A 54,940-nucleotide genomic window follows, 5' to 3' on the forward strand; every position below is an offset into this window, starting at 1 on the left:
ACAGACATGATCGTCACATTCGATTCGAATGGACGAAGCCTATTTACTAATTCTTTACGAAGGGTAACGAGCCGCCCAGCCCAATGCTGCGTTGACCGCCCAAACGAAATATCGAAAACAACCCCATGCAAAGTAGCTGTCAACGACCCGGCCTGGCAGGCGATCGACTGCTAATCTCATTGGGCTCCAGCCCGGTCGCGTGAGGCTTCGGCCGCGCCTCACGGCCCGCTTTAACTGCATTCAATTGTCGGCTCATCTTGTTGTTCGGGCACGATGTTCCGAAAAAATCGGTCAGGCATTAGCCCTGGCGTAGCGCCACGACGGTGGCGGGCTCGTTGCGCCGTTCGTCCTCAAATTCAATCCGGATTGAAACCAGATCCGGCAGTCGCTCGGCGCGACCCCACTCCGTCCGCCAAGCCGGTTTTGCTTTCGTGTCCATGGCGCCGAAATACCCAAGGCGAATTTCGCGCACGCCGCTGAGCACCACGACACGAGTCGATGAAGGTTCGGGATTCTCCTTCGAGAGAGTCCCCTTAAGCAGGACGAAATCAACGACGAGATCGCCGCCGCTTTGCCGCAAGACGATCTTGTGCGGCCCACCCCGCAGCGAGCGCCCCTCGCTCAGTCCCACGAACGATAGCCCCTGCGGACGGCCATCGAACCCGACGGCATCTTTCGGACCTTCCCCGTCAAACCGGGCCGGAAGCGCCGACCCGACCAGCGAAGCCACGGTCTGGATCGCAGCACTGGTTTCACTTCCGATCTCGCTTACGCGATCGGCGCCGAAAGCCTTCCGTGCCATCGACAATCCACCGGCCAGGAAGCCGGTCAGGATCGCCAGAATGGCCAGCGACAGCAGCAACTCGATCAGTGTGAGTCCCTGCTCGCCCCTTCTGCGGGCAGCGACGCGAGAGATCAACCGGTTGCGCAACCCCGGAGTCATTGTCTCGCCTCCGCCGCAAGCTTCAACGCCGCGAGCCTGGTGGCGGTGCCGTCCGGCGCCTCAACGGCTATTTCAACCCAGAACGACTTCAAGGCACCTGTTGCGGGCGCCGGCCGAGCACCTTGTGCCGGACGCGTGTCGCCGGTGGCACGAACTTCGGTGACGGTCTGCCGCCAGCGATATTTGTTCGCGATCAAGCCTTCGCGGTATCCCGGCGCAAGCGCCTCGGAAACCCCTGCCGCTTCTAGACGAGACTGCGCCACCCGCAGCGCGGCGCGGTTGAGCTGCGTGCGCGCATCGGAGCGCATCGCCACCACCACGCCCGTCGATATCGCACCGAGCCCCAGCGCCAGGATGACAAAGGCGACGAGGATTTCGATCAGCGCAAATCCGCGCTCGGCGCGGCGCCTGATAAACGCTCGCCTGGATCGCGCGCCCATCATTGGACCAACCTGGGCTCGCCGGTCAGCCAGTTGACGGCAATGCGCGCCGACCGTCCGTCCAGCGTCAGCGCGATCTCGCCGCCGGACGATTGGCCGTCCGGATAGAATCTGATGCCGCCGAGATCGCCGGAACGCTCCGTCTCGGCAACCACGACTGCGGCAGTCATTCCGCGCGGCAGATTGTGCATGGAACTAGGCAGGCCGAACCGGCCTTTCTCCACATCGATCCTGAACAGCGTCTCGGCATTGCTCGACATCGCCTGCGCGCGGGCGAGCTGAAGCGTAGCGGTGACGGAGCGCGCCGTGACGGCAACGCGCGTGGCCGCGGCTTTCGGTTTGGCGGAGAGCGTGCCGGCCAGAACCAGCCCGATGATCCCGATGACCACGAGCAATTCGGCCAGCGTGAATCCGGCTGATGACCGTGCGGGGCGTTTCATTGGAAGGCGAGATTGTTGATCGACAGCACGGCGCTCATCACATGCATGATGAGCCCGCCAATGCTGCCGCCGATGACCAGCGTCAAAGCCGGTGTCAACAGCCCGACCATGCGCTCGATGCGCCGCTGCAGGTCGGCCTCGATCACGCTGGCCACCTGAATGAGCATTGGGCCGAGCTGACCGGACTCCTCGCCGACGGCGACAAGGCGAAGCGAGGCCGGCGGCAGCAGACCGTCCCCCTCGAAGGCACGGTGCAGCGGCGTGCCTTCCGGAACGCGCTTGATGGCGCTCTCATAGAGCGCATTCAGGTGCCGGTTGGTGACGAGCGCACGCGCCGTCTGCATCGCCGACATCAGCGGCACCCTTGCAACCAGCAGCGTGCCGAGCGCCCGCGCAAAGCCGCCGGCTTCGCGGTTTTGAATGAGCCGGCCAACCACAGGCAGCGAGCATTTCAACCGATCGGCACCGAGCATGATCTCGGGATTTTGCTTCGCCTTGCGCCACAACACGAAACCGGCGGCACCGAACAGACCGGCTGCGAGCAAGACGATCAGCCAGTTGTCCTGAACCTCCTCGAAGAAATGCAGGATGCCCGGAAGCGGAAGGCCGGCGTCGATGAAGATCGGCGATATGCTGGGTATCAGCACGAAGACAATGACGATCACCGACACCAGCGACATCAGGATCAGGATCAGGGGATAGACCAGCGCCGAGGCGATCTTGTTGCGAATTTCGAGTCGGCGCGCCAAGAGCTCGGCGATCTGAGTCAACACCTGCCCGGTAACCCCTCCGGCTTCGCCGGCGGCCAGGATGGCCCGGTAGTCCGAGGGGAACACGTCCGCTCGCTGCGCCATCGCTTCCGAAAGCTGCAATCCCCCCAGCACGTCTTTGAGAAGTCCGTTGGCAAGGCGGACGGTTTTCGGCGCGGCGCCTGGCCCCGCGATGATCCGGAATGCGGCATCGAGCGTCAGGCCGGAATTGATCAGCGACGCCAGTTCAACCGTAAAGGCCGTCAGCTCTTTCAGGCTGAAGCGGTTTGATTGAACGAGCTCCCGCTTCCAGATCGAGGTTTCCGTCTCTTGCGAGGCCGACGCCGGGTTCGGTCGTTCCGCGGTCTGGTCGGTCACGCCGTAGGTTTCGAACGGCGTCAGCCCCGAGCCGTAGAGCGCGTCGATCGCCGCCTCGCGGCCATCGGCTACGATCGTCCCTGCGGTGACGGCGCCCCGCTCGGTGTAAGCCTTGTAGTGAAAGGTTGCCAAGGGCCGGTGCTCCCTTTACGACGCGCGGGTGACGCGAAGGACTTCTTCGAGCGAAGTCTCGCCGGCCCCGACCTTCACCAGGCCATCTTCGTAGAGTGTGTGAAAGCCTGCTTCGCGCGCAAGCTGCTCGACCGCGCGCTGGTCCTGGCTCCTTCTTCCGATCGCTTCGCGGATGCTGTCGTCGATGACCAAGAGCTCCGATATCGTGGTGCGGCCGCTATAGCCGGTATTGCCGCAGGCCTCGCAGCCGACCGGCTCGCGGCTGTGTGACCAATCCACTTGCGGATGGGCGGCTATCGCCATCTTCAGCTTGCCATGCGCCCGTTCGCTGGCGCTGTGCGGCCGCGCGCAGGCGGGGCAAAGCTTTCTGACCAGGCGCTGCGCCATCACGCCTGCGATCGTCGAGGCGAGAAGGTAGCGCTCCAGTCCGATATCGATCAGGCGCGTGATCGCGGCAATCGCGCTGTTGGTGTGCAGGGTCGAAAACACCAGATGGCCGGTCAGCGCTGCCTGGATGGCGATGCGCGCGGTTTCGAGGTCACGGATTTCGCCGATCATGACGATGTCCGGATCCTGGCGCAGGATCGAGCGAAGCGCCGTTGGGAAGTCGAGACCGATCTGCGGCTGGACCTGGATCTGGTTGATCCCGGAGAGCTGATACTCGATCGGATCTTCCACGGTGAACAGTTTTAGCTCGGGCCGGTTGAGATCCTTCAGGGCGGTGTAGAGCGTCGTCGTCTTGCCGCTGCCGGTCGGGCCGGTGACGAGGATGATGCCGTTGGGCAGCGCCATCAGGCGACGGAGGCTTTCCTGCGTCCTGCCGTCGAGCCCGAGCTTGGTGAAATCCAGCTCCACCCGGGTCCGATCGAGGATTCGCATGACAACGCTTTCGCCGAACACCGTCGGCAAGGTCGAGACGCGGATATCGATCTCGACGCCGCGCACCACCGTCTTGATGCGGCCATCCTGCGGCAGCCTCCGCTCGGCGATATCGAGCTTGGCCATGATCTTCATGCGCGTCGTCAGCGCTGCCCGCAGCGCCGCAGGCACCAGGCGCTCCTGCTGCAAAAATCCGTCGATGCGGTAGCGAACGGCCACCGCATCACGCCCGGGCTCGATGTGCACGTCGGATGCGCCGCGCTCGACAGCTCTCGCAATGATCTGGTTCACCAGCCGGATGACCGGTGCTTCGTTGGCGATATCGCGCAAGCGCTCGACATCGAATTCACTGCCGTCGTTGCCGGCGATCGCGATGCCGTCGGTTTCCTCGGCGTGCGTCTCGGACGTCGCGTCCTGATACAGCGTCCGCAAGGCGCGCTCGATTTCCGCCGGAGCGATCACGGCGAGATCGACGCGCACGTCGAGCATGTAGCTGATGGCCTTGGCGGCCTCGTCGACGAAGGGATCGGCGGTGGCAATCAAGAGGCGCCGGCCGTCGAACGAGATCGGCAGGATCCGGTTGGTCTTGAGGAAGGAGAGCTGCAAGCGATCAGCTAGAACAGGTCGCGTCGGGATATCCGCCGGCTCGATCAGCGGCAGGCCGCAATAGGTGGCGTAGGCCTGACAAAGGTCGGCCTCGGAAATCAGGCCGAGCTTGACCAGCACGAGGTCGAAGCGCTCGGAGGCCGCGTCGGCGGCCCGCCGGGCCCGGCCGATGGCGGCGGGATCGACCAGATCCTTGCCGAGCAGAAGGTCGGAAAACGCCTGCGCGAAGCCGGCGTCTCTTGGACCCGGCCATTCCGTTCCCCGGCTCAAAGGTGTGGCCGGGCGCAACAATTGCTGGATATCGAATGACATTCGCGCTCGGCGGTCTCGCGGGGGTCAGCGTCGGCGCGATTCTAGGAGGTTTTGATTAACCAAAGCTTTGACGCTTTGTTTGCCATTCCTGCGTAAATATCGGCCGAAGACGCAAGATCAGGCCGCCTGTCCGGCCCCCAGCAAGGCTTCCCGTGGCAAACCGGCCAGAGGCTCGAACGAACCGATTTGCCGTCCCTGGCCGGCCGGAACGCCTCGCCCTGCCCCGCCGCAAGACCAGCCAATCGGGCTTCGCGCTGGTTGCCGTGATCTGGACGCTGGGCCTGATTACACTGCTGGGAATGGCCGTCATCGTCGGTGCGCGTTACCGCACCAAGACATCGTCGAACTACGCCGCGGTGGCCGCGGCTGAGATGGCGGCAGAGAGCGCCGTCAACCTGACGATTGCTACGGCGCTCGGGGCAACGCCCGATCAGGGCGTTAATTTTCCGTTGCGTTGCCGATTGCCTGGCGGCGAACGCGCCACGATCACGGTTGAAGAAGAGACCGGAAAGATCGACCTGAACACGGCGAGCCCTGCCGCGCTGACGCGCTTCTTCACCGCGCTCACGGGCGATCAGTCGAGAGGCACTCGCATCGCCGCGCACGTCGTCGAATTCCGCAATCCAAAGGCGCAAGCCGCGCCGGCTACCAAGCCGGCTGAAGCACGCTTCACGACCGTGATGCAGCTCGATCAGATCGACGGCATGTCGCCCCGGCTGTTTCGGACAGCGCTTCGCCATGTCACGGTTCGCTCCGGACGGCCTGAGCCCGACATGGACGCTGCTTCTCCCGCTACGCTCAGGTTGCTAAACGTCCAGCCGAAGCAGACTCCCCGCAAACGAGGGTTGCCCGCGGGCGGCAGCATCACCATCCGCGCGGATATCAGCGCCGCAGACGGCACGCGCTTCATCCGCGAGGCGCTGGTCTCACTGGAAAGCGGCAACGGGCGTCCCTTCGTGATCCGCGAGTGGCGGCGCGGGGATATCGATCCATCCAGCGCGCGGCAGCAGCACCCCCAGGGCACCGCGCGCGCATGCCTGCGCGTTCGCGACGCGGCGGCAAGCTGATGCACCGCATCGACGATAAAGCCGCAGACTAGCCTTTGGAATTGAGTATGACCGGCGGCGGCAGAGGTGGCACCGGCGGAGGCGGCGGACGGACCGAGCCTTCGAGCTTCAGACGCTCCTCGACGACGGCGGGACCGGGCTCCATCACGGTGCAGCCCTTGTAGCGCTGCAGATCGGCGAGCGCGTCGAGCCGCCTGCGCTCATCGATGAGCTGCTTGGGCGCATCCAGCGGATATCTTTCGTAGCCGTAGCCGGCCAAGGGGCCCACCGCCAGCCAATACTCCAGCCGGGCGGCGCGCCGCGCCGCGTAGCGAAAGGACGCAGCGATGCCGCTGCAGCTCATCGATTCATCGACGGGCAGGATGGCATAGGGCGGCGGCGGCTCGATCGGATAGGCATAGGTCACGCAGCCCGCCAGCGAGCAGGCCATGCTCGACAACAGCCAACAGTTTCTCCAACAAGTGGCCGCTCGGCGCTTCACTGTGAAATTATCCGCTGCATGGTGTTGGCCGGCGTACGCTCGCGCGACGTCGTGTGGGGCATGTAGACATGCATCTTGCGCCGGTATTCTTCCGTCACGAGACGGCCTTCCGTGCCGTCGCGGACAACCTTGGGTGTGATCAGGATGACGAGCTCAGTCTTCTGAACCTGGTCGCCGCGGTTGGAGAACGCGGCGCCGAGCCCGGGTATGTCGCCGAGCAGCGGGATCTGGTTGCTGGTCTTGCTGGCCTGCTCCTGGATCATGCCGCCGAGCGCCAGCACCTCGCCGTCATTGACGACGACGGTGGTCTTCACGCGGCGCTGCTGGATGGTCGGCGAGTCGATCCCGGATGACGTGGTTTTCACGACCGCGCTGACTTCCTGTTCGATCTCGAGCTGCACCCTGCCGCTCTCGTTGATGCGCGGCGTCACCGAAAGGATGACGCCGGTGTCCTGCATGGTGATCGAATTGACGATCGCCGTTTGCGCCGTCACCGTGCTGGTGGCGGTCTGCGTGGTGATCGGCACCTGATCGCCGATCTGCAGCCTGGCCGTCTTGTTGTCGAGAACCATGAGCGAAGGTGTCGAAATGACGTTGACGCGTGTAATCGCGTTCAATGCGCTGAGCGTCGACGCTATGCTGGCTGCGTTGACGGCATAGTTGAATCCGGGAAAGACGGATGCGACGCCGCCGGTCAGCGCGTTCGAGAACGAGGCGGTCGGCGTTCCCTTCTTCGATAGCTGCCATTGCACGCCATACTGCAGCTTGTCGTTAAGCGTCACTTCGGCAATGACGGCTTCGATCAGGACCTGACTGGCCACGACGTCCAACCCCTGGATGACGCGAAGCACGCGCTGGTAATCCCGGTCGTTGGCCATGATGAGCAGCGAGTTTTTCGTCTCGTCGGCCACGATCTTGAGCGGCGGTTCGCCGCCCGCTCCGTTCGCGGACGGCTGCGGCTCCATCGTATCCGCCGTCAATGCATCCGGCTCGTTGTTCAGCGCGCGCTGCAGGCTCTGCAGATCGTTGTTGCCAGGATTGACGCCACCCCGGAGAAGCCCGGCCGCCGCGCCCTGATCCATATCCGTCACCGAGCCACCCGGTCCGGGCGACCTGGCGGAGCTTCCGGAGAAGCTTGCCTGCTTCGATCGCGGCGAAACGCTGCGCGTTGGCTGCTTCACCACTTTCATTTCGTTCGAGAACATCGACTGCAGCACGCCGGCGAGTTCTGCCACCGGCCGGTTCTGCACCTGATAGACGTGAAGCTGCCGCTCGGAGCCGGCCGCCTTGGCGTCGAGCCGTCTGATCCAGGTCTGTGCTCTCGGCAAATAGCTCGGCTGCGACGTCACGACCAAAATCGCGCCAAGCCGGGTGTTTGCGATGAACCTCACGCGCCCCTTGAGCGGCCCTTCCTTTTCGGACGCGAAGATCGCTTTCAACTCGTCGACCATCTTCTCCGGCTGCGCCGTTTTCACCGGGACCACAGCAAACGACATGCCCTTCATGACATCGACATCGAAGACCGAAATCGAATCCAGCATGCTTTCGATTTCCGCCGGCGAGCCCTTGAGCGCGAGAATGTTGCGCGCATCGTCGGCCTGCACGATGGCGCCTTTCGGCACCATCGGCTCGAGCACGCGCGCGACTTCGGTCGCGGAAACGTATTTCAGGGAAACCACGCGAACGCCGTTGCCGGCGATGGCGCTGTCGGCTGGACCATCACCAGTCACGATCGCGCCCGTGGCGGCCTGGTCGGTCGGCGCAATCCGGTAGGTGCCGCGGCTCTGCACCAGCACCGCGCCGATCGGCGCCAGTGCGGCCTGAAACATCTCCAGCGCCTCGGCCTTGCTGACCGGGCGCGTCGTTTGCACGGAAATAACGCCGTCGACGCGAGGGTCGACGACGTAGTTCACGCCGATCATGTCGCCGAGAACGGTCTTGGCGGCTTGCTGAAGCGGAACGCTGGCCAGATTGAGAACCACGTTGCCATCAGCGCCGACGGCCTTCCGCTTCGAATAGGCGCCGCCGATCATACTGCCGTTGCCGCCATCCATGACCGCAACGGCCTGCGATGAGGGTGACGGAAGCGGCACGGCGCCTGTGGGGCCGCCGTCATACGCATAGGTTTGCTCGAGGGAAACGGGCTGTCCCGCCGTCAATCTGGGTTGCGACACCGTGGTCAGGGGCGTCGCGATGGGGGTGGTGCAGCCCGACACAACGTGTATTGCCGCCAAACAGGCGGTTAATCTCGTCGCAAGGCTACGAGAAGGCAACAAAGTAAAACCCCCAAACCACTTCGCGCCGCGGAGGATTTTGGCGCGTAAATATTCGGTAAAACATCATGGTTAATCGACAGTAAATCTGCCGGAATATCGGACACGCCGGGCGCTTGCAGCGAGATTAATCAGCGAGATAATGGGTCCGCTTCGGACCCATTAATATAAACCTGCGTCAAGTCTCGAATATAAACCTGCGTCAAGTCTCGTCGCCGATCGGTCTGGAACGAGGGCTGCGGCTGGCTGAACCGGGACGGAGCTGCTATATTTAATTCCGGCTCGGCATTTTCGAGCCTGAATATCAGGATGACGGTATGATGAACCTTGTCGCCGCTCCCGTGAGCGAGACCTTCTCAATCGTTGGAACGTGCATTAATTGCACCGCGCCAGCCAGTCTGCTGGCGATGATGACCGTCATCGCCATCGGCGTTGCATTGGCCTTGCGCTCGGAACGCCGTAACGGCGTATCCCGCAGGGCCTGAGCGAAGCAGTCAATCCATTTAAACGAGATCGTCGGGCTCGTATTCGACGAACTTCTTGTAGATCCAGCGCCTGCCATCGTGCCGGCGCCACACCTTGCCCCACAGCAGCCGCCCGGTAATCGAGCGCCTCGGGACCATAACTGTCCAGAGGTGCCAGGCATCCGCCCAGGCCCGCTCCGGGCTGAACGACGTGCTCTGAAACAGGTTATCGCGGCTCATCGGACTGAACTCCGGCATTCAAGGCAAGCCGCGCCGACGCAGACGATGGCGCGTTCACATTTCAACTGGTCTGAGACGACGAAGGGAGAATACCTCGGCTGTAACGCATTCAAGCTGGCGCCGGAGTTCGCACACTTCCCGATATTTTTGCGCGAGATCTTCGGGCCGAGCCTGCGATTGACGCTTGGTGACGATTTTCCGGTGCGGGCGATTTCGTTCCATGCTTCATCATAGCTTCACCCGTGAGCGGCTCAATCAAAGCCGTCGATTAAGCTAACCGGTCAACCTTACTCGGCCGCATTCAATCTCAACGTCTCCTATCGCGGGATTGCTTCGCTCGTCGTTCCCGCCAAGGAACCCGTAAATTGACGGGCGAAATCAAATAAACCATTCTGTCACGAAATGACGGTGCGGCCTCGCATGGCCTCGCCATTTCATGTAGTGAATATCGCCAAACCTATTAATCTCAACGTATTGAGTGGCAAATTAATGCGCGCAGTATTGCTGGCCGGAGGCCTGGGAACCCGATTTGCCGAGGAGACCGACGTTCGTCCCAAGCCGATGATCGAAATCGGCGGCAAGCCGATCCTGTGGCACATCATGAAGATCTACTCTAGCCACGGCATCAACGACTTCATCATCTGCCTTGGCTACAAGGGCTACGTCATCAAGGAATATTTTTCCAACTACTTCCTGCATCAGTCGAACGTCACCTTCGACCTTCGCGAAAACAGGATGGAGGTTCTGGAGAAGCACGCCGAACCGTGGCGAGTGACGTTGATCGACACCGGCGAAGAAACCATGATCGGCGGGCGCATCAAGCGAATCCTCCCCTACATCGGCGACGACGACGCCTTCTGCCTGACCTATGGCGACGGCGTGGCCGACATCGACATCACCGAAAGCATCGCCTTCCATCGCCGCGAGGGACGCCTGGCGACCGTGACCGGCACGCAGCCGCCCGGCCGTTTTGGCGCCATCAATCATCAGGGCAGCCGCGTCACCGGCTTTCAGGAAAAGCCGCGCGGCGACGGCAACTGGATCAATGGCGGCTTCTTCGTGCTTTCGCCCAAGGTCGGCGACTATATCGAAGGCGACGCGACCGTCTGGGAAAAAGAGCCGATGACGAATCTGGCAACGGCCGGTCAGCTCAGCGTGTTCCGTCACGACGGATTCTGGCACCCGATGGATACATTGCGGGACAAGCGATATTTGGAAGATCTTTGGTCAAGCAATAAGGCTCCCTGGAAGAAATGGTGAAGAAGAAAGATTCCATGCGCATTCTTATTACCGGTTCGATGGGTTATGTCGGCCCTATCCTTACACGCCACCTCCGGCAGAAATTTCCAGACGCCGAATTGATCGGCTTCGACACCGCATTCTTTGCCCACAATCTTACCGGAGCGGCCCGATTGCCCGAGTCGCTGCTGGATCGCGTGCATTTCGGCGATATCAGAAACTTTCCCCCGGAGCTGCTCGATGGCGTCGATGTCGTCGTCCATCTGGCTGCGATTTCCAACGATCCGATGGGGAAGGAATTCGAAGGCGTCACCGAAGCGATTAATGAAAAGGCCAGCGTAGCGCTTGCGCAGATGGCGGAGCAGCGCGGCGTCGGCCGCTTCGTATTCGCCTCGAGCTGCAGCATCTACGGCGCCGCCGAAGGTCGCCCCAAACGCGAAAGCGACTCGCTCAATCCCCTCACCGCCTATGCGCGATCCAAGGTCGCCATGGAAAACGCGCTTCGCTCGAGCAACGCGGGCAACATGACGGTCACCTGCCTGAGGTTCGCGACCGCTTGCGGCATGTCGGATCGGCTGCGGCTCGACCTCGTCTTGAACGATTTTGTCGCTAGCGCGCTCGCCACCGGCGAGATCACGGTGCTCAGCGACGGGACGCCGTGGCGGCCGCTGATCGACGTCGCGGATATGGCTCGGGCTATTGAATGGGCCATCGGGCGCGATGCCGACCGAGGCGGACGGGTTCTCGTGGTCAACGCCGGCAGCAACGCGGGAAATTATCAGGTACGCGATCTGGCCAACGTGGTGGCGGCCGAACTGCCCGGAACAAGGGTAAGCATCAACACGGCGGCGCCGCCGGACCTGCGCTCCTATCAGGTTGATTTTTCACTCTTCGCGGAACTGGCTCCTGCGCATCTCCCTGCGGTCCAGCTCGCTCAGTCTGTCAAAAACCTCTATGCCGGACTGAAAGGAATGGGCTTCTCGGACAAGGAGTTTCGCTCGTCCTCCTTGATGCGGCTCAAGACACTCAAGGACCACATTGCGGTGGGCCGCCTGTCTGCCGACCTCCGCTGGCAATAATCTTGAAAGGCTGACAATCGTGAAGTTTCACCCTACGCCGCTTCATGGCGCCTATACGATTGAACTCGAAAAGCGCGGTGACGACCGGGGGTTTTTCGCGCGTTTCTTTTGCCAGAAAGAGTTCGAAGCGGCCGGTGTGCCGATGTCGATCGTCCAGATCAACAACTCCCTCAGTGCGAAAGCCGGCACCCTGCGCGGGATGCATTATCAACTGGCGCCGGCCGCAGAAATCAAGGTGGTGCGCTGTATCCGCGGCGCTCTCTACGACGCCATCGTCGATTTGCGGCCGGACTCTCCGACCTTCGGCAAGTGGTTCGGCGTTGAACTCACCGCGGAGAATCGAACGATGATTTTCGTTCCGCAGGGGTTTGCGCACGGCATCATGACGCTGACGGACGACACGGAAGCGTTCTATCTGGTGAACGCGTTCTACGCTCCCGAGCAGGAGCGCGGCTTGCGCTTCGACGATCCACGATTTGGGATCGAGTGGCCGCGCCAACCCGTGGAAGTTTCGCCCAAGGACCAGAGCTGGCCGGACTTCGACCCGGTATTCCACGGCATCGAATCCTTGCGAGGTCTGACGTGAGAATCCTTCTGACCGGAGGCAGCTCGTTTACCGGTCTGTGGTTTGCGCGCAGCCTTGCCGCGAGGGGCCATACCGTCGTTGCGCCCCTCAGGGGCAGCGACTATTCGGGCCTGCGCGGCAGTCGCGTGGCCGAGCTTCGCCGTGTTGCCGAAGTCGTCGAAGACTGCCCGTTTGGCTCGGATCGCTTCCTCGATCTCGCAGGCACCGGCTCATGGGATCTGTTGTGCCAGCATGCGGCCCAAACCGGCGACTACCGCAATCCGGACTTCGACGTCATTGGCGCCGTCACCGACAATACGAAAAACCTTGGCGCAGTCCTGAGGAAGATGATGGATCGCGGTCCGATCGCGGTCGTACTCACCGGCTCCGTATTCGAACAGGACGAAGGTGCAGGCGAAGCACCGCTCAGAGCTTTTTCACCCTACGGACTGTCGAAGGGCCTCACCTGGCAATATTATCGCTTCCTGAGCGAGACCCTGCATTTCAAGCTCGGGAAATTCGTGATCGCGAATCCTTTTGGACCGTTCGAGGAGCCGCGGTTCTGCAGCTATTTGATACGCTCCTGGTTCAAGGGCGAAGTGCCGACAGTACGCACACCGCTATACGTGCGGGACAACATTCATGTTGATTTGCTGGCAAAAGCCTACGCGACGTTTGCCGAAAGCGTGCCACAGCATCCGGGCATAGCGAGGTTCAATCCGGGCTTCTATGTCGAAAGCCAGGGCGCCTTTGCCCAACGCTTCGCCGCTGAAATGTCATCCCGCCTTGGGGTTGCCTGCCCCGTCACGTTACTGCAGCAGCAGGAGTTCACCGAACCGATGGTCCGGATCAACACGGATCGGGTTGAAGGCGCGGAATTCGGCTGGAGCGAAGCGGCGGCTTGGGACGCCGAAGCTGAGTTCTACAGGCAGACCGCAGTTTAGTTGCCGCGTGGCGCATCCGCCGGATCGAGAGCGTCGCGACCGGTCATGGCTACCTGTTCTGGCAGCCTTGCCGGCACGTTTGGGCCTGGCTGTCACATGCGCTCTGGCAGGGAGCGCCGAGCGTGGTTGGGCATACGCGTTTGCAGGCGTCGTTCTGGCTGGCGCAATTGGCTAAGCAGGCGGCGGTGGCGGCATCTGCCAGGCGCAATTTGCCGATCGAGACGTTGTTTTGACCTGCCGAGGCAGTTCCGATCAGCAGCAGGGACAATGCAGCACAGAGCGCGAGCTTCATGGGGACCTCCGATGACAGGGTCTCGCAGCCAGCCAAAAGAGGGCTATGCGCGGCGGCGTCGAGGGCTTTCGCCGCCGGCTTCCGGCTTGCCAATCACGAACTCCTCGATCTTGTGACCGGTCTTCAGAGCGGCCGTGAGCCAGCGAGGCTGCTTGCCGCGCCCCGACCAGGTTTCGGAGGGCTCCTCGGGATTTCGATATTTTGGGAATACGCGCGGGTACTTGCGGCGCTCACGCGGTGCCCTTTGCGGGTCCGAGGCTTCCGTTTGGCGCATCTCCTTCTCGCGCCGAAGTTGCGCCAACCGCTTCTCGAGCTCACGCTTTTCCGACGTCAATCGAACGGAGAGCACCTGACTGAGCTCCTCATGGAGCTGCCATAACTCGTCTACCGACATTCCATCGAAATTTGGCTTCTTGTTCATCCCACCCGCGACCATCACGATTCGTAACAAACTATAAGTCCGGCACCGGCCCTTTCCAGTAAAATTGTTAATTTGGGGGACAAATCGCCGCAGAATGCGGTTTGCTAAGCATCAAACCGTTCATATGCCCGTCAAATCGTGAGAAGGCCCGGAATTTTCCGAGACTCAACTGGCACGGCCCGGGCAGATCTGATGTCACTGAGCCGCCGATGGCGAAGTTCCCGCCACGGCGCTCGCAACCTATGGTTCAGGGCGCGACGAAAATTCCCTCATTTGATAGCAATCAGTAGGCGTTGCGCTTACGCAATACCTCGAAAAAGGTCTTGATCAATATCTGGATGTCCAGCCACAGGCTCCAATTGTTGATGTACCAGAGGTCGAGCTTTACGCGTTCGGAAATGTGCTCGATCGTAGGTGTGCCCCCGCGCGCGCCGTTGCATTGCGCCCACCCGGTCATGCCGGGCTTGACGTGATGCCTGAACGCATACTCGCTCAACACGGTCTCGAAATAGTTGTCATGGGCCAATGCATGCGGACGCGGACCGATCAGGGACATATCTCCCTTAAGGACGTTCAATAGCTGCGGCAATTCGTCGATGCTTGCCGATCGCAACAGCCGGCCGATGGACGTCACCCGGGGATCGTCGCGGGTGGCCTGCACAACAGCGGGCCCGTTTTCCTGCACCGTCATGGTGCGGAATTTGAACATCATAAATTGCTTGCCATTAAATCCCTTACGGAATTGCCGGAAAATAACCGGCCCGGGGCTGTCCAGCTTGATGGCGATGGCCGTGAGCGCCATGATGGGCAGGAAGAACACCAGCGCCAGCGCCGCGATGACAATGTCCATCACGCGTTTGACGAACCGTTCCGCGGCACTGAGCGGCGCGCGCTGAATCTCGATGGCCAGGACGCGCTGGCGCGCCGATGACGCATAGTTCGTCAACGTTCTAACCCGCATATCCGGCAAGAGCCGCACCGCAACCGGAAGCGACTTGATGTGCTCGCGGATGAACTCAAGCCGGCCCGCGTCCTCCCAGGGCATCGCAAGCATGACTTCCCGGCAATTGTTGCGCCTGACGAAGTTTGCGGCTGCGTTGATGACGTTGACGTCGGTCGAGTCGCGCTTCGCGAGATCGTGTTCCGAACTGAGCGTGAAACGGCTGACTTCGGAAGTGCCGAAGAAAACCAGGAGATCTCGCGGCTCCAACGCAGCGATCTCGTGGAAGTCGCCGATCAGCACGATGTCCCGCCGGCCGATCACGCCGCGCGAAACAGCCGCCGCCAGGGCCAACTTGGTACCCTTCCTGACGGCGAGCAATCCTACTGGCGCGACGAAATAAAACACCACAAAGGCGCCGCGCGAATAATCGACGCCGACCTTGAGCAGAAAGGCAAAGAACGCGAGCAGCAACCCTGTCGTGAACCAGCAGATCAGTATTTCGCCGATCTCGACGCGCGGTTTGGCGCTGTCAGGAAAATCGTAATAGCCGCTGCCGCTCATGCGCAGGATGTGAATGAAGCTCGCCAACAGCCCGACTGCGCAATGCGGGAGAATGTTCGGTACCGAGTTGCCGACGGTCAACTGATAGCCGATGCCGCCTGCGACGCTGGACAGCAAAATCACGAACGCATCTGCGGTCGACAAGAGATAGGGGACTGCGTTGCTGGAGAAACGGGCGGGAGGACCGCCAGCGGATTGGTCGAGCTGACCTACCTTGTTGCCGATATCCGCCCCGATCGACATGAGAAAAATGCCCGCGCAGTATTACTGGTACAACTGTCAGATTGTTGGCCACGAACCATAAATCCGACAGACCTTAAAAGGCCCAAGTAACTCTTCGTTAATATCGGCGACCATACACTCGGCGGGAGTGCGACGCAATATTTAATCGGTTTGAATCCGCTTTTAACCGCGTTCTGGAACGAGTTAACATATGCTGCCCATTCTCGCCTGCGGTGCCGGCATATATGTGGGCCTTCATTTTAATATTCTAGCGCTGCTGCCGCTGTCGGTATTGGGCGCCGGCGCTTACATCGTCTCGGCCTGGGCCAACGGCCAGGGTTTGCTGGACGGTTTGGCCGTCGTGGCGCTCCCCCTCATCACCGTTCAGGTCGGGTATTTCCTGGGGTTGACGAGCCGGCCGGCTTATTTGCAGTTGCGATCCCGGCTCAATATTCGGCACTCAGAGCGGGTATAATCCCGGAGATACCATTTAAACGCGGATTATCCGCGATTTCCGCGGCACAATTTACCGCACCTTGTCAGCGAAATACCGGCTGAAGACTTCCTGAACGGCACCCAGACCGCCAAGCTGACGTTCCAGCTCCTGCGTGCGTTTTTCGCCGCTTGCCATTTGCTGTTCGTATTCCTTGATCCTGGCGGCGTCCTTGGCGTCCCGCGTCAGATATTCATCGTAATCAGTGCCGGTGGCAAAGGCAGCCTGATCGCGCGCCGCATCGACGCGCGCGCGTAGCGCGTCCCTCTCCTTCTGGATGGAAGCGAGCGCGGCCTCGATAGCGGCCGAAATTGAGCCGAGCCGTTCGTTGTCGGTCTGAGCATCGCGCTCGGCGGAACGAACCTTGAAAGCTCGTGCCATATCGAGTCTCCTTGGGCGTACCGGTTTCGCCACGCTGTTCGCCAGACCGGCAGACCGCCAGCCCAACGGTGGAAAGGGAGTTTTGTACAGCCTACCGAACCGCTGCCCGATCAACAACGTTGCATTTTTTTGAAAAAACGAAAGGCTGGATTCCTAAATGATTCGGATTTTGTGGAATAGCAACGACCGCGCAACCGTATAGACTTGCCAAGCATATGCCGAGGTGACGACAGGGCCGAAGCAAGATGAGATTTCGAGACACCTTGAAATTTGCTCTTGAACTGTTTGTGCCTGAAAAGCTCATGCACCCAGGCGGGAGTTCTGCGTCCGATACGAAGCCCGAAGCTTCGCAGAATGCCGCGACGAATCTCGAGGCTGAGGAAGCCGGCCAGCGCGCAAAGGCCCGTCAGATTATCGAGGAGCTGGACCACGGCAAATTTGGCGGCCCCTCCTTTGGTCCGCAAACGATCGAGCTGATGTCGAAGGCCTTGGAAGGTGCCGAAGCTTCCTTGCCCGAACCGGTATCGGACCAGCAGCTTCGATCACTCGCTGCAACGATCTTGAAGGTGGCCGGCGACGGCGAACGCGATCCGATCCGCTTGAAGGCGGCGGCGATGTCCGCCCTGGGGCCGGTCGCTGCCGGCGCGGACGAAAAGCCGCCATCGACCTGACAGCAACGCCGCCGACGCGATCTCGAGGACTATGCCCCTGACCGCGCGGGGTGATTTGCCACTCAAGCGGATGGCGAGCTATAAGCCGATCGGGCGGCTGGCTGAGCCGTCTCGCCCGCTCAGCCCGGGGACAATCAAAGTGGTTCATCATGAAGCTCCTAAATCGATCCTGGTTCACGTGCTGTTTGGACTCAGGAAACTTCTAGGCGTTGCAACATTTGCCCTGATCATTGTTCTGCTGGGCCCGAAGCTGTTTGTCCTGTTCGACAATCCAAGAAACGCAACGGTTCCGGCGAAGCTGTTCGAGGCGCGCGAATACATTCTCAGTAAATCGGTGCCGGTGCTGCATCGATATGTGCCGACCAACATTGCGGGCAGCGATCGATCCGACTGGATCCTGATCGGCCTCGCCATTGCCGTCACTATTTTCTCGGGCGCCCTCGCCCAGCGCTCGCAAGCCGCCCAGAGCCGGCGGCTGTTACGGAAGTCGGCCCAGGCTTGGCGCCGGAAAGAGGGCGTGAAGCCGGGCTCCAGGCTCGACGCCGAGCTGGAAACAACGCTGCGAATGGCGGAAAGCGGCAAGGCCGTGAACCGCCAGGAGTTGTTGCGGGTATTTGCCGAGACCAAGAAGAAGCTCGACACGTTCGGCCGCGAAGTCGCCTTCCTTGCCATCGATGTGGTCGGCTCGGCGGGGATGAAGGCTGGAGAAGATCCCGCTTCGATCCAATATGACTTCGAAGAGTATCGGAAGCTCGTGGAGCGCATCTTTCGCGCCAGGGGCGTGTTGAAGACGGCATGGACGCCCGACGGCGTGATGGCGTGCTTTGCCCATGTCGAGGACGCCTGCCAATCAGGCAAGGACGTCATCAAGAGCCTCAAGGTGTTCAACCGCGAGGTGAAACTGTCCAAGGCGGATTTCGCCGTTCGTTGCGGCGTGAACGCGGGCCTGGTTTATTTCGACGACTCGACTCCCCTCGAGACGATCTCCGATCGCGTCATCGACGTCGCCGGGCACATGCAGAAGAACGCCGAACCCAACACCGTGCTGGTGGCGCGCAAGATCATCGAGCCGTTGCGTCAGCTCGAGGAGTTTACCCACACCACGCAAGTCATCGATGGCTACGAAGCCAGCGTGTGGCGATACACCAGCTCATAAGCAAAGGCGTGGCAGGCGGTCCCGCGCAACACGCGAAAAGGCCGCCTGTAAGGCGGCCTTCGCGTTCCAGGTCAATATGCGATGCGATCAGGCAGCCGCGTTGGCGCCGTATCGCCGTCGGTAAGTCAGGAATCCAACACCGACAAAGCCGAGAATCATCATCGCCCAGGTCGACGGCTCGGGAACGGCCGCGACATGCTCGTTGAAGCCGGTGACGAGGCCGGTGCTCAGATTGCCACCGGGTCCGTTTGGACCGCTATACTGGCGTGAGCTCGTCACAGTGTTGGTGGTGTCGGAATCGAGGTACAGTGGAGAGTTCGACGAGCTGAGACCCCAATTCGTTACGATCATGAGCAGATTCTTGCCGCTCGACGGATCGTATTTGAACGCCGTCGATAACAGGAAATCGAGTTCGCCATTGACAACCGAGGGCGCCAGACCGTCGAACACCAATGTGGCTGAGGCGAAATCCGGAATGTTGTTGGCGATTGCGCCGACCTGCTGAGTCGTCTCAGCCAGATAGATCCGGAAGCTTCCCGAATTCGGCGTGCCGCCGGGATTGACCTTGTTATAGAAGGTCAGCTCGCTGATCGCGAGCGCCGAACTGAAAGCGCTGTCGTCATAGACCTGCTGATAGATGTAGCCGGACTGGGCGCTGCCGAACGGCGCCGAATTGGTGTTAAGGGGATTCGGGTTGGCCGTACCCACCACCACGGCTTGCGCCGGCGTAAATGCCGTGGCGAACAGCAACGCTATCGCTGCTGTCTGAAACGATCGTCTCACGAAACTCTCCTGTCCATATTGCCGATGACCGATGTTTTGTTTTTCAATTGGCATCGATGCGACGCGGGTCGCGTCGGTCGGATCATGGGCAGCGACTGCAAAAGTGGGATGACACCTTCATGTCACGCGTTCGCCGGATCAAATCGCGAGGAGCCGGGATTTTACGGGGTAAGGCCCTAAAATCGCTGATACTTTTCCCCTGGGCATTGACGGCCGCAATATTATATTCTAGCTTTAAACTTTAATTGATTAATTCTATTTCCAACGGTGGCGGCCGTGGATAAAAAACTTAGTTCCGATTTGCGACGATTGCGTTACGCCCTTGAGGCGGTTTCCGCGGACCTGGACGCGATTGAGCAGCGGCCGCACCCCTCCCTTCGCTCGGCCGCCGAGAATCTCGAGGGATATCAACGAGACGGCCTTGAGACATTCGTCGATCGTTTTGCCTTTGCGGTAAAACAGGGCGTCCTGCGGTAAATAGCGGCAGCCCGCAAGCGTCGAGTCTTCCACCGGCTATCGCAGCGCCGGTAAAATCACCGATACCAGGCAAGCCCATTTGTATGGCATAGCACTCGTACGCCATTGCCGGTTTCATCGTTACGTTGTGACCCGACTGATAAGTTTATAATTCAATTCGGGTTGCTGGGTTGAGATCACATTTATGCCGATCGATATTGCAAAAACCTATCTCGAGGTTCAGCAGCTTCGCAAAGAGGTTCGCAGGGCAGAACTCGACATCATCATTTCTTTGGGGCGTCCGCCCGACCGCTCTCTTCACAACCGGGGCATGAACGCCGGTGGTTTGCAGACGACCAATTCACAAATGCCTCTTGTAAAGCGAAACCAGAATTAACTAACTGGCCCTGGCGATTGCATGATCCGTAACGGTGCACGCTGCCCCAACCGGATCGCCTTCGCCCCGGTCAAAAAATCTATTCCGGGCGTCGCTTGATGGTTAAGCGTTATGCTCTCGCAGAAAAAACGTGCGAGCATTTACCATGCATCCAAAGTCTTCTCCGGACTTCTACGGTATTCTCCGAAAATCCATTTAAATCAATTGTCTGGTTTAGGGCTGCGGGCTAGATTTGCCGGCGATTCCTAATCGTGCCGTCGGGTTTAGTGGTGATGTAACGGCATTTCCGGTTGTCGTGTCGTGGGGACGATGCGATCTAGAAAGCACGGTATGCATCACCCACGCAGAGAGCATTTCAGCAACTCAACGCCTGTCCGCACTTTTGTTTTTGTGATTGGCACCCGCCCTGAAGTCATCAAGGTGGCACCCATCGTCCGCCGCCTGCGCGATGCCGCATGGGCGACCGTTCGGGTCGTAACGTCCGGCCAGCAGAGCGATCTTCTCGACAGCACCCTTGCCGAATTCGACCTCCGCCCTGACCTCTCGATCCGCCATCGAAGTAATTGTCACGCGCCGGCAGCTCTCGCCAGCCTGCTCATTCGCCGTCTGGACCGGTATTTCGGGCACGTTCGCCCGGATTGCGTTCTGGCCCAGGGCGACACGACCACCGCCTATGCATCGTCGATTGCGGCGTTCTACCGCAAGATTCCCTTTGTGCATGTGGAGGCCGGGCTGCGCACGCCAAGCCTTGACGCGCCCTTCCCCGAAGAATTTCACCGCCGTTCGATCGCCGTATCCACTTCTCTCCACTGCGCGCCCACCTCAGCGGCGGCACAGAACCTCGTGCGCGAGAACATTGCGCAGGACAAGATTATCGTTTCGGGAAACACCGTAATCGACTCGTTGCTCGAAGTCGCCGCTTCAAGGCCGGCGCTACCCGCCGACTTTCCGAGGCTACGGACCATTCTCCTCACTGCGCATCGGCGTGAAAATTTTGGCGCGCCGTTACGCGATGCGTTCACCGCGATCAGGGCCTTCGTCGATCTCACCCCCGACGTCGCCGTGTATTTTCCGGTTCATCCCAATCCAAACGCGCGCGAAACCGCTATCGAGATTCTTTCGGGACATCCTCGAATCAGGCTGGTCGATCCACTGAGTTACCGCGACGTCGTCGCCGCAATACAAAATGCATGGTGCGTCGTGACTGACAGCGGTGGCCTTCAAGAAGAGGCGCCAGCGCTTGGCAAGCCCGTTCTGGTGTTGCGCGATGTAACCGAGAGGCCCGAGGCGGTGGCCTCGGGGGTTGTCGAGTTGATCGGGACTTCCCGCCGAGCGGTCTTCGGGGCGTTGTTCGAACTGCGCAACAACAGGGCGAAATATACTCGGATGGCCCGGCCGGTGTTTCCCTATGGAGATGGTCACGCCAGCAAGCGGATCGTCGACGCTCTCTACCGGCAATTCGGCCTGCCGCCGCAGACGCGCGCCGCCGATATCGTTCAGCTTCAGCACGCGTCCTGACAAATGACACAAGCCATCCCTTTCATCTTCCAATATCTCTATGTCGTCGAGATCCTGATGCTGATCGCCGGTGTGATCATCGCGATTTCCAGCATCGACGATCTCGTGGTGGACCTGATGTACTGGAGCAGCAGGCTGCTCGGCACGGCGGACAGCAAGTCCAAGGAGTTGCCGAGCGTTGAAATACTCGAGCAAATCCCCGAGCGCCCGATCGCCATCATGGTGCCGTGCTGGAAGGAGCACGACGTCATTTTTTCGATGCTTTCATCGAACTCCCGGCTCGTGCGCTACAGTCACGCGCATTACTTTGTCGGCGTTTATCTGAACGATCCCCTCACCCAGGCCGAGGTGCGCAAGGCGCAGGGGCTGTACAAGAACATCCACATGGTTCTGGTCCCGCATGACGGTCCAACCAGCAAGGCCGACTGCCTGAACCAGACGATCTCCGACATCTTCATGTTCGAGGCCGAGCACAAGATCAGGTTTGCGGGACTCGTGATGCACGATTCCGAAGACCTCATTCATCCGCTGGAGCTCAAGCTCTTCAACAAGCTGGTCGACATCCACGACTTCATCCAGTTGCCGGTTTACTCGTTCTCCCGGCCGATCACCTCGTTGATCGCGGGCCTCTACATGGATGAATTCGCCGAGATGCATACCAAGGACCTCGAGGTCCGGCAGCGGATCAGCGGCGTCATTCCCTGTGCCGGCGTCTCGGCATGCTTCAGCCGGGAGGCGATCCAGCACCTCAACGATCAGAATCACGGCGAGGCTTTCCGCACATCGTCATTCACGGAAGACTATGACATCGCGTTCCGCGTCTCGGAGCTCGGGTTCAATTCCGCATTCATTGCCTATCCGGCCGACTATGCGATCGATATCGACATCGATAGCGGCAACCCGGGGATTCTTTACCGGTCGCTTCCCGTGGCAACCCGCGAATTCTTTCCCTCAGGCCTGGAAGCCGCCTATCGCCAGCGCGCGCGCTGGTTGCTCGGCATCGTATTCCAGGGCTCACATGAGCACGGCTGGAAAGGCTCTCTCGGGACCAAGTATTTCCTGGCGCGTGACAGGAAGGGCGTCATCACCAGCCCGGCCGTCATGCTCGCCTATTTTGCGCTCGCCAATCTGACGATATTCGAACTCTATCGGACAGTCTTCGATCCCGAAAAGCAGTTTGTTTATACCCTGCTGAACCAGAATTGGGCGATGTGGCTGTTCTTTGTGAACTTCCTGTTTCTGGTCTGGCGGCTGTTCAACCGAATGACGTTCACGGGCATGATCTACAATGTGCGTCACGCCCTGATGGCCGCGCCGAGGCTTGTCGTCGGCAATTTCGTCAACTTCTTCGCGACCTGGCGCGCCGTGCGCATTTATCTGAGCCACCGGATATCCGGCACGACCCTCGTGTGGGATAAGACTTCGCACTCATACCCCGTGCACATGGGCGACCTTACCCTGCCACGGCCGGCCGTGGCGGCTGATGGCGCCGGAGCCGAATAGTTAGGCCGCCAGCAACGTCTGGCGTTCGGGCTGCTGATTTTCGGCCGGGCTTGGCCCAAGGATAATACGTACGAACGAGCGCATGCCGAGGAAGGCCGCGCAGATCACGATCGCACCAAGTTGGAGGCTGGGGTAAAGAATAATCGCCCCAAGAACGAGCCAGCCGGCCGCAATAGCCAGGAAGTCGACAAGCCTTGATCTGCTGCTGTTGGCGGAAACGAGGCCTTGATCGAGCGCATTAGCAATCGCATCGAAGCCGTCAATCGCGTCTTTGCTTGTCGGGCCGGCCGCCAGATCACGTGAAAACATCAAACACCCCAAGGAGCCTCTCGCGGCTCTCGGGGCATCTGGCGGGAAGACTATTGCCCGCCGCTCAAACCGACCGGTACAGTTTTATCCAACTGGCCGTTTTCGAACGCGGGGGCCGGCACCTCCCCCGACAGCAATAATTCGGGGCTAATGAACTCGATTGTATTTGAATGATGGGCGCGCAACGGATGTCCGCGCGCGGGCTATCCGGCCTTCATCGAGAGCCATCGCGTGGTTAATGGAGGCTGAATCCCGCAGGCATCTTGGAAGGGCGCAAAAGCGGCCGTGCTTCAGCGGGCCAGTTGCCGGTAGATCGATGGAAGCGCCGCCGGCAAGCGGCGGATGTTGCCGACGATGGCGTAGCCGCCGGCCCCGAACAAGGTGGGAAAGTAGGACTGGGCGTTTGCGTCGACCGTGACGCCGAACACCGCAACTCCGGAACGTCGGGCCTCCCGCACGGCCGTGCGGGTGTCTTCGACCGCAAAGCGGCCTTCATAATGATCGACGTCGTTGGGCTTTCCATCGGTAAGCACCAACAAAAGTTTCTTGCGCTGGGGTTGACGGGCGAGCTCGGCAGCCGCATGGCGCACCGCCGGGCCGATCCGCGTGTAGTAGCCCGGCTTGAGCGCGCCGATGCGCCGCTCGACGGCAACTCCCATCGGCTCCTCGAACGACTTGACGGTCTCGACACGCACCCAGGAGCGCCGCCGCGATGTGAAGGTCAGGATGCTGTGATGGTCGCCACAGGCGGACAGCCCATGCGCGAGGACAAGCAGCGCTTCCTTTTCCACATCGAGAACGCGGTGGCCATCGACCCACGCGTCCGTGGAGAGCGAAACGTCGACCAACAGCGTGGCGGCGAGGTCATGCCCTTGCGGCCGCATGGCCAGGTGGACCCGATCGAGCGCGCCGCTGCCGGCCCTCAGATCGCATCTAGCGCGGACGAGCGCGTCGAGATCCAGATCGAACCCGTCGGCCTGGCCGCGCATCACTTCGTGCCGCGGCCGCAGCGCCTCGAAGCGCCGCCGCACATGACGGACGTGCTTGAGGACGTCCGCGTCCGGGTTCCAGCTTTCTCCTGTCTCCGAAGCCTGCCCCGTTAACACCCGGCAATGATCCGGCAGATAAGTGCCGGCGCGGTAATCCCATTCCGGATAAAGACGACCGCTGCTCAGCCGTGTGGCATCGACGGCTTCCGGCGGCAGGTCCAGGTCGAATTTCAGCTTGGTCGCTGGCTTGCCGCTGCGGCGGCCGATCGCGAGTTCGTCGAGGTCGTCGGCGGCCTTGCGGGCATCCTCGTCCTCGCTGTCGTCGGACGGGCGATCGACATTCACCATCTCCGCCATCGCGAGTATCTTCTCGAAACGGTTCAGGATGAACGGATCGCGCTTGTCGCCGTCACTGGCTTCGCGGACGGCCCGGCGCTTGCGCGTGTCAGGCATATCGGCCTCGTCGCTCGGCACGGGCGCGTCGTCGTCGCCGCCCTCGGCGGCAACGGCCTCGCGTGTCCAGCAATCGCCCCACAGCGGACACGGCAGGATTGGCCGGTATCCGGGCGGCGCTTTCGCCGGCAGGTCACCGCCGCCGGTCACGGCCGGCCACAGCCGGCCCGCCGGAGGCGCCCCGGCGCCGAGCAACGCCAGCACGATCCGTTCCACTTCCTGCTCGGCCCGCGGCAGAGGTCTGCGCGGGCGCGCCTGCGCCGTCGCCACTGCCAGCCGCTCGTAGGGACGAACCAGGCCAGGGAATAGCGCCTGGACTTTTCCGACCGTCTCGCGGGCGCGCCGCAAGGTCACGAGATCGCGCCGCAACGGGTCGATCTCATCGGTCGTCGCAACCGGCGCCGTGGCGAACCACGCTGCCAGCCAACGATAGAGCATGGCGTTGAGCTTGCGGTCTGGAAACAGGGCGATGCGGTCCGGCAGGAAAACAGTTGCCCCGTCACGGCCGGGATGGTCGATGCTCTCGTCGCCAAGCCCAATGCGCTGTCGCCAGCCGAGCCGATGACCGGACTTTCGCGATTTGGCGCCCGCGACCTGAACGCCCGCCTCGCCGCCCAGCGCGCGAAACATGATCGCGATCTGCCCCTGCACTTCCGCAAGCGTGGCGGCCTCATCGGGATGAACGGGATAGCTCGCCGTGGCCCCCACCAATCGATGCCAGGCGCGGCCAACCGTTTCCTCAAGTTCGAGGAAGTCGAGCATGCCTCATCCAATCACGGCGCGGGCAACGTCGAGCAGCGCGGACTTGACGTCGGCATCGTCCGTGAGCGGCTCGATCATGCCGGCAAGCACGGCATCCAGGAGCGGAATGCCGGCAGAAATCAGCGTCGCGCAGTAGACGATCAGGCGCGTCGATACCCCTTCCTCGAGGTCCTGTCCCTTCAGCGCGCGCAGCCGGCCCGCAAGTGCCACGAGCGGACGCACGCGGTCCGGCGCAAGTCCGCTCTCGGCGGCGACCACCTGGACCTCCTGCTCGGCCGGCAGGAAGCCGAATTCGATCGCAACGAAGCGCTGGCGTGTCGACGGCTTCAAGGCCTTCAGCAGGCTTTGGTAACCGGGGTTGTAAGACACGACCAGCATGAAGCCCGGCGGCGCGACCAGCTCCTCGCCGGTGCGCTCGAGCGGCAGGATGCGGCGATCGTCCGTCAGCGGATGCAGCACCACCGTCACGTCCTTGCGCGCTTCCACGACCTCATCGAGATAGCAGATGCCGCCTTCCCGCACGGCGCGGGTCAGCGGACCGTCGGCCCATACCGTGTCTCCGCCCTTGAGCAGATAGCGTCCGGTGAGATCGGCCGCCGTGAGGTCATCGTGACAGGCGACGGTGTGCAGCGGCAAAGCGAGCCGCGCCGCCATGTGGGCGACGAAGCGGGTCTTGCCGCAGCCGGTCGGTCCTTTCAGCAGAACCGGCAGGCGACGCCGCCATGCGTGTTCGAACAGCGTGCACTCGTTGCCGCTCGGGACGTAGGCCGGAAGCTCGGGTGATGCTCCGACGGCGTGAAGTACGGCCTTCATGTCAAATTCTCCAGCATTGAAGCGGCGGCCGGCCGCAATGAAGACCGGCCGCCTGAGGCCTATTCGGCCGGCTGCAGCGCGCCCGTCGCGACCGTCTGCCGTTCGCGGCCCGGCACCAGAACCGCCCACACGAACATCAGCGCCGAGATCAGAACGAAGACGCCGGAACCGAGTCGGACCCAGTAGAACATCGCAAGCTGGTCCTGCACTTCCATGAAGTTCTGGCCGAGCACGCGCTGCAGATGAACCTGGACCACGCCCGCAAAGGTCAGCGCGAAGGTCATCGTCATCATGGCCGTGCACATGATCCAGAAGCTTGCCATGCTAAGCCATTGATTGTACGGCGCGCGCTGGCGCAGTTGCGGGATCGCGTAGGCCATGACGGCGAGATTCAGCATCACGTAGGCACCAAAGAAGGCGAGATGTCCGTGCGCTGCCGTCACCTGGGTGCCGTGCGTGTAGTAGTTCACCGAGGACAGGGTGTGCAGGAAACCCCACACGCCGGCGCCGAGGAACGCCATCACGGAGCAGCCGACCGACCACAGAAGCGCTGCCCGGTTCGGATGTTTGCGGCCTGCCTTCCAGGTCATCTGCACGGTGAAGATGACCATGGTGAAGAACGGCGCGACCTCGAGCGTGGAGAACAGCGAGCCGATCCACTGCCAGTAGCCGGGCGCGCCGATCCAGTAGAAGTGATGGCCGGTGCCCAGGATGCCGGAGAACAGCGCGAGGCCGATGATGACGTAGAGCCACTTCTCGACCACCTCGCGATCGACTCCGTTGAGCTTGATCATCAGGAAGGCCAGCACGGAGGCCATGATGAGCTCCCAGACGCCTTCGACCCACAGGTGCACGACGTACCACCAGTACATCTTGTCGAGAGCCAGGTTCGCCGGATTGTAGAACGCGAACAGGAAGAAGATCGCGACGCCCCAAAGACCAAACAGCAGGATGTTGGTGACCGTGGTCTTTCTTCCTTTCAACGCCGTCATCGTTACGTTGAAGAGGAACATGAGACAGACGACGACGATCCCGATCTTGATCGCGAACGGCTGCTCGAGGAATTCGCGGCCTTCGTGGTACTGGAACAGGTAGCCGACCACGGCGACGCCGGCAGCGCCGAAGAACATCCAGAACTGGATCTTCGCAAGCAGCGGGCTGAAAAGCTCGGTCTCGGTCTCCTCCGGCAGAAGATAATACGTCGCGCCCATGAAGCCGATCAGCGACCAGACGATCAGTGCGTTGGTATGTATCATCCGGACGATGTTGAACGGCAGGAGACCGGACAACGTGTTGGGGAGGACGTAGATGGTGCCGGCAAGAACGCCGAACGCGACCTGTGCCAGGAAAAGCGTCAGCGCGCCGTAGAAGTACAGCATCGCGACTTTCTGGGTTTCGTATTTCATCGTGAGGTTCCTAAAACGAGCTGTCGGGGTGGGCTGCTCAGCCGGCCTTGTTCGGCGGCCAGTTCTGGGTCTTGATTTTATTGGTCCATTGCAGGAAGTCGGCGAGGTCGTTGAGTTCCTGGTCGGTGAGGTTGAACTGCGGCATCTGCCGGCGGCCCGGCGCACCAGAGGGTTGCGCCTGCATCCACGATTTGAGGATTTCCTTGGCGGTGGCGGGATCCTCATTGCCGCCCCAGCGATCCCAGACGTTGCCGACCTCGGGCGCGAAATACGCGCCCTCGCCCAGCAAGGTATGGCAGTTGATGCAGGAGTGCTTCTCCCAGACGTGCTTGCCGCGCGCCACCGAGTCGGTCAGCGTCTTCTCGTCCGTCGATGTGGTGACCATGTAGTAGTGGCTGTGCGCCGTCAGCCCGAGGAAGATCGCGAAGAAAAAGGCCGATCCGCCGTAGAAGACGTTACGGGCCGCCGATTTGGTAAGGCGTTCAGCCATTACGGATCCTTTCCGATTCGTGTGCTGTAGTTGCGGTCGCGGCAATCTATTCACCAGCGGCCGACGCTCTTTGTGCCGGATCAAGGTTCTCGACGATCCCGGATGGTTCCCGGGATTTTACGGTCAGGACAGCAGGACCGAGACGGCGGACACGGCCCAGGCGAAGCCGACGATGAGCATCAGCCATGCGGTCGCAAGCCCGCGCCAGAGCGCCGGCGCAGTCCGCAAGTCGAGGTAATCGAGCAGGATCCTGCGGCCCTTGATTGCAGCAAGGACGAGAACGGTTCCGTCGGCGAGCACCGGATTTCGGGGGACGCCGGCGAGCGCCATGGTCGCGAAAGCAAGCGCAATCAGCGCCACCAACGTGATATCCAGACGGTCTGGTGAGTAACGCATGCTTCAGCGCACCAGATAGATGATCGGAAACATCACGATCCAGACCAGATCGACCATGTGCCAGAAGACCGTCGCGGTCTCCACATGAGCGGGATCGGCGCGGCGGCAGACGACCGCAAGAATGACGATTCCGAGGCAGACGTGCAGAAGGTGGAAGCCGGTCAGGAGGAAATACAACGTGAAGAACACACTCGTCTCGAGGCCGACGCCCGCGCCAATCTCGTGTGCATACTCGACGAGCTTGATCGCCACGAAGGCGCCGCCAAGCGCCATGGCGAGAACCAGCCAAAGTCGCGCACGAGAGCCTTCATCAGCCCGCGCCGATGCCGCGCCTTTCGCCGCGGCCCAACCGCTGGTCACCAGGACAACCGTGTTGCATCCGGCAAGCGTCAGGTCGAGCGCGGTCTGTCCCGACGCGAATACCGCGGGCCTGACCGCGCGGGTGACGATGAATGCGCCGAGGAACAAGCCGAAGGCGACGAGTTCGCTGAAAACGAGCACCCACATCATCGGATCACCCGGGAGTCCTTCAAAGACACCCCATCCCGGCTCCTCGCGCTCGCAATCCGCTATCGACATCCGATCTCCCGGTCGACGCCTATCATCCCCGACGGAGAAGGGTCTTTGTCGCCGAGCAAACACGACGGCGGTCGCGTCTATCACGTCGCTGCTTGCTGAAGCGCAATGTCAATGGCCAGTCGAAGCCGCTAGATACGGCGAGCCTTGAAGCAATGAGGACACAAGAGACATGAGCGACGCACAACTAGGCCTGCTTACCGCCACACCCATCATCATCGCCTTTGCCGGTGCACTGAGGGCAATGGGCGTCCTGTCCACCACGGCGACCGTATCCGCCATCGGACTATCAATCGCCATCGCCGTGGTGCTGTTCACAACGCAGTAGAGCGGTCCGGCGAGTCCGATTGCATAATACCCGTCGCGACCGCCGTCATTCGATGAGTATCGGGGCCGCAATGTCGACGCGGTCGTCCTTCGCCAAGTCGATGCCAAGCGACAACGACCACTTCCCGCCTGCGACGGCCGTCATGCGGACGCGCCAGCTATCGGCCGCCACGCGCTCGGCCCTCGCGGTGACGGGAGCGATTCCCTTGTCGGGATTGGACAAGGTGACCGAAAGCCCGTCGACCGCGAGAGGCTTCTCGTCGCCATCCTCAATCTGCACCAGGACCTCGATCGGACCGCTGCGGCCCGGCGAGACGGTGACGTTGGCCATCACGCGCGTTCCGCAGATGTGGGTGAAGAAGGGCTCCTCGGTTGACGCGACCGGCGCCGGAGACGCCGCTGCCGCGGCAGGTTCCATCGAAGCAATTTGCAGTCTCGGCCCTTTGGCGCCGACGCTGCCGACCTCGAAGTTCGCATCGATCTTCCCGGCGCGCTCGAAATTCAGCGAGACTGCAATCCGTTGGTCCTCCTCGAACGGCGCGATCAGCCCAATGAACATGATGTGGTCTCCTCCCGGCACCAGCGTCACCGTCGCATCCGCCGGAATCGCCAGACCGTCGTCGAGAGGCCGCATCGTCATGATGCCATCCTGCATGCTCATCTGATGAATCTCGACCTTGGCGGCCGCAGCGCTCGACGCCGAAAGCAGCCGGTCAGGCTCCACCCCCCGGTTCTCGATGGTGAGATACCCGCCCGCGACTTTTGCGCCTTTCGGCGTGGCGCGGCTCCAGGCCTCTCTCACCGTGATGTCGTGAGCGAGCGCCGGCGCGGAGCCGGCGAGCGCCGCCAGGGCGGTGGCGATCAGCATGAACTTGTTGAACCGGTAGAGCATGGCTAAACCTCCGATCGGGCCGGGCTTAATTCGGAATGTTGCAGATGGCGGCCTTCCCGACCTTGATGAAGCGCAAACTGACGACAATCGGAGTAACCGGCCGTCCCCGATTTTCGCGCGCATGGGCTGCGCTTCAGCGTTCGACGAACCTGTCTTTCGCGGAAAGAACCGTGGTGCCGCTTTCGTCGCGCGCGGTGAACACGACGTCGGCCTCCCGGGGAGTATTTGCGGTGAGCGTGACGCGGACGGCTTCGGAGCCGTCGGGAGGCACCTCGATCGGGGCCAGGCTCTCGTTGCCGATGATGGCCATCTGGGCGTCCACGCCGCTGACCGAAAGTGTGTAGGAGTGAGCAACCGATGACTTGTTCAGGAGCTTGACAGTATAGGCGTTGCGCACCGATCCGTCCGACAGCCGGACCGCCAGGGGATCGCGATCGTGCTGGACCGAAAGCGTGGCGTTGGTCCTGGTCATGAAGGAAAAGACGATCGTAGCCGTCAACACGAGACAGGCCGCCGTCAGGCCGATGGTCTTCGGGCGCACCAGCCGGGAAACCGGCGGCTCAGCACGGCGGCCGCGCTCGATATTGTTCCAGCTTTCATAGTCGATCAGCCCGCGCGGGCGGCCAAGCTTCGACATCACGCTATCGCAGGCATCCACGCACAGTCCGCAATTGATGCAGGCGAAATTCGGTCCTTCGCGGATGTCGATGCCGATCGGACACACCGCGACGCATTGATTGCAGTCGACGCAGTCTCCCGCCGGTTTGCCCTGCAGGCGAAGTTCGTCGGCCTTCTTGGCCGACGTCCGTTGCTCGCCGCGGTAGTCCCGGTAATTGACGGTGAATGCCTCCGGGTCCCAGATCGCGCCTTGAAGGCGCGGCCACGGGCACATGAAGGTGCAGACCTGTTCGCGCGCAAAACCGGCGAGGCCGTAGGTGGTGCCGGCGAAGACGACGATCCAGCCAAGCGCGTTGGCCGAAACGTCGGCGCGCGCGAAGCTTCGCAGCAGTTCCGGCGCGTCGGTGAAGTAGAAGATCAGCGTGCCGCTGGTAGCCAGCGAGATCAGGAGCCAGGCGAAATGTTTCACGACGATCTGAATCGTCCGCTTGGCGTCAAGCGGGGCGTTCAGGTTCTTCAGACGCTGGCGCCTGTCTCCCTCGATCAGCCTTTCGACGAGCAGAAACAGATCGGTCCAGACCGTTTGCGGGCAGGCAAAGCCGCACCACAATCTTCCCGCCAGTGCATTGGTGAGGATCAGGATGGTCGAAGCAAGAACGAGGAGCCCTGTGACCAGATAGAGATCTTGCGGCCAGATCTCGATGAAGAAGAAGTAGAGCCGTCCGTGGGCGAAATCGAGCAGGACTGCCTGATCCGGCGCATTGGGACCCCGGTCCCAACGAAGAAGCGGCGTGACGTAGTAGATCGAAAGCGTCAGCAGCAGGATGATCCACTTGATCCGCCGGATCCGTCCCTTGACGGCCTGGGGCATGACCGGTTGACCTGATGCCGCTGCGGCGGCCCTGGCGCGCGTCTTCGCATGGTCGATCTCGATGGTAAGCGCCATTTCGCCGGCCCAGCCTCAGTTGACGGCGGCAAATCCGAGCGAGGCCCGGACGACCGGCTCGATGCGGGAAGGTGTCCAGGGCGGATCGAACGTCATCACAATGTCGACGGAGCGGACGCCCGGTACCCGCGCGGCCGCGTTCGCAGCGCCTTCCTCCAGAAAGCGGATTGCGGGGCATCCCGGGGTGGTCGCGGTCATGACGATGCGAACGGCGCCATCGATCACCGATATGTCGTAGACGAAGCCGAGATCGATGATGTTGTGACCAAGCTCGGGATCGATCACGACGCGCAGCGCATCCCTGATACGGTCGATGACCTGGTTCGTCATGACGGTGCCCTGACGGTCAGTTCGTAAGTTGCACCGTCCGGCGAGAATCCACCCAACCAGTGATATCCACGCTTCTCGAGTTGCGGGAACAGGAAGACGGGCTCGCGCCGCAGCAGCGCCGAAAGCGTTTCACCCGGCCCCAGTTTCTCGGCAGCCGCGAGGATCCGAACCATCGGCTCGGGCGGATCGAGGTCACGATTGTCGAGCCTGACGATCGGCTCCGGCCAATCGTCGAAGTCCGAGGTGCCGGAAGCAGGCGCGCTCTGTCTCGTTGCCGTCGCCGTTGGCGTGAACAGCACCTCCCATTCGCCGGCATCGAGTGCCTGCGCGGAATGCGAAAATCCTTTGTCCGCCATAACAGCGAACAACGGAACGGGTTTGAACGTGGCGTAGAGGCGGAGCCCCTGCCCGGGTTCGAGGCAATCGAGCGCGGACATGATGACCGAGAACGGCTCGCCACCTGCGCGCAGGATCGGACGGACGTCAACATCGATGTAGTCGGTCATGCTTATTCCTTTCCTTTCATGTTCAGGCCCTGGCACACAGCAGACACGGCGTGCAGGCGCCATCCGGAAGGCGCAGCGAACCCGCGACGTCTGCAAGGCGCCGTGTGCGGATCACTTCGCGGACGATACCGGCGAGGCCGATCGTCATCATCGCCGCTGCTGCCCGGAATGCCGACGGTTGGCCTGCCACCAGCGTCAGGGTTCCGAGCCACACGGCCACGTAGTAGATCACGAACCATTTCGATGCCCTCTCCTCCGCGACAAGATCTTGAACGCGCGGGGTCGGCGTCCGTCCCATCACAGGGCCGTAAGCCTCGAGCCAGGTCAGGAACGCCACGATCTTGTAGAGCTTGGCGAGAACCAGACCGGACAGCCAACCGAAGACGGCGAGAAAGGCGAATGCGCCGACATGCGCGGCGAAAGTGCCGGTCAGGACGAGCACCACGCCGAGGAAGGCCGCTGCCGCGAGACTGACGAAGGACAGCACCGCCATCCGGGTGTTGAGTTCGAGCTGCCGCCGCTTGCGGCCGCTGAAGATCCCGATCAGGTCGCGCCCATACAGAGCGGCCGTCGCCAGACCGAGAACGGCTGCGATCGACAACACGACATTCAATCCGAAAGCGAGCCAGATGGCGACAATTCCGCCGACCACTGCGACGGCGATGGCGAGCGCGCCGGCCGCCAGCGTCATATTGCTCTTCCGGTCGTCGACATCGGGCGAGAGCATGAACATGGATAGCAACCGATAGCTCACCCCCATGGCCGTCAAGGTGAGCCAGCCACCAAGGCCGCCGATCGCGTGCAACGGAACTCCATTTGCGAGGATCGTTTCCCCGATCGATCCCGCCCACCCCGCATGCGCAAACGCAAACATCGCGCCGAAGGCGATCGTGGCACAGAGCGAGGCCAACCCGACCAGGACGAAACGTGCGGGTCCCACCGGCCGCAGCCATGCCGTCAAGCCGAGATCGACAACGACCAGGCCGAATCCGCCAACGAGCAGGACCGCCCCGAGCGGAAGCAGCCAGAGCCAGGCAGGAAGCCGGCCGCCCAATCCCAGGAAGCCGGCGAGCAGTGAGACGAGACCAGCGGTCAACAGGCCAAGCGCCGGCAACGCCCACTTCTCGGAAAACAGCGGCCTTGCGACGAGCACCGGCACGAACTGGAATAGCGCGCCGCACATCGCCAGGCTGAGCCAGCCGATACAAACCACGTGCACCAGGACGAGGGTATCGGGCGATGCAAGATGCACCGCCGGAAAGCCGAGGCCTGCGACCATCAGCGCCAGCGCGACGAACAACCACGCGAGCGCCGCCGCGAAGTAGCTCATCGTCCATCGTGATATGCTCGCGCCGATCATCGTGCTCCCTTAGAACTTGCGTGCGCTGCACAGAAGCGGCGCGTAAGCGAGCGCGAAACCCAGAAACGCCCCCGCCCACGCGACACCCGCGATCGTCAGCAGCGGGATCGAATGAGCCGGCTCGAGAGCCGCACATACCCGCGCCAGCGCGGCGACGACGATTGAAGCGTAGACGAGCTGGGTGGCAATGGAGGCCGAAAGCGCCTGCCCGGTGTGGCCGAGTGAGGCGCGGGTCATTACGGCGATCGTCATCGAACCGATCGCGCCTCCGGTCCAGGCGTGGATTCCGGCGCTGGGAGCGACAAGGTCCACTGCAGATAGCGCCGCCAGCAGGAAACCGGCCGGCACGAATGCGTAAGCCACATGAAGGATCAGCACGAGACGGTCCGACACGGTCCGATCGCCGGCCCAGCGAGCCAGGCGGATGATGTGGAGCAGACCGGCGACGCCGAGTGCGCCTGCGACGAAGCGGCCCGAGGGAGTCACCACCCACGCGATCATGGCGCAGACGCCCGCGACCATCGTGATCGCATCGAAGCGGTTAAAGGGGATGGGCAGCCTTCCGGGCTTGCGGCGCGCCAGCCAGTTGCGCGTGAAACTCGGGACGATCCGACCTCCGATTACGCAGACCAGCGTGACGACGAGGCCGACGCCAAGTCGCGTGGAATAATCCGCCAGACCATCGAAATGCGCCTCGACATGAAACGCGATGTTGGTGACGGCCAGCAGCGAGATGATGCCGACCACTTTCAGATTGTTCCACTTGCGTCCGGCGATGATCTCGCGGGCGGCTGCGGCAGCGAGCAACAGCAGAAAGGCGGCATCAATCACCAGTGCGATTTCCCAGCCGATGATCCCGGAGAATGTCACAGCCAGCCTTCCGGCAAGCCAGGCGGCGAACAGAATCGCGAGCGGAGCCCCCTGGATCGGAAGGCGGCCCGTCCAGTTCGGCACCGCCGTCAGAAGAAAGCCGGCGATGACAGCGCCGACATAGCCGAACAGCATCTCATGGACATGCCAGTCTCGCGGCGCCAACGCGATCGGCAGCGAGACATGGCCGGCGAACACCACGAGCCACAGCGGAACCATCGCACCGGCATAAATGGCGCCGAACAGAAAGAACGGCCGGAAGCCGTAGGAGAACAGCGCCGGCCCCTGATAGGCCCTCAATTTCTGCATCGTCGTCATGAGCGATTTCCGTTAATTGCTTGCGATCATAAGCCGTTCCGATCGAGGCTCTTTGTCGGGGCACAAATTGCAGCGTCGTTCGTCTGGATGTTTGATCTCAGACAAAGATCGCGCGGTCCTCGATCTGCATTGTCGGTTCCACCATCAACGGAGGACGCGATGCGGATTTTCGAGCGATTGAGAGGACGAGACCGAAGCGATGCCGCTATCGTGCGCAAGCTTTTCGAGGCCATCGCCGGCGATCTTCTCCGGAAAATCGAGGGCGAAACCAAAGCCCCGGTTTTCACCGAGACCAAAGCCAGTTGCTGTTCCTGCTGCTCGGCCGAAGAAAGGTCCCCTCAGTAGGCCGATCTTGCGCTAGATCAATGCGCCTTTCGCGTTTGGCGACAGAACAATCGCCAATGAGCAGCGCTACCCCGCGCGAAGTCTGGCTTCCGATCGCGCTTGCCCCTGACGATTGCGACCTCGAACTCGGCCACATCTACACGGCTGGGATCGAGGCGCTGCGCTTCCCATGCCGACGCAAGTCCGGCATCTGGTACAATGTCTGGATGGATGAGCCGCTGCTGATCCATCCGACCCATTGGAGAAGCTGGCGTTAGGTGACCGCTATCTGGATGCGGTCTTGCTGGCCTCCAGCGTGTCGAACAGCTTCGCAAAGATCTGCTTTGCCTTTCCGACCTGCGGAACGGCCTTGGCCTGATCGACGTTGCCGGGCTTTCCGACCACGATCAACGCAACCATTCCCATGCCGTAGTGAGGCAGACACTTGATCCCGTAGACCCCTTCCTGCTCGAACTTGACGGCGATGTCCTCATTGTTCTTGCCGACGAACGGCGCTGCGCCCTCCGGGAGCATGCCCTTGATGGACTCCGCGTTGTGGCCCTTGTCCGTGGACACGAACTTGACGGTGTCGCCGGGTGCAATCTTCACGAAGGCCGGCTCGAATACCATCACTGCGCCGTCGGTTCCCTTGTTGAGGAGCTTGACTTCAACCTCCGCCGCCCGGGCGCCTCCGGTCAGGAGTAGAACCCCCGCAGCCGCGGCCAATATCGCAATCTTTTTCATGTGTTCCGTCTCTTTCCGATTTCATGGACTTGCACCCGGGTCTCCCGGGCTCCCACGTACCGGATACCGCCGTTCGGTCCTGCCGATATTGCGCCAGCGCAATCTCCGGGCCGAATCCTGCGCTAAGAGCTTGGCAGGCCGTTGAGGCCTGCTTCGTCCGCGGATACCGTCCGCGGCATATTGGAACGAGGATATCGATGGCCTCAGTCGACCGCTCACTGGTCGCGAACCTGCCGATGTTCGCTGGCCTTGCCCCCGCCGAACAGGAAGAACTGTTGCGGGAAGCGCGTTCGATTCGATACCCGAAGGGAACCGCAGTTTTCGATCAGGGTGCGGAAGCGGATCGCTTCTACCTCCTGCTTCACGGGCATCTGCGCGTCGAAAAGACCACGCCACAGGGGCAGCAGTCCGTCGTCCGCTACGTCTCCGCTGGCGAGCTCTTCGGCGTCGCACAGGCCATGAATCTCACGCGCTATCCGGCGACCGCCGTCGCCGCTGTCGACAGCATTGCGCTCGCCTGGCCGTCGTCTTCCTGGAATCGCCTGATCGCCAGATATCCGAGCCTGGCCTCCAGTGCGTTGCAGACCGTCGGCAGCCGCCTCCAGGATACCCAGGCCCGCGTCATGGAGATGTCGAACGAGCAGGTCGAGCAGCGCGTCGCGCATGCGCTGCTGCGCCTGGCCAAGCAGGCCGGAAGGAAAGTCGATGCCGGCGTCGAGATCGACTTCCCCATCAGCCGGCAGGACGTCGCCGAGATGACGGGGACGACATTGCATACCGTCAGCCGGATTCTCAGCGCGTGGGAGCAGCAGGGACTGGTCGAGGGCGGCAGGCAGCGAATTGTTTTGCGCGATGCGCACAGGCTGCACGGCCTCGCCGAAGGCGATGAAGCCGCCAAGGTGCGTAAGCCCGCCCCCTAGGCCGCTTTCGCCATATCCTGAAGCTTCGACAGGAACGCCGCCGCGTCGACGCTGTGTTCATCGCATGCTTCATCGACCGAGTGGAAGGTGGCGATTGGACAGCCGACACACCGCATCCTGAACTCGAGGAAGACGCGTATCGTCGATGGCCAACGACGCATCACGTCGTCAACCATCAGATCCACCGTCGGTACTGCATGATTCTTCATGCAACGACCTTAACCTGGCGGTTACCTAGTCCTCTTTGTTCGCGCGCAAATTCCCGAACAGTCCCCTTCCTCGCTCAAGAAAACGTCTTTCCTTGTTCCAGCGCAAAGAGTCTCGCCGCCACCTCGCTAATGATGCACGCGTCGAATTGGAACGCACGAAGCGATGGAGAGCATCATGCTGACGAGAAGGACTGCTTTAATGGGTGCCGCTATCGCGGCGCTGATGATGACCGCACCAGCCGTGGCAGGACCGGCAGACGATCTGAAGCTGCCGCGCAAGAAGGTCGAGCTGGTGGCTCCGCCCTTCGTCCACGCCCATGAACAGGCGACCAAGACGGGACCGAAGATCGTCGAGTTCAAGCTGACGATCCGCGAGAAGGAAGTCGTGATCGATCCTGCCGGCACGAAATTCCATGCGATGACGTTCGACGGATCGATGCCGGGACCGATGATGGTGCTCCACGAGGGCGACTACATGGAGCTCACGCTGGTCAACCCCGCAACCAACAGCATGCCACACAATATCGACCTGCACTCGGCAACCGGTGCGTTGGGTGGCGGCGCACTGACTCATGTGAATCCCGGCGAGCAGGTTGTGCTGCGCTGGAAGGCAACCCGGCCCGGCGTCTTCGTCTATCACTGCGCGCCGGAAGGCATGATCCCCTGGCACGTCGTCGCCGGCATGCACGGCACGGTGATGGTGCTGCCGCGCGACGGCCTGAAGGATGCCGACGGCAAGGCGCTACGCTACGACAAGATCTTCTACATCGGCGAGAACGAGCTGTATGTGCCGAAGGATGCGAACGGCAAATACAAGACCTATGAGACCATCGGCGAATCCTATGGCGACACGATGGAGGTCATGCGCAAGCTGATCCCGAGCCACGTGGTGTTCAACGGAAGTGTCGGATCGCTCACCGGCAAGAACGCGCTCACCGCCAAGGTCGGCGAGACCGTCATGCTCGTGCATTCGCAGGCCAACCGCGATACCCGTCCTCACCTGATCGGCGGGCATGGCGACTACGTCTGGGAAGCCGGCAAGTTCAACAACCCGCCGCAGAAGGATCTCGAGACCTGGTTCATTCGCGGCGGCTCGGCCGGCGCGGCGCTCTACACCTTCCGCGAACCCGGTGTCTACGCCTACGTCAACCACAACCTGATCGAGGCCGTCGAGCTCGGCGCCACGGCCCACATCAAGGTGGAAGGCAAGTGGAACGAGGACCTCATGAAGCAGGTCACCCCTCCCGGCCCGATTCCGCCTGACAAGGTCGGTGCCGCCGACCCGGTGGCCGTCACCCGCTAGGTGGAGCCGAAACGACGGCCCGCGGTTCCCGCCGCGGGCCGTCGCACGAGGAGACGACGTCATGATCATTGTGATGAAAGTGAAGGTGGCAATGCTCGCAGGCGCGTTGGCCGCGCCGATCCTGGCAACCGCGTTCGCGCCCACGCCTCAGTCCGACACGGACGGAGTCCTGCGCCTGGCATCCACTTCCTTCAGCTACCGCGCCGCCGGCGATTTCTCGCGGAACGGCCGGCCGGTCGAAGGACCGCTGCGCGGACACCGCCTTCCCGCCGATCTCGTCGTGATGAAACGGCAGGTCACGGTCGCCGAATACGCGCGTTGTGTCGACGAAGGCGCCTGTCCGCGTATCGGCGCTTCCGCAGGCGCGCAGAACGTTCCCGTCGTCGGCGTCAGTTGGCACGATGCCTCGGCCTATGCCGTATGGCTGTCGCGCAAGACCGGTATCATCCATCGCCTGCCGACCGACGAGGAGTGGACATTCGCCGCCGCCGAGAAGGCACGCGACGAAGCGATGCCGCTGGTCGATCCCAGCGATCCCGCACAGGCCTGGATCGCCCGCTACGAAACCGAATCCGCCCGCGACCGGCCGGCCGCAACGGCCGCGCAGCCGGGAGGCACGTTCGGCACCAACAGCAACGGACTGGATGATCTCGCCGGCAATGTCTGGGAGTGGACGAATAGCTGCTTCGTCCGCGTTTCGCTCGAGGGTGAACGCGAGCGGATCACCAACACCAATTGCGGCGTACGCGTCGTGCAGGGAGCCCATCGCTCCTACATGACCGACTTCATCCGCGACCCCAGGTCCGGCGGCTGCGCCGCCGGCGTTCCGCCGACCAATCTCGGCTTCAGGCTCGTCGTCGAACCCTCCCAGTCGGTCGCTGCGACTGCCGTCCGCGGTGTCGCAAAGCTGCTGCGACGAACATAGCCATCCGCCGATCGGCTGCGGCTTGAGCTAGCACAAAGTCCTTCCACCACGAGTCCGGTAATTGATCCGCAGGCGGAAGGAGAAGAGAAGATGCGATCGGACTTGGCGCAATCCTACGGGCAGGACAGGCTGCCGCGCTACACCAGCTATCCCACAGCCCCACATTTCTCGCCGGGAATTGGCGAGGAAGACTATCGGAAATGGCTGAAGTCGGTGCCCGTCCGGCAACCGGCCTCGATCTACCTGCACGTGCCGTTCTGCCGATCGATGTGCTGGTACTGCGGATGCCACACCTCAGTCACGAAGCGTGACGATCCGATCGTGACCTATGTAGCCGGTCTGCGCACTGAAGCGGACCTTGTCGCCGAGACGATCGGCCAGAGATTGCCGATCTCGCATGTTCACTTCGGTGGCGGTACGCCGACGATCATGTCGCCCGAGGCGTTCGTGGACCTCGTCGGCGCGCTACGCTATTCGTTTTTCGTGCTTCCCGACGCCGAAATCGCCGTGGAAATCGACCCGCGTACGCTGACGGAACCGATGACGGAAGCGCTCGGCTACTGCGGCGTCAATCGCGCGAGCCTGGGCGTCCAGAGCTTCGATCCCGCGGTCCAACGCGCCATCAACCGGCTGCAGAGCTTCGAACAAACCGCAACTTCCGTCGAACGCCTGCGCCGGGTAGGCGTCCGTCGGATCAATTTCGACCTGCTCTACGGGTTGCCGCTACAAACGGTGGACTCGTGCCTCGACACCGTCGCCAGATGCGTCGAACTTCGGCCGGACCGCTTTTCAGTGTTCGGCTACGCCCATATTCCGTCGTTCAAGAAGCATCAGCGCAAGATCGCGGAGGACTCCTTGCCCGACAGCATCGAGCGGCACCTCCAGTCTGAAACGATCGCGGAAGCCTTGCTGGACGCAGGTTACGTCCGCATCGGCCTCGATCACTTCGCGCTTCCCGGCGACAGTCTCGCCATCGCGAGGCAGGACGGCAGGCTGAGGCGCAACTTCCAGGGCTATACCGACGATTCCGCCGACACGCTCATCGGTCTCGGCGCCAGCGCGATTGGCCGCATGCCGCAAGGATTCGTGCAGAATGTCGTTCCGACGCGCGACTATCTCACGCGCATCGCCGAAAATCGGCTCGCCACCGCCAAGGGATACGTGTTCACCGATGAAGATCGCTTCCGTGCTGATATCATCGAGCGCATCATGTGCGATCTTGCCGTCGATCTGCCCCGGGTATCGCGGTTGCATGGCCGCGACCTTCGATCCGCAATCGTCGACCGATCACGGATCGAGAGCCTCATCGCCGACGGCGCCGTGACGATGGTCGATGATCGGCTTTCGATCAGCGACGGTGCAGAATTCCTGGTTCGGAGCGTCGCGTCGGCGTTCGATGCCCATCTTGCCCATTCCGCAGCGACGCATAGCCGCGCGGTCTGACCCGAACGTCCTCATAGCGAGGCTGCCTGCTCATTCCTGCAAGGCTTCCTGACGCCGCGTGCGGATGGTGGGTAGCATGATCAGGACGACGGCTATGGCGGCCGCGGCGAGCAAGCTCGCCGACAATGGCGAGGTGAACAGCACGGAGACGTCGCCGCGCGAGAGCACCATGGCGCGGCGGAAGTTTTCCTCGATCGCGGGCCCCAGCACCAACCCGAGCAGGAGCGGCGCCGCCGGCAGTTGCAGCTTGATCAGCGCGTAGCCGAACACGCAGAACACGGCCGCTTCATAGACCTCGAAGGTGCCGCTGTTGATCGAGTAGACGCCGATCGAGCAGAACACCATGATCGCCGGAAACAGATAGCGATAGGGAATGGTGAGAAGCTTCACCCACAATCCAACCAGCGGAAGGTTCAGGATCAGCAGCATCAGATTTCCGAGCCACATCGAGACGATCAAGCCCCAGAACAAGGTGGGGTTCTTCGTCATAACCTCCGGGCCGGGCTGGATATTGTGGATGTTCATGGCCCCCACGATCAGCGCCATGACGACGTTGGAGGGAACGCCGAGCGTCAGCAGCGGAATGAACGAGGTCTGGGCGCCGGCATTGTTGGCCGACTCCGGGCCGGCGACGCCTTCAATCGCCCCCTTGCCGAACTGCTCCGGATGCTTCGACAGCTTCTTTTCCAGCGTGTAGGAAGCAAACGAGGACAGTACCGCGCCGCCACCCGGCAGCACGCCGAGCAGTGTGCCTAGCGCGGTACCGCGCAGCATCGCGGGAATCATGCGACGGAAATCGTCGCGCGTCGGAAACAGATTGGCGATCTTCTGGGTGACCAGCGAGAGCTTGCCGTCCTGTTCAAGGTTCTTGACGATCTCGGCAAAGCCGAAAATACCCATCGCGAGTGGTACGAAATCAAGTCCGTCGAACAGTTGCGGAATGCCGAAGGCGAAGCGCTGCGTGCCACTGCTGAGATCGGTGCCGACGAGGCTCAATAGCATGCCCAGCACGACCATGCCGATGCCTTCGAGGAACGGACCGCTCGACAACACCGAGGCGAGAATCAGCCCGAGGATCATCAGCGCAAAGAATTCCTTCGGCCCGAACAGCAATGCTGTCGCCGCAAGCGGCCCGGCCAGAGCCGCCAGCGCCAACGTCGCCACGCAGCCCGCGAAGAACGAACCGATGGCGGCGGTGGCCAGCGCCACGCCGGCCCGGCCCTGTTTCGCCATCTGATGGCCGTCGATCGTGGTCACGACGGAAGACGACTCGCCCGGCAGGTTGACCACGATGGCGGTGGTCGAGCCGCCATACTGCGCGCCGTAATAGATGCCGGCGAGCATGATCAGCGCCGATTCCGGCGGCAGCGCATAGGTGATCGGCAGCAGCATAGCGATAGTCGCAAGCGGGCCGAGGCCGGGAAGCACGCCGATCAAGGTCCCCAACAGGCAACCGAAGAAGGCATAGAGCAGATTGGCCGGTTGGGCCGCGGTAGAGAAACCTGTCGCCAGATTGTGAAACAGATCCATGCGACGGCTCCATCAGTTGAAGATCGACGGCCAGACCGGAAGCCGCAGCCCCAGGCCGTAGACGAACACGAGCAGACACAGCGCGATCAGTACGGCCGCATTGGCCAGCGCGCCTTTCCAGGTGAATTCGGCACTGGCCTTGCTCGACACCATGATCAGAACGAACAGCGCGCCAATCAGACCGGCCGGAAAGAGAAGAAGCGCGAACAGGGCCACGGAACCGGTCACCCATGCGAGGCCCTTCCAGTCCCACTGGCGCAAAGGCTGGCATTCGGCCGTCGACTTCATCGCGCCCAACATCACGGCAAGTCCGATGGCGGCGAGCACGATCGCGAGCAGACGGGGAAAATAGCCCGGCCCCATCCGGGCCGCGGTGCCCGCGGGATAGCCGAGCGCCACGACATAAAAGAACATCGCAAAGCCGAGGAACAGTGTGCCCGAAGCAAAGGCCCGCTGATTGCGGATTGAAAGCCCAAACATCATTCTGGTCCCCTCTGGTCCGACGTGCTGCCTGCCCTGTCATCGATTGCTTCCAGCAGGACCGGCACGCCGACCGCACAGGCGTGGACGCCAAGGTGAGCCGTCATCTGGATAACCTGAAGGATTTCTCGCTTGTCGATGCCGAGCCGCAGGGCCCGCCTGATCTGCAGGCGCAGCCCAGGCGGATTGAGACTCGTGAAGCAGCCGCTCAAGGCGATCGAAATCAGGCAACTCGCCTGCTCATCGAGCCCGCCTGCCCCGCGCTCGCCGGCAAGGAGATCGAGCAGCACGGCGAAATAGCCGGGATCGAGCCGCAGCCACTGGTCGCAGAAATCGGGGAAATCCCCGAACTGTGCCACATAGGCTTCGCGCAGCGCCTGCTGCTGGCCGGACAGATCTCCCCCGAGAGGATCGAGCCCTGCCGCCGCAAGTTCCTCGACCAGGATTCCGACACCGACGTTGCAGCCGTCCAGCCCCTGAGCGGTAGCGAGCCGCAATACGTCGATGATTTCCCGCGCCGACGCGCCGTGCTCGAGTGCAAGCCGCGTATGCAATGCCAGCCCCGAGCGAAACAGATGCGTCGCCGATCCATCCAAGGCGACATAGATCAATTCGCACATCTTGCGCGATAGCGGACCGGTTTCCGCGGGATAGCCGCCATAGCTTGCATAGGTTGCAAGGAAAGCCGGATCAAGCCGCAGCAGCCCCTCCGTCCATGGCCGCCAATAGCCGCGGGCGCGGACGAAAGCTTCCTTCAGGGCCTGCTCGTCGGAGGTGAGATTCATGAGGAGTATCCTGCAACAGCTCGACCAGAGCCCAATCCTCGCGATGCACTTGTGCCGCTTGCGTTTTGCGCTAGACGATGTTGGTGGCGGTAATGCCGCCGTCGACCGTCAGCACCTGCGCCGACATGAAGGCGCTGTCGTCGCCGGCCAAAAAGCAGATCGCCCTGGCGATGTCGTCGACGGTGCCGAGACGTCCGAGCGGCGTTCGTGCAATGCGGCGCGCGTCGAGCTCGGCGTTGCGGTTTCGCATGGTGCCTTCGGTCGGAATGGCCGAGGGCGCAACCGCGTTCACCCTGATCTTGCGCGCACCAAGCTCCGCCGCCGCCGCCCGTGTAATGCCCATGACACCGGCCTTGATGCCGCTGTAGACGACGCTGTTCTTTCCCGAGATGAGCCCGGCGACCGAGGCCACATTGATGATCGCGCCGCCGCGTTCGGCGTCCATGGCCTCAGCCGCGGCCTGAATCCCCCAGATGATAGCCTTGAAGCCGATGTTGAGCATGCGCTCCACCGTCTCCGGAGCAATCTCGGCGATGGACTGGTAGCGGACCCACGCAGCATTGTTGACGAGGATATCCAGGCGTCCCTGCTGTTCGGCGAGGCCAAGTACTGCCTGCCGCATGCCTTCCCGGGTCGAGACATCTTGCGGGATGGCGACTGCATGGCCGCCGGACGCCTGGATTGCGTCCACCACCGCGTTGACGAACTCCGGCCTCAGATCGTTGACGCCAACGACAGCGCCACGCGAAGCAAGCTGAAGGGCTGTCGCGCGCCCGATGCCGTTTCCGGAGCCGGTGACGAGTGCAACGCGCCCCACCAACGCCTTGTCATGAGTCTCCGTCATCCCATTTCTCCTATTGTGCTGCCGCTGCTTCAGCGGCCGGCGCGATCTCCGCGACGTAGCGACGGCCGAGCGCGGCGATGAGGCCGCTGGCATCGCCTTGCGCCTGCAGGCTGCGGATTCGGCGTATGTGACGGTGTACCGGCACGTCCCATGTAAAGCCCATGCCACCATGTATCTGCAGCGCGCCCTCGCTGATCGACGTGCCGCATGCCGCCGCGGCGAGAAACGCCGCGTCGCGCTCGAGCGCGCCCGCCAGCTCGCCCAGGCTCCGCGTGATCGCATGGCGCATGCCTTCAAGCCCGAGCTTCTGGCGGGCCAGGGCATGACGGATCGCCTGGTTGTAGGACAAGGCGCGGCCAAACTGACGCCGGGTCGAGGCGTGCTCCTGCGCGAGCGACAGGCAGGCGCCGGCGGATCCGAGGATGGCGGCGGCGCGCAGCACATTGGCGTCCGAGCATAAGCGTGCCCAGGCGCCGTCGCGCAAGATACGCTCCTCCGGAATGGCGACGCTTTCCAGCCGCATGCCGTGCTCCAGCACCGTCAGATCAAGACCAGCCCCCTCCTCCACAACCACACCGTCGGCTTCGATCGAAATCAATGCCGCGCGGTCCGCGCCGATGCGCACCAGCACATGGTCGACCTCAGTGGCGCAAGGCGCCCGGGCAACCCAGCCGTTCAGCAAGACGGTGTCTGCCTCCCGCTCGGCGATGACGCTCCCCTGCCAGGCAATCGTCGCCAGCACTTCGCCGCGAACGATAGCCGCGGCCAGCCGCGGCACGGGTTGCCGCAGCAGTTGACCTAGCAAAATGGTCTCCAGCAGCGGAAAGCCCAGCAACCCCGAAGTTGCGGCGGCGACCACCGGCACGGCGAACGCCAGCGGCAAATCGAGCCCGCCCACGTCTTCATGCGCGACGACGCCGAGCAGTCCGTCGCCGGCAAGGTGGCTTGCCTGCTCCCGCAAGCCCAATCCGGAGCAAGCCGCAACGGCGCGCTCGGCGGTCACGGCAAAATCGGCTGGCTGCAGTCCTTCGCTGGTCGGCGCCATTACTTTCCTCTCGAGAGTTGCAGAATTCGATCGGCGATGATGCCAAGCTGAATTTCGGTTGTGCCGGCGTAGATCGTCTCGGCGCGCGCCTGCAAATAGATCGCTTCAAAACGCCGCCGTGCGACCTTCACTGCCGGTAGCAGCGGCATCGATGCCTGAGCGAGCAGTTCCAGCGCCAGTGCTGCAAAGCGCTGATGCGCCTCGCTCCAATGCAATTTCGCCAGGCTGCCGCGGGCGCCGATCCTGTCGCCGCTCACCAGAGCGTCGACGACGGTCTCGACATGCGCCTTCAGCACCTCGATATCGACGACGACTTCACCGATCCTGGCCGCATAGCGGGAGTCGGCCACGAGTTGAGCCAGGACCGGATCGGTCTTGCAGGCCGAGATCAAATGGCGCAGTTCGTTCTCGAAACGCCAAGCGCGATACATGCGGTTGGTCGCCCGCTCGATCTCCAGCACGCGGATGGCGGCTGCCCAGCCCTCGTTGGGAGCACCGACCGCGTCCGACTGCGGCACCTCGACATCGTCGAAGAAGACTTCGCAGAAGCTCTCCCGCCCGTCGATCGACTTGATGGTGCGCACCCGCACACCTTCGGCATCCAGCCGCACCGCGAACATGGCGAGGCCACGATGCCGGTCCTCCAATGGCCCGGTGCGCGCCAGCACCAGGCAGCGCTGCGATCGGTACGCGCCGCTGGTCCAGATCTTCTGGCCGTTGATCCGCCAATTGTCGCCACTGCGCGTAGCGCGCGTGCGAAGGCTCGCCAGGTCGGAGCCAGCCTCGGGCTCGGAAAAACCCTGGCACCAGATATCGCGCATCTCCAGGATCGCCGGCAGGAAACGCCGTTTCTGCTCCTCGGTGCCGACCGCGAGGATGATCGGGCCAGCGAGCTCCTTGCCGATGGAGTTGACGCTCTCCGGCATCGCGAGCGCACCTATTTCCTGGTTCGCGATCAGGTGCTCGCGCAAGGTCCGGCCGTGCCCGCCATAGGCCTGCGGCCAGGTTATGCCCGCAAGCCCCGTGCGATGCATCGCGGCTTCCCATGCGATCGACTGCTGAAGTGTTGGCGCCACGAACGCCGCGCTGTCGCTGCGAAAGCCCGCAGGCAGGTTGGCGCGGAGCCAGCGACGCATCGCCACGCGATAGGCCTCACCGGACAGGCTATCTGCCGTGACGGCTTCGGGCGGCTCCGTTTCAATCACTGTCATCTTCAATTTCCCGCTTTCGCTGCGTCACTGCGATTTGAGGAGATCGCAAGCGCTCTCCGACGCCGGCCGCCACGCATCCTCGGCGGCAATCGTGCCCGCGATCTCGTAGTAGTCGAAAGTGTATTTCGACTCGGCCGCCGCCTTGATGCGGGCAACGTAAAGCGGACGCATCACCTGCCCGTCGGCGCGAATGCTCACATTCTTCATCGCGAAATCGTCGATGGGCGTGCTCTTCATCCGGCGCATCACGGCGTCGCCCTCGTCGGTATCTGCCGCGGCCACCGCCTTCAGGTAGTGCGTGACGGCGCTATAGGTGGCCGCCTTTGCCTCGTTCAGGATCTGCCCGTTGGCCGCTTCGGAAAATCGCTTGGCAAAGGCGCGGGTGTCGGCCGTCATGTCCCAGTAGAAGGGCGTGGTCAGACGCACGTTTTGAAGGTCTTGCAGGCCGATGCCATGGGTCTGGCTGATCATCAGCCCCAAGGGGACCAGCAGTTGCTTCTGCGTCAGCCCGAACTCCCGGGCTTGCTTGATGGAATTGGCAAAGTCCGCGCCGGAGTTGGCGAGCGCGATCGCCTTCGCGCCGCTCGCCTGCGCCGTCAGCAGGAATGACGAGAGATCCGAGGAATTGAGCGGATGCAGCACCGAGCCCATAACCGTGCCGCCACCGGCCTTGATGAAGTTCGTCGTGTCGGCCTGCCATACCTTGCCGAAGGCGTAGTCGACGGTGAGAAAGAACCAGCTATCTACGCCCTGCGCCAGCAGCGCCTTCACCGTGGCTTTCGGCTGCGCATAGGTGTCCACCATCCATTGCGTGGTCATCGGCGAACATTTGTCGTTGGTGAAGAAAGACCCCGCGGTCCCTGCCAGAAGGTAGGGCTTCTTCCGGTTTCTCATAATGTCTTGCACGGCGAGCGCGATCGAGGAGGCCGAGCAGCCCACGATGGCATCGACCCCTTCGTTGTCGAGCCATCGCAGCGCGATGGCGACCCCAATGTCCGGCTTGTTCTGGTCGTCAGCCGTCACGAGCTCGATCTTCTTGCCGTTGAGGGCGCCGCCGAAATCGCCGACGGCGAGCCGGGCCGCGGCAACCGCACCTGGCCCGCAATTGTCGGAATAGGGGCCAGTCTGGTCGTTCATGATGCCGATCTTGACCACATCGCCGGAAATGCCCTGCGCCGATAGCGGCGACGCGATCAGCAACGCGGCCCCCAAAATCACGATCATCCCACGAGAACGGATAGCCAGCTTGTTCATGCGCATCCTCCTCCTTTGCCTTTTCATGCCGGCTTCGCGGTTCTTCTTCGATTGACGTCAGCCACGTTCCTGCATCTCGCCGTCCGCGCGCGGGATCAGGAGGGCGTCGAGCGCCACGGCGCCCTCGCCTTGCGCTTTCAGAAGCAACGGATTGATGTCGATTTCGGAAATCGCTTCGGCATGGGCCGCGGCAAACCGCGACAGCGCGGCGACGGCCCGCGCCGCCGCCTCGAGATCGGCGCGCGGCCGGCCCCGTGCACCGTTCAGCACCGCGAACGCCTTGAGCGATTTCAGCATCGCCATGGCCTGCGCTTCGCTCACGGGCGCCATCTGCACCGCGGTGTCCTGCAGAATTTCCGCGAAGATGCCGCCGAGGCCGACCATCACCACCGGCCCGAAAATCGAATCGATCCGGCTCCCGAGAATGAGCTCGGCCACGCCCTTGGCCATCGGCGCTACGATCACGCCATCGATCGCCGCCTGCGGCGCCTTGCGCGCGACGCGCTCGAGCATCTGCGGAAACGCGAGCCGCACCTCGGCTTCCGAGGCAAGGCCAAGTGCAACACCGCCGACCTCGGTCTTGTGCGGCAGATCGCGCGAGGCGATCTTCAGCACCACCGGAAATCCGATCTCGGCCGCCGCACGCGCCGCCGCATCGGCATCCATTGCCAACCGTTCGGTGAGCACCGGCACGCCGGCGTCTGCCAGCGCGCCCTTGGCCCCGAGTTCATGCCGGAATGCGTCGGGCGAAAGCGGAGGCGCGCGTTCGATGGCAGGCTGGCTTTGCTCCTTGGAGCGCTTCGCCGCTGCCTGCAATCTCGCCAGCGCGGCGACCGTTGCGCAGCAGCCGTCGAAACTTGCGACCGTCGGATAGCCCATCGCGTGCAATTCCGCGAGAGCGTCCTCTGGACCGTCGACGCACAGAATCACCGGACGATCCGGATATTCCCTGCGGATAAAACGCAACGCTTCCATGTAGACCGAGCGCAGTCGCGGCATGTAGAGCGAGAACGGGAGCGGCAGCACCACCGTGTCACATCGGTCGTCGGCCACGACGGCCGACAGAATCTTCTGCAGGAGATCCGGGCGGCTCGACATTTGCGCCGTGGCGTCAACCGGATTGCGCGCGGAGGCAAACGGCACCAGGTCCAAAATCGTTCGCTGCGTCGCCTCGCTTAGTTCGGGCAGCGAAAGGCCCACCGCCTGCGCCGCATCGGCCAGCAGAACGCCAAATCCTCCCGAAGCCGCCAATAGCGCGACCCGCGATCCCCTCGGCAAACGATCCGGCAACAGGATCGAAGCAGCCTGGCCGAGATCGATCAGTTGCTCGATGCTGTGCACCCGCACCGCGCCGCTGCGGGCGAACATCGCATCGAAAACGGCGTCCGATCCCGCAAGCGCTCCGGTGTGGGAGGCGGCGGCAGCCTGCCCTGCTTCGGAGGTGCCGATCTTCAAGGTAATAACAGGCTTTCCCGCATCGCGCGCTTCTTCCAGTGCGGAAATGAGACGACCGGCATCACGGCAGGTTTCGAGGGCGCACAGGATCACCCTGGTGGCGGGATCGCGCGCAAGCCAGGCGATGCCGTCGGCGATATCGATATCGCACTCGTTGCCGGTCGTTATGAAGCGACTGACGCCGATACCGCGCTGGCTGGCGAGCCGCATCGTGAAACTGCCGAGATTGCCGCTCTGCGACACGATGCCGAGCGAGCCGGCCGCCGGCAGGCTATGTTCAAGCACGATCGAAAAGGTGGCGATCGATTTATCGGCGATACTGACTGCGCCGAGGCAATTCGGCCCCAGCACGCGCATTCCGCTGCGGCGCGCGGCCACACGCAGCCGCTCCTGCATGGCGCGCCCCTTCTCGCCGAGTTCGGCAAAGCCCGAGGAAAACACGACCACGCTACGCACGCCGCGGGCTGCGCATTGCTCCACCGCCTCGGGCGCCTTTTCGGCATCGACGGCGACGATGGCGAGATCGGGTGCTTCCGGCAGTTCTTCCATCGACGGGTAGGCCTGGAGACCTTGCACCGTCGCAGCCTTCGGATTGACCGGATAGATCTGGCCCGTGTAGCCGTAACGGCGCAGCAGCTCCACCGGCCGACCGCCGATCTTGGTTGCGTCTTGCGACGCGCCGATGATCGCGATCGAGCGCGGCCGCATTAGCGCGTCGAGACCTTCTCCCGGGCGCATCGCTAGCGCCCCTTGAACACCGGCGCCCGCTTCTCCAGGAACGCCTGCCGCGCTTCCTTGGCGTCTTCGGTCTTCGACAGCGCCATGGTGATGTTCTGCTCGAAGCGGTAGGCATCGCGCGGCGGCATCAGCTCGACCATGTTGGCCGCCTGCTTGGCATACTCCATCGCAATCGGGCTCTTCGCTGCGATCTCCCTCGCGATCTTCATCGCTTCCGGAATGAGATTTTCGCTGCTGGTGCAGGCCTCGATGATGCCCAGGCGATAGAGTTCGGCGGCGGGGACCCGGTAACCGGTGAAGAACATGCGGCGCATCAGCGAACGCCCGAACAGCGTGTTCAGCATCGCCGCGCCGCCTGCCAGCCCGACATTGATCTCGGGCATGCCGAAAACCGCTTCTTCAGAGGCGTAGAAGATATCGCACGACGCCATCAAGCCGACACCGGCTCCCAGCGCGGCGCCATTGATCGCCGCAATGACCGGCTTGGCGCACTCGCGGATGCAGTTGCCGGTCTCGCGGGTGATCCTGTTGTGGCTGTGAAAGGCGCCGAGCTGCGTCGCATCCGGACGATCCTTCAGATCGGCGCCGCTGCAGAACACCTTTCCGGCCCCGGTGAGGATCGCAACCCTGACATCGCTGCGCTCAGAAATCTCGTCGAACACGCTCACAATGCGCTCGCGCATCGCGCGATTGAGGGCATTAACCGGAGGGCGGTTCAGTGTCACCAGCGCGACGTAATCCGATACTTCGAGGGTGACGATATCGGCGGACATTGGCTTCCTCCCGGTTTCTTGATTGTTTCCTGACCGATCGGTCAGCTTAGCCGCTAGTACCACCGGAAGCTCTAGCTTGCAAGTCTCGGTACGACAGACCTGTTGACTGACCGATCGGTCGGGAACTAGAGTTGGGGCAATCACAAGAACGATTTTGGGAGGGAACCTACATGGCAGACATCAACCGCCGTCAGGCCGCAACGCTCATGGCCGGTGCCATCGCCGCGCCATTTGCCGCGCCTTCGATCGTGAGAGCGCGTTCGTCACAGACCATCTTCATCATCGTGCCCTATGCCAGCGGCGGCTCGATCGACAGCATGATGCGCGCCATCGCGAAGGCGATGTCAGAGACACTTGATCAGCCGGTGCTGGTCGACAACAAGCCCGGCGCCAACGGCATCGTCGGATCACAATACGTGGCGCGCGCGCCAAAGGACGGGTCGGTCCTGCTGGCCGGGGGTACCGGGCCGATTTCATTGAACGTTCTGCTGCGCAAGAACCTGCCCTACAAGCTCGCAGATTTCGCGTCGGTCGCCATGCTCTGCAACGGGCCGCTGTCGCTGACGGTGAACTCGAAGATGCCGGCCACCGATGTGAAGAGCTTCATTGCCTATGCGAAAACCCGCGACAAACCGCTGTTCTATGGGACCCTCGGCCCCGGCAGCGTGACGCATTTGTTCGGGATCATGATGGGCAAGTCGATGGGTTTTGCCGTTACAGACGTCGCCTATCGCAACAATCCGCTATCGATCATGGAGTTGATCTCCGGAGAGTGCGATCTCAATTTCGCAACGCCCGCCGCCGTCATCGAGCATGCCAGGGCCGGCAAGCTGCGCATCCTTGCGGTCTCTTCCGACAAGCGCATGCAAAATCTCCCCGATGTACCGACGCTTGCGGAGTCAGGCCATCCGGAGTTGACGGCCTCGTTCTGGACGGCCCTGCACGCCCCGGCCGGTACCCCGCCAGACATCATCGCCAGGCTGAACGCGGCTGCCAACGCCGCAATGCAGAAGCCGGAGATCGCGAAGCAACTGGAAATCGACGGGCTGCAGGTCGATACGGGTAAACCGGAGTTGCTCGATACCCAGTTGACCAAGGATGCGGCCCTGTGGGGCCCGGTGATCAAGGCGCAGAATATCGTGCTTGAGTGACGATTGCGCCTCCCCTGCCCAGGCGCGCCAGGCACGATCTACGTCGACGAGCGTGATTTTCGCCGCGCCGCCTTGGGGCGGTCGGCTGTCGGAAGATCTACCATTTCGCCGGTCCGCAGGCCATTGAACAGCATGTTGAAGTAGATATCGGCGATCTGTTCGGGGGTTGCCGATTTGTTGGGATTGTACCAGCGATGCATCCAGTTGAGCGAGGACAGGATCAGACGCCCCGCCATCGAAACATCGACGTTTCGAATTTCGCCGGCGTCGATGGCTTCCTGGATCAGGCTGCGCAGAAAGTTTTCGAACCGGTCGCGCCGCGTCAGTCTCTCCTTCTGCCGCAGGCGATCGGGGTCGTTCCAGAACGCGGTCGTCGAAGCAATCCAGGCCCAGCGATAGCGCCGGAAATATTCCGCCGTTGCGATCATGAACGCGCGGATCTTCTGCGACGGCGGCCCGTCAGGGATGCGGTCGCGCACGAACAGGTATAGTTCGAGCGTGGAGCCGACGGCGACACGCGCGTAGATTTCGTCCTTGTTGGAGAAGTGATGATACAGCAGCGATTTGGAAATGCCGCAGGCGACCGCGATGTCGCGCATCGACGTTCCCTCATATCCCTTGCTGGCGAAGAGCCGCCCGGCTTCAGAAAGGATCTGCAGGACTCGGTCGGACGCCTCGGCCTGGTTCGCGATGCCGTCCTTCGTGGTCGATAATTCAGCCATCCCACCTGCAATCCAGCCCGGCCCCAATATTGAAGCGCATACCGGCCGTCACCCTCCGAACGAACGTAGTTATCTACCGACCGATCGGTCAAGCCCACCCGCCGTCTAACCAGAAACGAGCGCCTGCATGTCTCCGACACCCTTCATCACCCGTATCGGCGCCACAAAGGACCAACTCGGCGAGAGCCCGGTCTGGGATACCCGTACGCAATCCCTCTACTGGATCGACGCCATGGCGGGACTGCTTCGCGAACTCAACCCCGCGACCGGCGCGATACAGGAATTTCAGGTTCCCCCTCCTATCGGTTCGATGGCCTTGCGGAGTGATGGCGGCGCCATCCTGGCGCTGCGCCACGGGTTCGCCCGTTACGATTTCGCCAGCCGTACGTTGACCCCGAGCACATCGATCGGGCTTGACCATCCCATGCTCCGCTTGAATGACGGCAAGGCGGATCCCCATGGAAGATTCATTGCCGGCACCATGCACGGCGGCCGGGCTCCGGATGAACGGCCGCTTGGTGGCCTCTATCGTCTGGAAGCCTCGGGAGCCCTGGAGCAGCTCGAAACCGATCTCGCCGTGAGCAACGGCCCGTGCTTCAGTCCCGACGGCCGGACATTCTACCTCGCAGACACTGCCAGACGATTGATCTGGACCTATGATTATAGCCGCGACGGCCCGCTTACCAACAAGCGCGTCTTCGCCAACACGGATGATTTGAATTCGGGTCCCGACGGGGCGACCGTCGATTCCGAAGGCTATCTGTGGTCGGTACTGGTACGTGTCGGCGCCATCGTGCGCTTCGCGCCCGACGGGAGGATCTCGCGCACCATCGAAATGCCGGTCCGCCATCCGACAAGCGTTAGCTTCGGCGGGCCCAATCTGGATGTCCTCTTCGTCACGTCGATTTCCCGCAGCACAAACTTGTCGGACGATCATCCGGACGCCGGCGGCTTGTTCGCCGTCGAAGGTCTCGGTGTTGAGGGCTTGCCGGCCCACACGTTCATCGCGAAGTGAACACTAGCTTGTGTTACTTGCGGCTCGATCCGGATCGCTTGACGCGCAGCGGCACCTGCTCCGCCATGTAGTCGACAAAGACCCTGATCTTTTCCGGCAAATAGCTGCTCTGCAGGAAAGTCGCATAGATGCCTTCGTCAAAGCTGGAATTGGTCACCTGGAAGCCGGGCATGAGCCGAACCAGCTTTCCGCTCCTCAATTCGCCGGCCACCGTGTAGTCGTCGAGCAACGCAATGCCATGCCCCTGCGCGGCCAGATCGCACAGGATGATGCCGTTGTTGCTGCTGAAGGCGGACGGCACGACAATCTCGCTGAGCTTGCCCTTGCGCATGAATTTCCAGACGACGTCGTCCGGGCCCATCCAGTAGGTCAGACAGCTATGCGCAGTCAGATCATCCGGCTGACGCAGCCTCGGCATTCGCGCAACGTAGTCCGGAGAGGCCACCAAAATCCGCTCGCTCCGCAGCAATCTCCGCTGCATGAGACCCGGGTCCTTTGGAGCGGCGATCTGGAAGTCGACGTCGAATTCTTCCTCCCGGAGTTGCGCGCGCCGCTCGCTCAGCCGCAGTTCGACCTTCAATTCCGGATGGAGTTTTTGGAACTCGGGCATTAACGGCGACAGCACCTTGATCCCGAACATGGTCCGCGAATGGACCCGTAGCGTGCCCCGCGGCGCGCTC

General features: G+C 62.3%; 60 protein-coding genes (2 of these 60 cut by a window edge). 19 read left to right on the plus strand and 41 right to left on the minus strand.

Annotated features, from left to right (window positions below):
- The 6 genes from V1292_RS33165 to V1292_RS33190 form a co-directional block, all read right to left on the minus strand.
- Positions 1–8 carry the 5' end (the start) of a PilN domain-containing protein gene (locus V1292_RS33165; RefSeq protein ID WP_334376762.1) on the minus strand. It extends 1,108 nt beyond the left edge of the window, so only the first 8 of its 1,116 coding nucleotides appear in the window; it begins with the start codon at positions 6–8; the stop codon falls past the left edge of the window.
- Between the two features lie 290 nt (positions 9–298).
- On the minus strand, positions 299–943 hold the full coding sequence (locus tag V1292_RS33170; RefSeq protein WP_334376763.1) for a prepilin-type N-terminal cleavage/methylation domain-containing protein: 645 nt from the start codon (positions 941–943) through the stop codon (positions 299–301).
- Positions 940–1,386, minus strand: a complete 447-nt coding sequence (locus V1292_RS33175) for a type IV pilus modification PilV family protein (RefSeq protein WP_334376765.1) — start codon at positions 1,384–1,386, stop codon at positions 940–942. Before V1292_RS33175 ends, V1292_RS33170 begins: the two co-directional genes overlap by 4 nt.
- The gene (locus V1292_RS33180) at positions 1,383–1,823 is read right to left on the minus strand and encodes a GspH/FimT family pseudopilin (protein ID WP_334376767.1); all 441 of its coding nucleotides are present in this window, start codon (positions 1,821–1,823) and stop codon (positions 1,383–1,385) included. The genes V1292_RS33175 and V1292_RS33180 overlap by 4 nt, the downstream gene beginning before the upstream one ends.
- The gene (locus V1292_RS33185) at positions 1,820–3,082 is read right to left on the minus strand and encodes a type II secretion system F family protein (RefSeq protein WP_334376768.1); all 1,263 of its coding nucleotides are present in this window, start codon (positions 3,080–3,082) and stop codon (positions 1,820–1,822) included. Before V1292_RS33185 ends, V1292_RS33180 begins: the two co-directional genes overlap by 4 nt.
- A 15-nt stretch (positions 3,083–3,097) precedes the next feature.
- On the minus strand, positions 3,098–4,879 hold the full coding sequence (locus tag V1292_RS33190) for a GspE/PulE family protein (RefSeq protein ID WP_334376769.1): 1,782 nt from the start codon (positions 4,877–4,879) through the stop codon (positions 3,098–3,100).
- 152 nt (positions 4,880–5,031) lie between these two features.
- Here V1292_RS33190 and V1292_RS33195 point away from each other — a divergent pair, with 152 nt between their 5' ends.
- Positions 5,032–5,946, plus strand: a complete 915-nt coding sequence (locus V1292_RS33195) for a hypothetical protein (RefSeq protein WP_334376770.1) — start codon at positions 5,032–5,034, stop codon at positions 5,944–5,946.
- Positions 5,947–5,974: 28 nt separating this feature from the next.
- On the opposite strand, the gene V1292_RS33200 is transcribed toward V1292_RS33195, so the two are convergent.
- The 3 genes from V1292_RS33200 to V1292_RS33210 all read right to left on the minus strand — a co-directional run bounded on the left by V1292_RS33200 (position 5,975) and on the right by V1292_RS33210 (position 9,404).
- Entirely contained in the window at positions 5,975–6,385 is a 411-nt protein-coding gene (locus tag V1292_RS33200) for a hypothetical protein (RefSeq protein WP_334376771.1), read from the minus strand.
- 38 nt (positions 6,386–6,423) lie between these two features.
- The gene (gene gspD / locus V1292_RS33205; RefSeq protein ID WP_334376772.1) at positions 6,424–8,586 is read right to left on the minus strand and encodes a type II secretion system secretin GspD; all 2,163 of its coding nucleotides are present in this window, start codon (positions 8,584–8,586) and stop codon (positions 6,424–6,426) included.
- A gap of 617 nt (positions 8,587–9,203) precedes the next feature.
- A complete protein-coding gene (locus V1292_RS33210; RefSeq protein WP_334376774.1) occupies positions 9,204–9,404 on the minus strand; it encodes a hypothetical protein in 201 nt (66 codons plus the stop codon).
- Positions 9,405–9,893: 489 nt separating this feature from the next.
- Here V1292_RS33210 and rfbF point away from each other — a divergent pair, with 489 nt between their 5' ends.
- Genes rfbF through V1292_RS33230 form a run of 4 tightly spaced genes read left to right on the plus strand, consistent with a single transcriptional unit; the run spans position 9,894 to position 13,231 of the window.
- On the plus strand, positions 9,894–10,664 hold the full coding sequence (gene rfbF, locus V1292_RS33215; protein WP_334376775.1) for a glucose-1-phosphate cytidylyltransferase: 771 nt from the start codon (positions 9,894–9,896) through the stop codon (positions 10,662–10,664).
- A 14-nt stretch (positions 10,665–10,678) separates the two neighbouring features.
- Complete coding sequence (locus V1292_RS33220) at positions 10,679–11,722, plus strand: NAD-dependent epimerase/dehydratase family protein (RefSeq protein WP_334376777.1); 1,044 nt, start codon at positions 10,679–10,681, stop codon at positions 11,720–11,722.
- On the plus strand, positions 11,682–12,308 hold the full coding sequence (gene rfbC, locus V1292_RS33225) for a dTDP-4-dehydrorhamnose 3,5-epimerase (protein WP_334376778.1): 627 nt from the start codon (positions 11,682–11,684) through the stop codon (positions 12,306–12,308). Before V1292_RS33220 ends, rfbC begins: the two co-directional genes overlap by 41 nt.
- Complete coding sequence (locus tag V1292_RS33230) at positions 12,305–13,231, plus strand: NAD-dependent epimerase/dehydratase family protein (protein ID WP_334376780.1); 927 nt, start codon at positions 12,305–12,307, stop codon at positions 13,229–13,231. The genes rfbC and V1292_RS33230 overlap by 4 nt, the downstream gene beginning before the upstream one ends.
- Before the next feature lie 49 nt (positions 13,232–13,280).
- Here V1292_RS33230 and V1292_RS33235 read toward each other — a convergent pair whose 3' ends face one another.
- From V1292_RS33235 to V1292_RS33245, 3 genes are all read right to left on the minus strand, one after another.
- Complete coding sequence (locus V1292_RS33235) at positions 13,281–13,523, minus strand: hypothetical protein (protein WP_334376781.1); 243 nt, start codon at positions 13,521–13,523, stop codon at positions 13,281–13,283.
- A gap of 43 nt (positions 13,524–13,566) precedes the next feature.
- Entirely contained in the window at positions 13,567–13,959 is a 393-nt protein-coding gene (locus V1292_RS33240; RefSeq protein WP_334376783.1) for an H-NS histone family protein, read from the minus strand.
- Between the two features lie 268 nt (positions 13,960–14,227).
- Positions 14,228–15,691: an undecaprenyl-phosphate glucose phosphotransferase gene (locus V1292_RS33245; RefSeq protein WP_334376785.1), complete on the minus strand. Its 1,464-nt coding sequence runs from the start codon at positions 15,689–15,691 to the stop codon at positions 14,228–14,230.
- A gap of 190 nt (positions 15,692–15,881) precedes the next feature.
- On the opposite strand from V1292_RS33245, the gene V1292_RS33250 reads away from it, so the two are divergent.
- Positions 15,882–16,145, plus strand: coding sequence for a hypothetical protein (locus V1292_RS33250; RefSeq protein ID WP_334376787.1), 264 nt, complete (start codon positions 15,882–15,884; stop codon positions 16,143–16,145).
- A 51-nt stretch (positions 16,146–16,196) separates the two neighbouring features.
- Here the strand turns inward: V1292_RS33250 and V1292_RS33255 are convergent, their stop codons facing one another.
- Positions 16,197–16,544, minus strand: coding sequence for a hypothetical protein (locus tag V1292_RS33255; RefSeq protein ID WP_334376788.1), 348 nt, complete (start codon positions 16,542–16,544; stop codon positions 16,197–16,199).
- A gap of 263 nt (positions 16,545–16,807) precedes the next feature.
- Here V1292_RS33255 and V1292_RS33260 point away from each other — a divergent pair, with 263 nt between their 5' ends.
- Together V1292_RS33260 and V1292_RS33265 are read left to right on the plus strand one after the other, a co-directional pair.
- The gene (locus tag V1292_RS33260) at positions 16,808–17,215 is read left to right on the plus strand and encodes a hypothetical protein (RefSeq protein WP_334376789.1); all 408 of its coding nucleotides are present in this window, start codon (positions 16,808–16,810) and stop codon (positions 17,213–17,215) included.
- Between the two features lie 139 nt (positions 17,216–17,354).
- Positions 17,355–18,371: a hypothetical protein gene (locus V1292_RS33265; protein WP_334376791.1), complete on the plus strand. Its 1,017-nt coding sequence runs from the start codon at positions 17,355–17,357 to the stop codon at positions 18,369–18,371.
- A gap of 87 nt (positions 18,372–18,458) precedes the next feature.
- Here the strand turns inward: V1292_RS33265 and V1292_RS33270 are convergent, their stop codons facing one another.
- A complete protein-coding gene (locus tag V1292_RS33270; RefSeq protein WP_334376792.1) occupies positions 18,459–19,154 on the minus strand; it encodes a PEPxxWA-CTERM sorting domain-containing protein in 696 nt (231 codons plus the stop codon).
- A gap of 255 nt (positions 19,155–19,409) precedes the next feature.
- A complete protein-coding gene (locus V1292_RS33275; RefSeq protein WP_334376793.1) occupies positions 19,410–19,664 on the minus strand; it encodes a hypothetical protein in 255 nt (84 codons plus the stop codon).
- A gap of 151 nt (positions 19,665–19,815) precedes the next feature.
- Between V1292_RS33275 and V1292_RS33280 the strand changes: the two genes are divergently transcribed.
- From V1292_RS33280 to V1292_RS33290, 3 genes are all read left to right on the plus strand, one after another.
- Positions 19,816–20,007 carry a hypothetical protein gene (locus tag V1292_RS33280; protein ID WP_334376794.1) on the plus strand — a complete coding sequence of 64 codons (192 nt, stop codon included), beginning with the start codon at positions 19,816–19,818 and terminating at the stop codon, positions 20,005–20,007.
- A gap of 330 nt (positions 20,008–20,337) precedes the next feature.
- On the plus strand, positions 20,338–21,525 hold the full coding sequence (gene wecB / locus V1292_RS33285; RefSeq protein WP_334376795.1) for a non-hydrolyzing UDP-N-acetylglucosamine 2-epimerase: 1,188 nt from the start codon (positions 20,338–20,340) through the stop codon (positions 21,523–21,525).
- 3 nt (positions 21,526–21,528) lie between these two features.
- A complete protein-coding gene (locus tag V1292_RS33290; protein ID WP_334376796.1) occupies positions 21,529–23,028 on the plus strand; it encodes a glycosyl transferase family protein in 1,500 nt (499 codons plus the stop codon).
- On the opposite strand, the gene V1292_RS33295 is transcribed toward V1292_RS33290, so the two are convergent.
- From V1292_RS33295 to V1292_RS33325, 7 genes are all read right to left on the minus strand, one after another.
- Entirely contained in the window at positions 23,029–23,337 is a 309-nt protein-coding gene (locus V1292_RS33295; RefSeq protein WP_334376797.1) for a hypothetical protein, read from the minus strand. It abuts the gene before it with no gap.
- A gap of 290 nt (positions 23,338–23,627) precedes the next feature.
- Entirely contained in the window at positions 23,628–25,541 is a 1,914-nt protein-coding gene (locus V1292_RS33300) for a nitric oxide reductase activation protein NorD (RefSeq protein ID WP_334376798.1), read from the minus strand.
- Between the two features lie 3 nt (positions 25,542–25,544).
- Entirely contained in the window at positions 25,545–26,354 is an 810-nt protein-coding gene (locus V1292_RS33305) for a CbbQ/NirQ/NorQ/GpvN family protein (RefSeq protein ID WP_334376799.1), read from the minus strand.
- A 59-nt stretch (positions 26,355–26,413) separates the two neighbouring features.
- Positions 26,414–27,760, minus strand: coding sequence for a cbb3-type cytochrome c oxidase subunit I (locus V1292_RS33310; protein ID WP_334376800.1), 1,347 nt, complete (start codon positions 27,758–27,760; stop codon positions 26,414–26,416).
- A 37-nt stretch (positions 27,761–27,797) separates the two neighbouring features.
- Positions 27,798–28,250: a c-type cytochrome gene (locus tag V1292_RS33315; protein ID WP_334376801.1), complete on the minus strand. Its 453-nt coding sequence runs from the start codon at positions 28,248–28,250 to the stop codon at positions 27,798–27,800.
- A gap of 123 nt (positions 28,251–28,373) precedes the next feature.
- Positions 28,374–28,646 carry a cytochrome C oxidase subunit IV family protein gene (locus V1292_RS33320; protein ID WP_334376803.1) on the minus strand — a complete coding sequence of 91 codons (273 nt, stop codon included), beginning with the start codon at positions 28,644–28,646 and terminating at the stop codon, positions 28,374–28,376.
- A gap of 3 nt (positions 28,647–28,649) precedes the next feature.
- Positions 28,650–29,225: a cytochrome c oxidase subunit 3 family protein gene (locus V1292_RS33325; RefSeq protein ID WP_334376804.1), complete on the minus strand. Its 576-nt coding sequence runs from the start codon at positions 29,223–29,225 to the stop codon at positions 28,650–28,652.
- Between the two features lie 169 nt (positions 29,226–29,394).
- Between V1292_RS33325 and V1292_RS33330 the strand changes: the two genes are divergently transcribed.
- The gene (locus V1292_RS33330; protein WP_334376805.1) at positions 29,395–29,550 is read left to right on the plus strand and encodes a hypothetical protein; all 156 of its coding nucleotides are present in this window, start codon (positions 29,395–29,397) and stop codon (positions 29,548–29,550) included.
- Between the two features lie 45 nt (positions 29,551–29,595).
- Here V1292_RS33330 and V1292_RS33335 read toward each other — a convergent pair whose 3' ends face one another.
- From V1292_RS33335 to V1292_RS33360, 6 genes are all read right to left on the minus strand, one after another.
- Positions 29,596–30,441 (minus strand): copper chaperone PCu(A)C, encoded by an 846-nt coding sequence (locus tag V1292_RS33335; RefSeq protein ID WP_334376806.1) that lies wholly within the window; start codon positions 30,439–30,441, stop codon positions 29,596–29,598.
- A gap of 133 nt (positions 30,442–30,574) precedes the next feature.
- Positions 30,575–32,005, minus strand: a complete 1,431-nt coding sequence (gene ccoG / locus V1292_RS33340) for a cytochrome c oxidase accessory protein CcoG (protein WP_334376807.1) — start codon at positions 32,003–32,005, stop codon at positions 30,575–30,577.
- A gap of 15 nt (positions 32,006–32,020) precedes the next feature.
- Positions 32,021–32,335, minus strand: coding sequence for a metal-sulfur cluster assembly factor (locus tag V1292_RS33345; RefSeq protein ID WP_334376808.1), 315 nt, complete (start codon positions 32,333–32,335; stop codon positions 32,021–32,023).
- Positions 32,332–32,841, minus strand: coding sequence for a DUF2249 domain-containing protein (locus tag V1292_RS33350; RefSeq protein ID WP_334376809.1), 510 nt, complete (start codon positions 32,839–32,841; stop codon positions 32,332–32,334). The genes V1292_RS33345 and V1292_RS33350 overlap by 4 nt, the downstream gene beginning before the upstream one ends.
- 22 nt (positions 32,842–32,863) lie before the next feature.
- A complete protein-coding gene (locus V1292_RS33355) occupies positions 32,864–34,201 on the minus strand; it encodes a hypothetical protein (RefSeq protein ID WP_334376810.1) in 1,338 nt (445 codons plus the stop codon).
- A gap of 9 nt (positions 34,202–34,210) precedes the next feature.
- Complete coding sequence (locus V1292_RS33360) at positions 34,211–35,389, minus strand: NnrS family protein (protein ID WP_334376811.1); 1,179 nt, start codon at positions 35,387–35,389, stop codon at positions 34,211–34,213.
- 401 nt (positions 35,390–35,790) lie between these two features.
- On the opposite strand from V1292_RS33360, the gene V1292_RS33365 reads away from it, so the two are divergent.
- Positions 35,791–35,991, plus strand: a complete 201-nt coding sequence (locus V1292_RS33365) for a hypothetical protein (protein WP_334376812.1) — start codon at positions 35,791–35,793, stop codon at positions 35,989–35,991.
- Between the two features lie 7 nt (positions 35,992–35,998).
- Here the strand turns inward: V1292_RS33365 and V1292_RS33370 are convergent, their stop codons facing one another.
- Entirely contained in the window at positions 35,999–36,457 is a 459-nt protein-coding gene (locus V1292_RS33370; RefSeq protein ID WP_334376813.1) for a pseudoazurin, read from the minus strand.
- Positions 36,458–36,654: 197 nt separating this feature from the next.
- On the opposite strand from V1292_RS33370, the gene V1292_RS33375 reads away from it, so the two are divergent.
- Positions 36,655–37,377 carry a Crp/Fnr family transcriptional regulator gene (locus V1292_RS33375; protein WP_334376814.1) on the plus strand — a complete coding sequence of 241 codons (723 nt, stop codon included), beginning with the start codon at positions 36,655–36,657 and terminating at the stop codon, positions 37,375–37,377.
- On the opposite strand, the gene V1292_RS33380 is transcribed toward V1292_RS33375, so the two are convergent.
- The gene (locus tag V1292_RS33380; RefSeq protein ID WP_334376815.1) at positions 37,374–37,586 is read right to left on the minus strand and encodes a DUF1858 domain-containing protein; all 213 of its coding nucleotides are present in this window, start codon (positions 37,584–37,586) and stop codon (positions 37,374–37,376) included. The two genes, V1292_RS33375 and V1292_RS33380, sit on opposite strands and share 4 nt — an antisense overlap.
- A gap of 175 nt (positions 37,587–37,761) precedes the next feature.
- On the opposite strand from V1292_RS33380, the gene nirK reads away from it, so the two are divergent.
- The 3 genes from nirK to hemN all read left to right on the plus strand — a co-directional run bounded on the left by nirK (position 37,762) and on the right by hemN (position 41,257).
- Positions 37,762–38,889 (plus strand): copper-containing nitrite reductase, encoded by a 1,128-nt coding sequence (gene nirK / locus V1292_RS33385; RefSeq protein ID WP_334376816.1) that lies wholly within the window; start codon positions 37,762–37,764, stop codon positions 38,887–38,889.
- A gap of 61 nt (positions 38,890–38,950) precedes the next feature.
- Positions 38,951–39,814, plus strand: coding sequence for an SUMF1/EgtB/PvdO family nonheme iron enzyme (locus tag V1292_RS33390; RefSeq protein ID WP_334376817.1), 864 nt, complete (start codon positions 38,951–38,953; stop codon positions 39,812–39,814).
- A 90-nt stretch (positions 39,815–39,904) separates the two neighbouring features.
- Complete coding sequence (hemN, locus tag V1292_RS33395) at positions 39,905–41,257, plus strand: oxygen-independent coproporphyrinogen III oxidase (RefSeq protein ID WP_334376818.1); 1,353 nt, start codon at positions 39,905–39,907, stop codon at positions 41,255–41,257.
- 30 nt (positions 41,258–41,287) lie between these two features.
- Here the strand turns inward: hemN and V1292_RS33400 are convergent, their stop codons facing one another.
- From V1292_RS33400 to V1292_RS33440, 9 genes are all read right to left on the minus strand, one after another.
- On the minus strand, positions 41,288–42,787 hold the full coding sequence (locus V1292_RS33400; protein WP_334376819.1) for a tripartite tricarboxylate transporter permease: 1,500 nt from the start codon (positions 42,785–42,787) through the stop codon (positions 41,288–41,290).
- Positions 42,788–42,799: 12 nt separating this feature from the next.
- Positions 42,800–43,270 (minus strand): tripartite tricarboxylate transporter TctB family protein, encoded by a 471-nt coding sequence (locus tag V1292_RS33405; RefSeq protein WP_334376820.1) that lies wholly within the window; start codon positions 43,268–43,270, stop codon positions 42,800–42,802.
- Complete coding sequence (locus tag V1292_RS33410) at positions 43,267–44,052, minus strand: carboxymuconolactone decarboxylase family protein (protein WP_334376821.1); 786 nt, start codon at positions 44,050–44,052, stop codon at positions 43,267–43,269. The genes V1292_RS33405 and V1292_RS33410 overlap by 4 nt, the downstream gene beginning before the upstream one ends.
- A 70-nt stretch (positions 44,053–44,122) precedes the next feature.
- A complete protein-coding gene (locus V1292_RS33415) occupies positions 44,123–44,896 on the minus strand; it encodes an SDR family NAD(P)-dependent oxidoreductase (protein WP_334376822.1) in 774 nt (257 codons plus the stop codon).
- A gap of 10 nt (positions 44,897–44,906) precedes the next feature.
- The gene (locus tag V1292_RS33420; protein WP_334376823.1) at positions 44,907–45,941 is read right to left on the minus strand and encodes an acyl-CoA dehydrogenase family protein; all 1,035 of its coding nucleotides are present in this window, start codon (positions 45,939–45,941) and stop codon (positions 44,907–44,909) included.
- Positions 45,941–47,152 carry an acyl-CoA dehydrogenase gene (locus tag V1292_RS33425; RefSeq protein ID WP_334376824.1) on the minus strand — a complete coding sequence of 404 codons (1,212 nt, stop codon included), beginning with the start codon at positions 47,150–47,152 and terminating at the stop codon, positions 45,941–45,943. The genes V1292_RS33420 and V1292_RS33425 overlap by 1 nt, the downstream gene beginning before the upstream one ends.
- A gap of 24 nt (positions 47,153–47,176) precedes the next feature.
- Positions 47,177–48,406 carry an ABC transporter substrate-binding protein gene (locus V1292_RS33430; RefSeq protein WP_334376825.1) on the minus strand — a complete coding sequence of 410 codons (1,230 nt, stop codon included), beginning with the start codon at positions 48,404–48,406 and terminating at the stop codon, positions 47,177–47,179.
- Between the two features lie 57 nt (positions 48,407–48,463).
- Positions 48,464–50,599: an acetate--CoA ligase family protein gene (locus tag V1292_RS33435; protein WP_334376826.1), complete on the minus strand. Its 2,136-nt coding sequence runs from the start codon at positions 50,597–50,599 to the stop codon at positions 48,464–48,466.
- Positions 50,600–50,601: 2 nt separating this feature from the next.
- The gene (locus V1292_RS33440; RefSeq protein ID WP_334376827.1) at positions 50,602–51,372 is read right to left on the minus strand and encodes an enoyl-CoA hydratase/isomerase family protein; all 771 of its coding nucleotides are present in this window, start codon (positions 51,370–51,372) and stop codon (positions 50,602–50,604) included.
- 170 nt (positions 51,373–51,542) lie between these two features.
- Here V1292_RS33440 and V1292_RS33445 point away from each other — a divergent pair, with 170 nt between their 5' ends.
- On the plus strand, positions 51,543–52,523 hold the full coding sequence (locus tag V1292_RS33445; protein ID WP_334376828.1) for a tripartite tricarboxylate transporter substrate binding protein: 981 nt from the start codon (positions 51,543–51,545) through the stop codon (positions 52,521–52,523).
- Between the two features lie 38 nt (positions 52,524–52,561).
- Here the strand turns inward: V1292_RS33445 and V1292_RS33450 are convergent, their stop codons facing one another.
- The gene (locus V1292_RS33450; protein ID WP_334376829.1) at positions 52,562–53,245 is read right to left on the minus strand and encodes a TetR/AcrR family transcriptional regulator; all 684 of its coding nucleotides are present in this window, start codon (positions 53,243–53,245) and stop codon (positions 52,562–52,564) included.
- Positions 53,246–53,372: 127 nt separating this feature from the next.
- Between V1292_RS33450 and V1292_RS33455 the strand changes: the two genes are divergently transcribed.
- Complete coding sequence (locus V1292_RS33455; RefSeq protein WP_334376830.1) at positions 53,373–54,260, plus strand: SMP-30/gluconolactonase/LRE family protein; 888 nt, start codon at positions 53,373–53,375, stop codon at positions 54,258–54,260.
- Between the two features lie 13 nt (positions 54,261–54,273).
- On the opposite strand, the gene V1292_RS33460 is transcribed toward V1292_RS33455, so the two are convergent.
- Positions 54,274–54,940, minus strand: the 3' portion of a protein-coding gene (locus V1292_RS33460; protein ID WP_334376831.1) for a LysR family transcriptional regulator. 260 nt of this gene lie beyond the right edge of the window; the window shows 667 of its 927 coding nt (coding positions 261–927); its start codon lies beyond the right edge, outside the window; it ends in the stop codon at positions 54,274–54,276.

The organism is Bradyrhizobium sp. AZCC 1719, from assembly GCF_036924525.1.
In the GTDB taxonomy this organism is placed as follows: Bacteria; Pseudomonadota; Alphaproteobacteria; order Rhizobiales; family Xanthobacteraceae; genus Bradyrhizobium.

Coding starts and splice junctions, on each gene's coding strand:
- ccoG (WP_334376807.1), bottom strand. CDS start 32,005: ATGGCGCTTACCATCGAGATCGACCATGCGAAGACGCGCGCCAGGGCC.
- V1292_RS33210 (WP_334376774.1), bottom strand. CDS start 9,404: ATGAGCCGCGATAACCTGTTTCAGAGCACGTCGTTCAGCCCGGAGCGG.
- V1292_RS33350 (WP_334376809.1), bottom strand. CDS start 32,841: ATGACCGACTACATCGATGTTGACGTCCGTCCGATCCTGCGCGCAGGT.
- rfbF (WP_334376775.1), top strand. CDS start 9,894: ATGCGCGCAGTATTGCTGGCCGGAGGCCTGGGAACCCGATTTGCCGAG.
- V1292_RS33310 (WP_334376800.1), bottom strand. CDS start 27,760: ATGAAATACGAAACCCAGAAAGTCGCGATGCTGTACTTCTACGGCGCG.
- V1292_RS33360 (WP_334376811.1), bottom strand. CDS start 35,389: ATGACGACGATGCAGAAATTGAGGGCCTATCAGGGGCCGGCGCTGTTC.
- V1292_RS33300 (WP_334376798.1), bottom strand. CDS start 25,541: ATGCTCGACTTCCTCGAACTTGAGGAAACGGTTGGCCGCGCCTGGCAT.
- V1292_RS33380 (WP_334376815.1), bottom strand. CDS start 37,586: ATGAAGAATCATGCAGTACCGACGGTGGATCTGATGGTTGACGACGTG.
- V1292_RS33290 (WP_334376796.1), top strand. CDS start 21,529: ATGACACAAGCCATCCCTTTCATCTTCCAATATCTCTATGTCGTCGAG.
- V1292_RS33255 (WP_334376788.1), bottom strand. CDS start 16,544: ATGGCACGAGCTTTCAAGGTTCGTTCCGCCGAGCGCGATGCTCAGACC.
- V1292_RS33240 (WP_334376783.1), bottom strand. CDS start 13,959: ATGGTCGCGGGTGGGATGAACAAGAAGCCAAATTTCGATGGAATGTCG.
- V1292_RS33410 (WP_334376821.1), bottom strand. CDS start 44,052: ATGAATCTCACCTCCGACGAGCAGGCCCTGAAGGAAGCTTTCGTCCGC.
- V1292_RS33435 (WP_334376826.1), bottom strand. CDS start 50,599: ATGCGCCCGGGAGAAGGTCTCGACGCGCTAATGCGGCCGCGCTCGATC.
- V1292_RS33430 (WP_334376825.1), bottom strand. CDS start 48,406: ATGAACAAGCTGGCTATCCGTTCTCGTGGGATGATCGTGATTTTGGGG.
- V1292_RS33335 (WP_334376806.1), bottom strand. CDS start 30,441: ATGCTCTACCGGTTCAACAAGTTCATGCTGATCGCCACCGCCCTGGCG.
- V1292_RS33180 (WP_334376767.1), bottom strand. CDS start 1,823: ATGAAACGCCCCGCACGGTCATCAGCCGGATTCACGCTGGCCGAATTG.
- hemN (WP_334376818.1), top strand. CDS start 39,905: ATGCGATCGGACTTGGCGCAATCCTACGGGCAGGACAGGCTGCCGCGC.
- V1292_RS33190 (WP_334376769.1), bottom strand. CDS start 4,879: ATGTCATTCGATATCCAGCAATTGTTGCGCCCGGCCACACCTTTGAGC.
- V1292_RS33245 (WP_334376785.1), bottom strand. CDS start 15,691: ATGTCGATCGGGGCGGATATCGGCAACAAGGTAGGTCAGCTCGACCAA.
- V1292_RS33305 (WP_334376799.1), bottom strand. CDS start 26,354: ATGAAGGCCGTACTTCACGCCGTCGGAGCATCACCCGAGCTTCCGGCC.
- V1292_RS33370 (WP_334376813.1), bottom strand. CDS start 36,457: ATGAAAAAGATTGCGATATTGGCCGCGGCTGCGGGGGTTCTACTCCTG.
- V1292_RS33345 (WP_334376808.1), bottom strand. CDS start 32,335: ATGACGAACCAGGTCATCGACCGTATCAGGGATGCGCTGCGCGTCGTG.
- V1292_RS33250 (WP_334376787.1), top strand. CDS start 15,882: ATGCTGCCCATTCTCGCCTGCGGTGCCGGCATATATGTGGGCCTTCAT.
- V1292_RS33420 (WP_334376823.1), bottom strand. CDS start 45,941: ATGGCGCCGACCAGCGAAGGACTGCAGCCAGCCGATTTTGCCGTGACC.
- V1292_RS33375 (WP_334376814.1), top strand. CDS start 36,655: ATGGCCTCAGTCGACCGCTCACTGGTCGCGAACCTGCCGATGTTCGCT.
- V1292_RS33440 (WP_334376827.1), bottom strand. CDS start 51,372: ATGTCCGCCGATATCGTCACCCTCGAAGTATCGGATTACGTCGCGCTG.
- V1292_RS33365 (WP_334376812.1), top strand. CDS start 35,791: ATGAGCAGCGCTACCCCGCGCGAAGTCTGGCTTCCGATCGCGCTTGCC.
- V1292_RS33170 (WP_334376763.1), bottom strand. CDS start 943: ATGACTCCGGGGTTGCGCAACCGGTTGATCTCTCGCGTCGCTGCCCGC.
- V1292_RS33325 (WP_334376804.1), bottom strand. CDS start 29,225: ATGTCGATAGCGGATTGCGAGCGCGAGGAGCCGGGATGGGGTGTCTTT.
- nirK (WP_334376816.1), top strand. CDS start 37,762: ATGCTGACGAGAAGGACTGCTTTAATGGGTGCCGCTATCGCGGCGCTG.
- V1292_RS33235 (WP_334376781.1), bottom strand. CDS start 13,523: ATGAAGCTCGCGCTCTGTGCTGCATTGTCCCTGCTGCTGATCGGAACT.
- V1292_RS33400 (WP_334376819.1), bottom strand. CDS start 42,787: ATGGATCTGTTTCACAATCTGGCGACAGGTTTCTCTACCGCGGCCCAA.
- V1292_RS33415 (WP_334376822.1), bottom strand. CDS start 44,896: ATGACGGAGACTCATGACAAGGCGTTGGTGGGGCGCGTTGCACTCGTC.
- V1292_RS33330 (WP_334376805.1), top strand. CDS start 29,395: ATGAGCGACGCACAACTAGGCCTGCTTACCGCCACACCCATCATCATC.
- wecB (WP_334376795.1), top strand. CDS start 20,338: ATGCATCACCCACGCAGAGAGCATTTCAGCAACTCAACGCCTGTCCGC.
- V1292_RS33450 (WP_334376829.1), bottom strand. CDS start 53,245: ATGGCTGAATTATCGACCACGAAGGACGGCATCGCGAACCAGGCCGAG.
- V1292_RS33295 (WP_334376797.1), bottom strand. CDS start 23,337: ATGTTTTCACGTGATCTGGCGGCCGGCCCGACAAGCAAAGACGCGATT.
- V1292_RS33455 (WP_334376830.1), top strand. CDS start 53,373: ATGTCTCCGACACCCTTCATCACCCGTATCGGCGCCACAAAGGACCAA.
- V1292_RS33220 (WP_334376777.1), top strand. CDS start 10,679: ATGCGCATTCTTATTACCGGTTCGATGGGTTATGTCGGCCCTATCCTT.
- V1292_RS33445 (WP_334376828.1), top strand. CDS start 51,543: ATGGCAGACATCAACCGCCGTCAGGCCGCAACGCTCATGGCCGGTGCC.
- V1292_RS33355 (WP_334376810.1), bottom strand. CDS start 34,201: ATGATCGGCGCGAGCATATCACGATGGACGATGAGCTACTTCGCGGCG.
- V1292_RS33390 (WP_334376817.1), top strand. CDS start 38,951: ATGATCATTGTGATGAAAGTGAAGGTGGCAATGCTCGCAGGCGCGTTG.
- V1292_RS33320 (WP_334376803.1), bottom strand. CDS start 28,646: ATGCGTTACTCACCAGACCGTCTGGATATCACGTTGGTGGCGCTGATT.
- V1292_RS33175 (WP_334376765.1), bottom strand. CDS start 1,386: ATGATGGGCGCGCGATCCAGGCGAGCGTTTATCAGGCGCCGCGCCGAG.
- V1292_RS33425 (WP_334376824.1), bottom strand. CDS start 47,152: ATGACAGTGATTGAAACGGAGCCGCCCGAAGCCGTCACGGCAGATAGC.
- V1292_RS33315 (WP_334376801.1), bottom strand. CDS start 28,250: ATGGCTGAACGCCTTACCAAATCGGCGGCCCGTAACGTCTTCTACGGC.
- V1292_RS33280 (WP_334376794.1), top strand. CDS start 19,816: ATGCCGATCGATATTGCAAAAACCTATCTCGAGGTTCAGCAGCTTCGC.
- V1292_RS33405 (WP_334376820.1), bottom strand. CDS start 43,270: ATGATGTTTGGGCTTTCAATCCGCAATCAGCGGGCCTTTGCTTCGGGC.